General features: G+C 47.1%; 46 protein-coding genes, 1 pseudogene and 1 other annotated feature (1 of these 48 running past the window's edge). Of the genes and pseudogenes, 5 read left to right on the top strand and 42 right to left on the bottom strand.

Translation table 11 applies throughout. The features are described 5' to 3' along the window. From BM184_RS08255 to BM184_RS08205, 11 genes are all read right to left on the bottom strand, one after another. Positions 1 to 680: the 5' portion of a Gfo/Idh/MocA family protein gene (locus BM184_RS08255; protein WP_086943291.1), read on the bottom strand. 361 nt of this gene lie to the left of the window's left edge; 680 of the gene's 1041 nt are visible here — the first part of the coding sequence; the start codon lies at positions 678 to 680; its stop codon lies off the left edge, out of view. Between the two features lie 149 nt (positions 681 to 829). Then, positions 830 to 1876, bottom strand: a complete 1047-nt coding sequence (locus tag BM184_RS08250) for a uroporphyrinogen decarboxylase family protein (RefSeq protein ID WP_086943290.1) — start codon at positions 1874 to 1876, stop codon at positions 830 to 832. 52 nt (positions 1877 to 1928) lie between these two features. After that, positions 1929 to 2188, bottom strand: a binding site (T-box leader). Between the two features lie 235 nt (positions 2189 to 2423). After that, the gene (locus BM184_RS08245) at positions 2424 to 3392 is read right to left on the bottom strand and encodes a transketolase family protein (RefSeq protein WP_245830743.1); all 969 of its coding nucleotides are present in this window, start codon (positions 3390 to 3392) and stop codon (positions 2424 to 2426) included. Positions 3393 to 3394: 2 nt separating this feature from the next. Beyond that, the gene (locus BM184_RS08240; protein ID WP_086943289.1) at positions 3395 to 4231 is read right to left on the bottom strand and encodes a transketolase; all 837 of its coding nucleotides are present in this window, start codon (positions 4229 to 4231) and stop codon (positions 3395 to 3397) included. A 17-nt stretch (positions 4232 to 4248) separates the two neighbouring features. Next, the gene (locus tag BM184_RS08235) at positions 4249 to 5610 is read right to left on the bottom strand and encodes a PTS ascorbate transporter subunit IIC (RefSeq protein ID WP_086943288.1); all 1362 of its coding nucleotides are present in this window, start codon (positions 5608 to 5610) and stop codon (positions 4249 to 4251) included. A gap of 27 nt (positions 5611 to 5637) precedes the next feature. Further along, on the bottom strand, positions 5638 to 5928 hold the full coding sequence (locus BM184_RS08230) for a PTS sugar transporter subunit IIB (RefSeq protein WP_086943287.1): 291 nt from the start codon (positions 5926 to 5928) through the stop codon (positions 5638 to 5640). Beyond that, positions 5921 to 7984, bottom strand: a complete 2064-nt coding sequence (locus BM184_RS08225; RefSeq protein WP_086943286.1) for a BglG family transcription antiterminator — start codon at positions 7982 to 7984, stop codon at positions 5921 to 5923. The genes BM184_RS08230 and BM184_RS08225 overlap by 8 nt, the downstream gene beginning before the upstream one ends. A 485-nt stretch (positions 7985 to 8469) precedes the next feature. Next, the gene (locus tag BM184_RS08220; RefSeq protein WP_086943285.1) at positions 8470 to 9219 is read right to left on the bottom strand and encodes an esterase family protein; all 750 of its coding nucleotides are present in this window, start codon (positions 9217 to 9219) and stop codon (positions 8470 to 8472) included. A gap of 15 nt (positions 9220 to 9234) precedes the next feature. Further along, positions 9235 to 10398 carry an ATP-grasp domain-containing protein gene (locus BM184_RS08215; RefSeq protein ID WP_086943284.1) on the bottom strand — a complete coding sequence of 388 codons (1164 nt, stop codon included), beginning with the start codon at positions 10396 to 10398 and terminating at the stop codon, positions 9235 to 9237. A 132-nt stretch (positions 10399 to 10530) separates the two neighbouring features. Further along, positions 10531 to 11598 (bottom strand): hypothetical protein, encoded by a 1068-nt coding sequence (locus BM184_RS08210; RefSeq protein WP_086943283.1) that lies wholly within the window; start codon positions 11596 to 11598, stop codon positions 10531 to 10533. Between the two features lie 17 nt (positions 11599 to 11615). Further along, positions 11616 to 11906: a hypothetical protein gene (locus BM184_RS08205; RefSeq protein ID WP_086943282.1), complete on the bottom strand. Its 291-nt coding sequence runs from the start codon at positions 11904 to 11906 to the stop codon at positions 11616 to 11618. Between the two features lie 309 nt (positions 11907 to 12215). On the opposite strand from BM184_RS08205, the gene BM184_RS08200 reads away from it, so the two are divergent. After that, positions 12216 to 13340, top strand: coding sequence for a plasmid pRiA4b ORF-3 family protein (locus BM184_RS08200; RefSeq protein WP_086943281.1), 1125 nt, complete (start codon positions 12216 to 12218; stop codon positions 13338 to 13340). Positions 13341 to 13541: 201 nt separating this feature from the next. On the opposite strand, the gene BM184_RS08195 is transcribed toward BM184_RS08200, so the two are convergent. From BM184_RS08195 to mgtE, 4 genes are all read right to left on the bottom strand, one after another. Beyond that, entirely contained in the window at positions 13542 to 13817 is a 276-nt protein-coding gene (locus BM184_RS08195) for a helix-turn-helix transcriptional regulator (protein ID WP_177208601.1), read from the bottom strand. A gap of 5 nt (positions 13818 to 13822) precedes the next feature. Beyond that, positions 13823 to 14185: a type II toxin-antitoxin system RelE/ParE family toxin gene (locus BM184_RS08190; RefSeq protein WP_086943279.1), complete on the bottom strand. Its 363-nt coding sequence runs from the start codon at positions 14183 to 14185 to the stop codon at positions 13823 to 13825. Positions 14186 to 14346: 161 nt separating this feature from the next. Next, positions 14347 to 15666, bottom strand: a complete 1320-nt coding sequence (locus BM184_RS08185; RefSeq protein ID WP_177208600.1) for a purple acid phosphatase family protein — start codon at positions 15664 to 15666, stop codon at positions 14347 to 14349. Positions 15667 to 15805: 139 nt separating this feature from the next. Beyond that, positions 15806 to 17143, bottom strand: a complete 1338-nt coding sequence (gene mgtE, locus BM184_RS08180) for a magnesium transporter (protein WP_086943277.1) — start codon at positions 17141 to 17143, stop codon at positions 15806 to 15808. A 404-nt stretch (positions 17144 to 17547) separates the two neighbouring features. On the opposite strand from mgtE, the gene BM184_RS08175 reads away from it, so the two are divergent. Further along, positions 17548 to 17889, top strand: a complete 342-nt coding sequence (locus tag BM184_RS08175; RefSeq protein ID WP_086943276.1) for a (4Fe-4S)-binding protein — start codon at positions 17548 to 17550, stop codon at positions 17887 to 17889. Between the two features lie 80 nt (positions 17890 to 17969). Here BM184_RS08175 and BM184_RS08170 read toward each other — a convergent pair whose 3' ends face one another. Continuing rightward, positions 17970 to 19184, bottom strand: a complete 1215-nt coding sequence (locus BM184_RS08170) for an MFS transporter (RefSeq protein WP_177208599.1) — start codon at positions 19182 to 19184, stop codon at positions 17970 to 17972. A 602-nt stretch (positions 19185 to 19786) separates the two neighbouring features. Between BM184_RS08170 and BM184_RS08165 the strand changes: the two genes are divergently transcribed. Beyond that, complete coding sequence (locus BM184_RS08165; RefSeq protein ID WP_086943274.1) at positions 19787 to 20356, top strand: histidine phosphatase family protein; 570 nt, start codon at positions 19787 to 19789, stop codon at positions 20354 to 20356. 168 nt (positions 20357 to 20524) lie between these two features. Here the strand turns inward: BM184_RS08165 and BM184_RS08160 are convergent, their stop codons facing one another. From BM184_RS08160 to BM184_RS08150, 3 genes are all read right to left on the bottom strand, one after another. Beyond that, positions 20525 to 21457 carry an alpha/beta hydrolase gene (locus BM184_RS08160; protein WP_086943273.1) on the bottom strand — a complete coding sequence of 311 codons (933 nt, stop codon included), beginning with the start codon at positions 21455 to 21457 and terminating at the stop codon, positions 20525 to 20527. A 12-nt stretch (positions 21458 to 21469) separates the two neighbouring features. After that, complete coding sequence (locus tag BM184_RS08155; protein ID WP_086943272.1) at positions 21470 to 23179, bottom strand: glycoside hydrolase family 3 protein; 1710 nt, start codon at positions 23177 to 23179, stop codon at positions 21470 to 21472. A gap of 133 nt (positions 23180 to 23312) precedes the next feature. After that, on the bottom strand, positions 23313 to 26186 hold the full coding sequence (locus BM184_RS08150) for an alpha-L-rhamnosidase (protein WP_086943271.1): 2874 nt from the start codon (positions 26184 to 26186) through the stop codon (positions 23313 to 23315). Between the two features lie 147 nt (positions 26187 to 26333). Here BM184_RS08150 and BM184_RS08145 point away from each other — a divergent pair, with 147 nt between their 5' ends. Next, positions 26334 to 27449 (top strand): AraC family transcriptional regulator, encoded by a 1116-nt coding sequence (locus BM184_RS08145; RefSeq protein ID WP_086943270.1) that lies wholly within the window; start codon positions 26334 to 26336, stop codon positions 27447 to 27449. 367 nt (positions 27450 to 27816) lie between these two features. On the opposite strand, the gene BM184_RS08140 is transcribed toward BM184_RS08145, so the two are convergent. The 6 genes from BM184_RS08140 to BM184_RS08115 form a co-directional block, all read right to left on the bottom strand. After that, positions 27817 to 29241, bottom strand: coding sequence for an MFS transporter (locus BM184_RS08140; protein ID WP_245830741.1), 1425 nt, complete (start codon positions 29239 to 29241; stop codon positions 27817 to 27819). A 226-nt stretch (positions 29242 to 29467) separates the two neighbouring features. After that, entirely contained in the window at positions 29468 to 31564 is a 2097-nt protein-coding gene (locus tag BM184_RS08135) for a glycoside hydrolase family 3 N-terminal domain-containing protein (protein WP_245830747.1), read from the bottom strand. Continuing rightward, a complete protein-coding gene (locus BM184_RS15550; protein WP_245830733.1) occupies positions 31452 to 33326 on the bottom strand; it encodes a glycoside hydrolase family 43 protein in 1875 nt (624 codons plus the stop codon). The genes BM184_RS08135 and BM184_RS15550 overlap by 113 nt, the downstream gene beginning before the upstream one ends. Positions 33327 to 33339: 13 nt before the next feature. Next, positions 33340 to 35808 (bottom strand): glycoside hydrolase family 2 TIM barrel-domain containing protein, encoded by a 2469-nt coding sequence (locus BM184_RS08125; protein WP_086943268.1) that lies wholly within the window; start codon positions 35806 to 35808, stop codon positions 33340 to 33342. 404 nt (positions 35809 to 36212) lie between these two features. Next, the gene (pgmB, locus tag BM184_RS08120; protein WP_086943267.1) at positions 36213 to 36878 is read right to left on the bottom strand and encodes a beta-phosphoglucomutase; all 666 of its coding nucleotides are present in this window, start codon (positions 36876 to 36878) and stop codon (positions 36213 to 36215) included. A gap of 447 nt (positions 36879 to 37325) precedes the next feature. Next, on the bottom strand, positions 37326 to 37676 hold the full coding sequence (locus BM184_RS08115; protein WP_086943266.1) for a winged helix-turn-helix transcriptional regulator: 351 nt from the start codon (positions 37674 to 37676) through the stop codon (positions 37326 to 37328). 136 nt (positions 37677 to 37812) lie between these two features. Here BM184_RS08115 and BM184_RS08110 point away from each other — a divergent pair, with 136 nt between their 5' ends. Beyond that, positions 37813 to 38682, top strand: coding sequence for an SDR family oxidoreductase (locus BM184_RS08110; RefSeq protein ID WP_086943265.1), 870 nt, complete (start codon positions 37813 to 37815; stop codon positions 38680 to 38682). Between the two features lie 123 nt (positions 38683 to 38805). Here BM184_RS08110 and BM184_RS08105 read toward each other — a convergent pair whose 3' ends face one another. The 17 genes and pseudogenes from BM184_RS08105 to BM184_RS08025 all read right to left on the bottom strand — a co-directional run. Further along, entirely contained in the window at positions 38806 to 39174 is a 369-nt protein-coding gene (locus BM184_RS08105) for a YccF domain-containing protein (RefSeq protein WP_086943264.1), read from the bottom strand. A 531-nt stretch (positions 39175 to 39705) separates the two neighbouring features. Continuing rightward, positions 39706 to 40539 (bottom strand): PTS system mannose/fructose/sorbose family transporter subunit IID, encoded by an 834-nt coding sequence (locus BM184_RS08100; RefSeq protein ID WP_086943263.1) that lies wholly within the window; start codon positions 40537 to 40539, stop codon positions 39706 to 39708. A 1-nt stretch (position 40540) separates the two neighbouring features. Beyond that, a complete protein-coding gene (locus BM184_RS08095) occupies positions 40541 to 41374 on the bottom strand; it encodes a PTS mannose/fructose/sorbose/N-acetylgalactosamine transporter subunit IIC (protein WP_086943262.1) in 834 nt (277 codons plus the stop codon). Between the two features lie 24 nt (positions 41375 to 41398). Further along, positions 41399 to 41893, bottom strand: coding sequence for a PTS system mannose/fructose/N-acetylgalactosamine-transporter subunit IIB (locus BM184_RS08090; RefSeq protein WP_086629849.1), 495 nt, complete (start codon positions 41891 to 41893; stop codon positions 41399 to 41401). Positions 41894 to 41907: 14 nt separating this feature from the next. Continuing rightward, positions 41908 to 42333, bottom strand: a complete 426-nt coding sequence (locus tag BM184_RS08085) for a PTS sugar transporter subunit IIA (RefSeq protein WP_086943261.1) — start codon at positions 42331 to 42333, stop codon at positions 41908 to 41910. A 428-nt stretch (positions 42334 to 42761) separates the two neighbouring features. Beyond that, positions 42762 to 44060: an ABC transporter substrate-binding protein gene (locus BM184_RS08080; RefSeq protein WP_310793417.1), complete on the bottom strand. Its 1299-nt coding sequence runs from the start codon at positions 44058 to 44060 to the stop codon at positions 42762 to 42764. Continuing rightward, positions 44047 to 44727 (bottom strand): response regulator transcription factor, encoded by a 681-nt coding sequence (locus BM184_RS08075; protein ID WP_086943260.1) that lies wholly within the window; start codon positions 44725 to 44727, stop codon positions 44047 to 44049. The genes BM184_RS08080 and BM184_RS08075 overlap by 14 nt, the downstream gene beginning before the upstream one ends. Continuing rightward, entirely contained in the window at positions 44720 to 46018 is a 1299-nt protein-coding gene (locus BM184_RS08070; RefSeq protein ID WP_086943259.1) for a sensor histidine kinase, read from the bottom strand. The genes BM184_RS08075 and BM184_RS08070 overlap by 8 nt, the downstream gene beginning before the upstream one ends. After that, on the bottom strand, positions 46018 to 46848 hold the full coding sequence (locus BM184_RS08065) for a sugar ABC transporter substrate-binding protein (RefSeq protein ID WP_245830731.1): 831 nt from the start codon (positions 46846 to 46848) through the stop codon (positions 46018 to 46020). The genes BM184_RS08070 and BM184_RS08065 overlap by 1 nt, the downstream gene beginning before the upstream one ends. Positions 46849 to 47232: 384 nt before the next feature. Further along, positions 47233 to 48747 (bottom strand): hypothetical protein, encoded by a 1515-nt coding sequence (locus BM184_RS08060; RefSeq protein WP_086943257.1) that lies wholly within the window; start codon positions 48745 to 48747, stop codon positions 47233 to 47235. Positions 48748 to 48781: 34 nt separating this feature from the next. Then, a complete protein-coding gene (tnpA, locus tag BM184_RS08055) occupies positions 48782 to 49192 on the bottom strand; it encodes an IS200/IS605 family transposase (protein ID WP_086943256.1) in 411 nt (136 codons plus the stop codon). A 432-nt stretch (positions 49193 to 49624) separates the two neighbouring features. Beyond that, positions 49625 to 50173, bottom strand: coding sequence for a hypothetical protein (locus tag BM184_RS08050; protein WP_086943255.1), 549 nt, complete (start codon positions 50171 to 50173; stop codon positions 49625 to 49627). Positions 50174 to 50366: 193 nt separating this feature from the next. Next, on the bottom strand, positions 50367 to 51293 hold the full coding sequence (locus tag BM184_RS08045; RefSeq protein WP_086943254.1) for a TIR domain-containing protein: 927 nt from the start codon (positions 51291 to 51293) through the stop codon (positions 50367 to 50369). A gap of 222 nt (positions 51294 to 51515) precedes the next feature. Next, entirely contained in the window at positions 51516 to 52637 is a 1122-nt protein-coding gene (locus BM184_RS08040; RefSeq protein ID WP_177208598.1) for a PD-(D/E)XK nuclease family protein, read from the bottom strand. Positions 52638 to 52687: 50 nt separating this feature from the next. After that, positions 52688 to 55984, bottom strand: coding sequence for a helicase-related protein (locus BM184_RS08035; protein ID WP_086943252.1), 3297 nt, complete (start codon positions 55982 to 55984; stop codon positions 52688 to 52690). After that, entirely contained in the window at positions 55981 to 57210 is a 1230-nt protein-coding gene (locus BM184_RS08030) for a sigma-70 family RNA polymerase sigma factor (protein ID WP_177208597.1), read from the bottom strand. Before BM184_RS08030 ends, BM184_RS08035 begins: the two co-directional genes overlap by 4 nt. Before the next feature lie 145 nt (positions 57211 to 57355). After that, a pseudogene (locus BM184_RS08025) lies at positions 57356 to 57671 on the bottom strand (IS1634 family transposase); the annotation flags it as partial.

Raw genomic sequence — 57671 nt, 5'->3', positions numbered from 1 at the left:
AACACTGCATAATCCTCATAAGGAACCGGGCTTCCGTCCGCCAACTGCTTGCCTTGTGTCGCGGTCTGGGCCAGCACTGCAATGACGGGATCTTCGCTGAATAAGTAGTTCAACAAATCGATACGGTGGACGCCCACCTGCGCCAGAGCGCCGTTCGTATGGCCGATCTGATCGTAGAAATCGGGGACCGCCGTACCCCAACCGTCATTTTCCTGACCTTGGTTGGCCAATGTCGTCCGGTAAGCATGAATCTTTCCGAGTGTCCCTTCCGTCAGCAACTTTTTCAGCAGCTGATGTGCGGGATAAAGTCGTTGGTTATGGATGATCATCAGCTTTTTCCCCGTTTTTTCGGCTGTCTGCTGCATGCGTTCGGCCTCGGCCACCGAATCCGCCATCGGCTTTTCACACAGCACATGCTTACCGGCTTCGAGCGCAGCAATGGTGATGGGGCTGTGCGATTGTTCGTTCGTTGCGACGATGACGGCATCGACCGTTCCGTCTTCCCAGATTTCCTCAAGAGTCCGATAGACTTTTCCGCCGTACTTCTTTTGGAAAGCTTCTGCTTTTGCGATCGTACGGTTATAGAATCCAACCAGATCGACTTTTTCGTTTTTATCGCTTAGAGGGGCGTGCCGCTGTTTCGAAACATCCCCGCAACCGATGATGACGATCCCGACCATGGGACCCCTCCTTCCTGAACTCCGGCTTACCGGAATGGCTATCGTTTTTAGTATGTGTCTGATTCTAACACGGTGCTTATTTTAAAAATAATACCGATTGTCTATCAGGGTTGACCGGCTTTGGCGAACACCGCTCCTGCCGTCCTGTTTTATTTTTGCAGCGACGTCGTTTGTTTGTTGTTTTTGCCTGAGACACCCGCCGCCGTTTGCCTTACCAATTCCAAACGATCCAGTTCAATCTGCGGATCGACAGTGCAATCCGCTCCGATGATGACCCCTGTATCGCCAATTTCGTGGATGATGTCGACCGTGAATTGGGCGATGTCCACCTTGTTCCCCGAGTCCAACAATGTACCGGTGTTATTGTCGAAGCCGCCGATCACCGCTTTGTTGCCGAAGAAATCTTTGCCTTCCTTCAGGCTGATTTTTTCGGTGTGTACCGCCCAGTTGTAGGCTTTTGCTTCATAATCCCGGTAGTACGACAAGTCGTTTTGATGATGCTCATAGCCGCAGATATGAAGGATATTGTAGTCGCTGACTTTGTTCGCCTCCGCCAATACCGCCAATTCACTAGGCGCGATATAATTTTGATAGGCTTCTTTGGTGGCAGTGCTGCTTTGGACGTTCTGCACGCTCAGATAGATGCCGTCCGTGCCCGCCTCTTCAATGACTCTCTGGGTCAAGACTGCGATGTCTTTTGCGATTTCGTTCGCCGCATAAGCGAGGGCTTCCGGTTCGGTTTCGAAGAAACGGGTGAATTTTTCGGGATCCTTGTCCCATGCTTCGAAGGCGATCCGGATATAGTTCGCCGGCGAAAAGATATTATAGAAAGTTGCGACTTCGCCGTTGAAGGATTCCTTGATCCGTTTCACCGTCTTGACCTGCTCCGTGATCCAAGGGTGATTCGGCCCAACTGCTTGGACGTTGTAGAGGTCATCCGCTATTTCAATCCTTTTTTCCAACAGACTCGGATGCCCGAAAAAGCCATCGCTCATGATCTTTACGAAATCGGGTTTGAAGGCGTCATAGAATTCCTTGTGCCCCGCGATCACTCGATCCAAAATCGATCTGTCCTCCAAACCACGGAATTGAGCATCACCGAAAACAAAGTGAAACCAAAAGCCAACCGGCACACGCTCCGTTTCCTTGTTGTCGAAAGTGTCAAAAATCAATTGTTTTCTATTCGTCTCTGTCATATGTTTTCCTCCTAAAATGTAAAATAAAAAGCCGCCCTTCCTGGATTGTTCCAGAAAGGACGACTGTTAGATCGTGGTTCCACCTTTTTTCGCGAAAAGCTTGCGCTTGCCGCCTCAACCGGTACAGAGCCTTTTGCTGCGCTCGATACCGTTGCCTGACTAACGGGGGCGTCCGGATACGTCTGCAGGAAAATCCCTGTCAACGCATCAACTCCGAGGCCATTTTTCCTGTGCTGCCGTCCGCTCTTTTCCACCGACCAAGAGCTCTCTGAAGGACTATCCAACCAGTACTTTCCTCTTCTTTGCTTTTTTTCTGTATGGCTGTGATTCATAGACACAGTCTATCACCGCAGCCACGGCCTGAAAAGCACACGATTCCGAACAGGTTTGACAGGAAAAACCGAACAGCGGCTTGGTTGTGCTGGGTGTTGGAGTCGCCACGGAAAAAGAGTCCCCTCGCGATGAGACGACCCCTAATCTTATTTAGATTAATCAAAAAAAGGAACGGAAAACAGGACATTCCCTGCTTTCTGTTCCTTTTCGCATGTTACACGTTCACGCCAACCTTATTTTTTTGATCCACCAATTTTTTGGCCTGTGCGACGATATTTTCCACGGTCAGACCGTATTGTTCCTTCAGATAATCCGCCTTCCCGACTTGCCCGAAAGCTTCGCGGACGCCTACGCGATATTGTAAAGTCGGCTTCAGCTCGGCCAATGTTTCGGCAACAGCGCTGCCGATGCCACCGATGACATTGTGGTTTTCCGCAGTTACGATTGCGCCCGTTTCAGCTGCCTTCAATAAAGCCGCCTCATTCACGGGTTTGACCCGATAAAGGTCGATGACCGTTGCTGAAATACCAGCTTCCGCTAATCGATCCGCAGCTTGCAGGGCATCTGCTACCATGATTCCCGAAGCCACAATGCTGACGTCGGAGCCTTCCCGCAACAACTTGTAGCCGTCTTCAAAAGTTTCGCCTTCCGGATAGATTTCGATCGCATTTTTACGGATCATCCGCACGTAGTTCAAGCCGTCCGTACGGTACGTTTCTTCCAGGATAGCCTGTAAGCACTTGTCATCACTGGCTTCATAGACATGCGCATCCGGGATGGCACGCAATAAGGACAACTCCTCGAAAGGCATATGCGTTCCGCCATTGGCTTCCGCGGTGACGCCCGCATCCGATCCGATGATGGTCACATTCGTTCCGGCATAAGCGACCGAGATGAAGATCTGGTCGAATACCCGTCTGCTGGCGAATGGCCCGAAAGTATGGATATAGGGTTTGAACCCAGCTACAGAAAGCCCAGCTGCGCAAGATACTTCCTGCGCCTCCATGATTCCGACGTTGATGTAGCGATCGCCCAACTCTTCCTTGATTTTATCTGTGGACATCGAGCTCGATAAGTCTGCTTCAAGCACAACGATGCTGTCGTCTTTTCTCGCTTTATCCAACAAGAATTTACGGTATACTTCACGCAATTCTGTTTTCCCTATTTTCGCTTCAAAAGTCATCCTTATCTCACTCCTATCTCAATGCCGATTTTTTCAGTAGTCGCTTCGATGGCGGCCTTCGCTGCATCATCCAAGCGAAGGTGGTGGTTGCTGTACATGTCTTCGATGAACGGAACTCCTTGACCTTTTACCGTATCCAGGACGATGGCAATTGGTTTGTCGGTTAGGGATTTAGCTCTTTCAATCGCTTCGTTGATTTCTTCAACCGATGAACCGTCAGCCTTCAGTGTGTGGAATCCGAAGGCAGCGAATTTAGCTTCGAAATCAAACGGATTGCAGATTTCAGTCGTATAACCATCCAGTTGTTTCTTGTTGTCGTCGATGAACAGGACGAAATGATCAAGCTGTCTATGAGCGGCAAACTGGATTGCTTCCCAGCATTGCCCTTCATTTAATTCGCCGTCACCCACGATGCAATAAGTGTAGTTTTCTCGGCCAGCAATCTTGTTACCATATGCAATCCCCGTAGCGGCGGAAATGCCTTGGCCCAGCGATCCAGTTGTCATATCCACACCTGGTGTTTTATTTTTGTCCGGATGCGACGGTAAATTTGTGCCATTCTGGTTCAATGTATAAAGCCAATCTTCCGAGATGTAACCTTTCAAAAATAGGGTTGCGTACAGCGCAGGACCAGCATGACCTTTGGAAAGAACGAAGAAATCGCGGTTCAGGTCATCCTTAGTTTCCGGACTGACTTGTAATTGATTTCCATAGAGCACTGCTAAGGTCTCCACGATCGAGAGGCTGCCGCCGTAATGCCCGTACCCCATATAGTTCAATTCTTTTAAGGTATAATAACGAATCTGGGCTGCAAAGTTTTTTATTGCTGTGCTATCCATCTATTCAATATCCTCCTTTATTCTGCGTTCACTGCTTTTTTATTTTTATCGAGTGCAGTCAAAGCCAGCATGATTGCAATGACGATTGCGATACCGATCATGATTGCTGTTTTACCGCCCATATTAGCCAGGCTGCCAAGAATGATGCCTGATGAAGCAAAATCGGCATCTGAGAATGTGGAACCCGCAAAGCCTAATTCACCCAATACCGGCATAAGGAATAGAGGCAAGAAGCTGATCAACATACCTTGCAGGAATGAACCAGCGATTGCTCCTCTTAATCCGCCCGAAGAATTCCCGATGACACCGGCAGTCGCTCCAACGAAGAAGTGTGGGACTACACCCGGAAGGATGATGACACCGCCAGTGAAAATCATGATGACCATGCTGACAAGTCCACCTACAAAGCTTGAGAAGAAGCCGATCAATACGGCATTTGGTGCATAAGGATAAACGATTGGGCAGTCCAATGCTGGTTTTGCATTAGGTACTAACTTGTCAGAAATTCCTTTGAATGCTGGAACGATTTCATTCAGGATCAGACGAACACCAGCAAGGATTACGAACACACCGGCAGCGAATGAACCGGATTGTTGCAAAGCGAAGATAAGATAGTTCGTCCCGCCGCTTAAGTTTTCTTGGATGTATGCAGAGCCTGTAAACAAGGCAACTATGGTGTAGAGGACAGTCATCGTAATCGCGATGCTGACGGTTGAATCACGAAGGAAACCAAGGCTCTTAGGGAATTTGATATCTTCCGTAGATTTTTCTTTGTTTCCGATTAACTTACCGACATATCCACTCAAAGCATAGCTGACGGCACTGAAGTGTCCCAAAGCTACCGAGTCATTGCCTGTCAATTCAACCATGTAGCGTTGAACCAATGCTGGCGATACAGACATGATGATGCCTAGCACCAATCCACCTAATAGAACAAGCGACACAGAAGTGAAGCCGGCAACGGACATGATTACGGCAACCATGCACGCCATGTAAAGCGTATGGTGCCCGGTCAAGAAGATGTATTTGAATTTAGTGAAGCGGGCAATCAGGATGTTGAAAATCATACCTGATAACATGATAAGGGCTGTACTTGTGCCGTATTGATCCAATGCGACTGCTACAATTGCTTCATTATTCGGGATAACACCTTGCATGTTGAAGGCTACTTTGAACATTTCCCCAAAAGGCTCCAACGCACCGACGATAACGCCCGCTCCTGCCGTAACAACCAGGAAGCCGACGAACGTTTTCACGCCGCCTTTGACGATATCTGTGGTTGATTTCTTTTGAAGAACGGAACCCAAAACAGCGATCAATGCTACTAAAATGGCAGGGGTACTGGCAATGTCAATCAGGATATCTAATAGTCCATTCATAATCTCTACACCTCTTCTATTTTATTTTTATCCGACCAAACCTTTGTCTTTGCATGCTTGCGTCACTTTTTCGCGCAGTTCATTCATGTCAATAATGCTTTTCAAGAAGCGCACATCGCCGAGATGTCCCGCAGAATTCTCCAGGTCTTGCCCAACGAACCACACATCCGCTTCACCTGGACTTGCAGAACTTAGATCGTAATGCTGCACCGTTACTTTGTCGCTTACCCCCAGTTCCCTTAAGATCGATTGAATGTTCATTTCCACCATAAAACTCGAACCCAAACCTGAACCACACGCTGCTCCAAATCTAACCATTGACTTTCTCCCCTTCACTGAACATATTTATGATTTCTTTGCTGGTAGTTGCTGCTTTCAATTCCGACAATTTATCTTCTGAACTCAGGATGCTGGTCAATTCCGACAATGCCTTCAGGTGGGTTTTGTTGTCGATAGCTGCGATACAGATGATCGTATCCACTGCATGGGCCTCATCCCCCAATAGATTCACCGGTTCCTTGAGCCGCAGCATCGACATACCGATGCGGTTGACCCCTTCCTCCGGTCTGGCGTGCGGGATGGCAACACCTTTCCCCAAGTCGATAAATGGACCAAATTCTTTCACTTTATTGATCATCGCTGCGATATAATCGCTCGAGATTGTGTCATTTTCCAATAACGGGTTTCCTGCAAAACGGATCGCCTGCTCCCAATCAGCGCACTGATCGGCAAATTGAATCGTATCCGCTACCAATAAATCTTTTAACATAGGCGTATATCTCCTTCCGTAGGCATCTGTTGGATTCAAAGTCATGCTCAACTCGTTCCGTAAGGCCCCTTCATTTTCAATTTTTGCATGTTTCTTGATGATCGCTATGAGCGCATTCAGGTCCGGCCCTAAATAACTGTCTACCGGAAAAGCATCCAGTACTGCGCGGATCAGGTGCCTTTTTGATTCCGCGTTCATCATCGGGTTCACTATGAATACGGGTTTGGCGGATTCGACATATACGGTTGAAAAGACGAGATCATATTCCTTCGAATCGAGATCGTAAAAACTTTCCAAATTGTGTCCATCTACCCAACTGATGTTTCCGAACATTTGGCGCAGCTCCGACAGCAGAATCAAAGAAGAACTGATGCCGCTCGGACAAATGACCGCGGCCCGATACGTACTCTTCTTATTGATTTGGCCTTCTATCTCGCCGCCGAAATGGATCGTGAAATAAGCGATCTCATCATCGGTCATCGCACCTTCCGAATATTCTTCTAACGGCTTAAGCGCACGCTTCACCAAAATGAACAACCTTTTGTGTTTGGCCTGGATCATTTCCGTCAAGACATTATCAAGCTCGATTCCGAAAAGAATGCGGTAATAGGCAGGCACCAGATGAAGATACAGGTTTCGGAAGAGTTCCTCTTTCCTTTCGAAAGATACGACGGCGATCCGTTCCATTTCGGAAATGATGGCCATTGTGATTTTTTTGAGGGCTTCATCTTCGCTGCTTTCCCATTTGCCCTCGATCGTTCCCAGGAAAAGCATCACGATGAAGCCAATTTCCTCTTTCTCCCCTTGAATCTCGAAATCCTTGAACAAGTGGCGGTAAACCTTCTCTGCCAACTCCCATAACGGGCTTGCCGACAGAACTCCTTGCTGCTTCTCTGTAAAAGTCAGGTGACCTTGGACACGCGCTACCCGGATCCTCGTGTAAAGGATAAGATAAAGCGAGTCACGGATCCGTTCTTCCACATAATGCATATTGTGTTCGTTTGCGTAGGCCTTGATGATCCGGATGACCGGCTCAAGATTGATCGTTTCCTGCCAATCTTCCGCAATATAGTTCAATGCCCAATTTCCGGAAGCGTGGCGCAACAGCTGGCTGATGCTGTGGAAAGCCATCCGCCGTTTATCGGCCTCATTCCCCTCCAAAAAGTACCCTCTCGAACGCTGATATTCCAAGGTAGTTCCGTACTCAGACAACTTGCAGCGCAGCCGTTTGATATCGGCCAATGTCGTGTTCTTGCTTACTTTCAATAGATCCTGATAGTGAAAATTGGAAATAAAATCTTTGCGGATGAATGTATACAGGTAAAGCATATACATCCGCTCCTCTTCATCGAGATAAATCTGCGGTGAAGCAAAAACTTTTTGAAGCGCATCCTCCATGGCAATCAAGGATTTGGGCACGGTGTATTTTTCCGGATCAACTGACACCGTTGGAAAATCATTTTTGGCCAACAACTCATTCAAGGTAGCTAAGTCCTGCATGAGCACGTTCGTCGGCTCGTTCATCTTCAATCCCAATTCCCAATAATGCATCTGCGGCATGGCGATGATTTTTTTGAGGAGAATCAATAATCGATTGTCGTACATGTACACCCTCCTTACGAAACCTAGTATAGCTTGCAACCCTTTTCATTTGAAGCTTATCTCGGTCCAACCATTTTCCCGAAATCGAAAATCGACTGGACCCAATTCCAAAAACGCTTTCATACCAATGGAAATGAATGATTGAAGGCGTGCTGCAGCTACTAGCGTTTGTCTATTTTTTCTGGACAATCCAGAACAATAGTATTATTATAATCAATTTTGAAGCTGCTGCATCCTGAATTCGAGAGAATTTCATTTTTGACTCCGTCATTCATCATTCCGCGGCATAAGCCGCGCGGAAAACCATGAATAACAGAAAAGTATTCATGGTTTTGAGTGTCTTACTTGCGAAAAAGATGAATAAGATTTATGAATTCATCTTTTCGGGTGTCTGACGGCTGAAAAAGATGGATAACTGCCAGTTATCCATCTTTACGCGCAACAAAAAGGCCCTCCCGGCAAAATGCCGAAAGGACGGAAGTTTCTTCTTATAGTTTGCCTTGCTCATTCAGTTTGCCGAGGAAATATGGCATCTGGACGCGCCACCATTCCCAGTCGTGGTGAACGTTCTCGCCCCAGAAGTCGATCCAGGCGGGGATGTTCTTGAAGCGCAGGGCTTCTTCGATTTTCTTCGTGTCTTTGATGCTGACTTCTTCCCAGTTGCCTTGGCCGGTCGCAACGATGATGTTTCCGGAACGGTATTTATCCAGGAACCAGCCGTCGTTCAGATTCCAAAGGTAGTCGATCGGGGAGTTCTCATAAGCGTTGCGGTCATGGTAGTCTCCAAAGAAGTAACGGACATCGTAGAGCCCGCTCAGCGCGATGACGCTGTCGAAAACGTCCGGATGGCGCAGGTAAAAGTTCAGGCTGTGGTAGCCGCCCATGCTGCAGCCGGTCGCAATCATCGGTCCCTGATGGTTCGTCTGATGCTTGATGTGCGGCACCAGTTCCTCGATGATGTAGCGGTCATAGCGTTCGTGCATGTTGGCGCGGTCGTACGGACTTTTCCATTCGCACAGCCAGGATTCGTTGTCGACGCTGTCCGGCGTATAAAACTGCACCAAGCCTTGGTCGATGAACCACTGGCAAGCTTCAATCATGCCGAAGTCCGCGTATTCGTTGTGGCTTCCCCCGGATGATGGGAAGACGATGATCGGTTTACCAGCATGTCCATAGCGATTGAAACGCATCTCACGGTTTAGGTGACCGCTCCATTGTGATGAATATTCTACGTGCATCTTATTTCCCCCAGTCTATTCGGTTACGGAAATCATGTGGATGATGTCCATCAGTTCTTGATATTCTGCCGCACGGATCACGTAGCCGAAATCCCCCATAATAGCCGCAAAAATCCCCGGCATTTCTTCAAACAGGACCACGTTGCCACCGTAACGGGCCATCACTTCCTCATGTGTGAAGCGGTAAGGATGGACGCCCTTGCGGCTGACGTAGCAGCAGTAATAAGGAAAATGCATCTGCGCCGTGAAATTTCCGGTCGCGACCAGTTCGCCATAAGCGGCATAGAGATCGACGTCATTCGCCCAGTTCCACATGTCCATCGTATGCCCGCCAGGCGGACGCAGGTTGGCCTCCAGGGCAACAAGGCTGCCGTCAGGCAAACGGAAAAACTCAAAATGGAAGAAACGCTCACGGACATTGAAGGCCTGAACGAGCTTGGTTCCGATTTCGCGCAAGTCTTCCGGCATATTGCGGTCGACATAGTAGAACATATCCGCATTCTTTTCGACGATTTCCAACACGGCTTTTTCGTAAACAAGCGTGGCATCAAAAAGGATATTACCCGCGGCATCGGTCAGACCGTCATACGTGACGATCTTTCCGTCGATGAATTCCTCCAGAATGTAGGACTCATAAGGATTCTTCACATGGAAAAAGTGCCCTAGTTCCTCTTCGGAACGGATTTTGTGCGTGTCCGCCGCACCTACGCCTGAATCAGGCTTAATGCAGACCGGAAAGCCGTATTCGTGGCATAACCCGAGGGCATCGTGATAGTCACCGATGACGCGCCCGCGCGCTACCCGAATGCCGACTTCGCTGAATTTTTCTTTCATGGCTGACTTCAGTTTTACGAAGGCCATATCCTCATTTTTGAAGCCGAACACGTTGAAATCAGTGCGCAGACGCGCATCCTGTGCCAACCAGTATTCATTGTGCGATTCGATACGGTCCATTTTGCCGTGCTTGTAAGTCAAGTAAGCCACCGCGCGCAGCATTTCGTCATAATTTTCCATATCATTGACGCGGAAATACTCGGTCAGGCTCTCGCGCAAGTCAGCATCCAATAATTCATACGGTTCGCTGGCGATGCCGAAAACATTCACGCCCGCACGCTTCAGACCGACTGCGAAATTCTTGAAATTACTTGGAAAATGGGGTGAGATAAATACATAATTCATGTTGATTCCCTTCTCTCTTCCGAACATTAGATTATAGTGAGAATGTACCATTTTGACGGCATATTTACAAGCGTTTTTCAGCTGGAAAGGGAAAATATTGATACAATCGAGGAGCTATGGCACCGTTTGTCTTTAAGCAAATAGCCAATCAAAATTCAGCAATTCTGGAAAACTGAGCATCAGGCGGTTGATCTCGTCCAAGGTCAGTTCACCCAACTCCAGTTCTCCTGACCGAATCGCATCCAATCGTTGTATCTCAACCCCGGTCACAAAAGCCAGTTCATCAGTGGTTTTATTGACAAGGAAAATCAGTTCAAACAGCGCACGCTCGACCCGATCCAAAAAAGTGTCATAACAAACTTCACCGATTCCACTGCGTTTTGCCGATCCGTGCGCTATTCTTCCGCAAGTCGAAAGCATGTGGTCGATTGTTTCATCCGTGTCGGCATAAAAGATGCAGATCCTTTTCTCATCCATCGAAAACGCAAAATGGTCGACCTCGCTGAAGTTCGTGGAGACCTTTTCAAAGGCCGCGATTATGCCCGGCATCTGAAGGGTGATTGCCCTCGATACGAGCACATCGTCAATGAACATCCGTTTGGATAGGAAATTCAGTTCCAGCAGGACTCCGTTTTTGCGCAACTCAAGCGCTGCCCGATTGATGATTTCGTTGCGGAAATCGATCATGCTGATGACCATATCCGCGTGCGTCCACATTTCGGTGCCTTCAGCTGCCGCCATTTCATCCTCATCACCGGGGTCCCAGTCTTTTTCCTTTGCCTGTCTCTCAATTTCCTCCCAATTATCGGGCATTCCGTAAATCATGACGAACTGCCTGCCTTGGCGGTCCACTGCTTCAACCGTCATCATTTCATGGAAATAGTGATAGGCGAAATCATCCATGACGGCATATTCAACACCATCAAACACCCTGGTGCCGTAGGTGTTTGCCATGCTTGTGTAGAATTCTGCAGATTCGTTTTCGCGAACATAGGACTGTTCATCCATCAAATTCAGATAGCGCAGTTCTTGGAAATTCAGTTCCAGGAACGGAAAGCCTTCATCCAGAGCTGCCAATTCGTTCAATCGCTCCTCCGTCGTTCCGTAATCGCGCAATTCGTCCAATAAGTCTTGCCAATCCATTTCAAAATCAGCTTTCGCCTCAAATTCATGGCCCTCAAAAATATTATCTTCATCCATTCTTGTCTGCCTCCCTTTCAGCCGTGTAACAATGATTCGGAACTGCGCAGCCAGAGTGTCTCCCAGAGTTCATCCGTTTCCACTTCGGCCACTAGCGCCTCCTGGTAATCTTGCCAAAAAACGACATTCCGGTCCCAATCCTTGATTTCCGTGAAGGCCCTTGTTTCCTTGCAACTCGGGCAATGCATATGTTTGACATGCCCCAATTTACGCTGCTCCGCCCTTTTGCGGTAAAGCACCATCTGCGCTCCGCATTCCTGACAAATGAACTTACTTTGGATCATTATCTGATTTTTTTGTCTGGTCATTCTCGACACTCCATTCCTCTGAATGATAAATCCCAAGGGACAGTGCTCAAAAAAACAAATGGATATCCGAAACGGTTGCAACCTTTCGATGTATCTATCATACACCCAGATACACACTGAAACAATTTTGTGAATATGTCACAAAATTGACTTTGGTGCACGTTGGAAGAATAGCCTTTTAAGAATAAAAACCGATTTTCTGCATGCTCATCCGCAAAATATCAAGTTGCTTCCCGATCCCATTATTGGTTATGATAGGGATACCAACACACATAGTAATGTAATTTCATTTGCCGAGGAGGCTTTCATGTGATTTACGAAATGACGATAAAAAGACAACCGTTGACCGGTCCAAGTTCACACACAATTCGAGTTGAAGACAGTTCAACATTTGAGCAGCTGCATCAGGAGATTTTGAAAGCCTTCCAGGAAGAGGCCCCTAAAAATCATTCCTTCCAGATCGTACGCTCGAACGGCAAAAAGCAGTCCGGTGTCACCATTAAGCAGCAACCCACCTCTGATCAAGTGGCTGAAGATCCCTTTATGTATAACGAAGACTCTGAGAATACCTCTCTTTTTGAAGAAAGCTCCTACGAGAAGGACACATCCCTCAAAGACTTCTTCAAGAAACCCGGGGATTCGGCAACGTACATTTCCGTTCAGGATGTTCCAACTGAATACACAATCACCCTGAACAGAACGTTATCTCCCGCAGAGGCCCTATTGGCTGAGTTCAACCGAATCATGGATTTATCACCTGAGAAGGGTGAAAAATATGACGATTTAAAAAGACAATTAGATGATTTAATGCAGCTATTGAATCCATCCTCCGGGAAATCCAAAACGCCAACAGCGCATACGCAGCCACAAATCTATTCCTTCAAAATCACTCTTGAAAACGTCGGAGTGCCTGTCTGGCGGAAGGTTCAGGTCAATAGCGCCAGCACTTTCCTGGAACTGCATAAAATCATCCAGATCCTTTTCGATTGGCAAGAGGACCATCTGCACGACTTCAGGGTCCAAAAATCGAACGGCGTCCGCCAAAAAAATGTCATCATCGAATCTGACGAGGAGGCCTCAGCCCCCTTCGACAGCCTCTTTTTTGATGACGAACAGACATACCTCTCTGAAACCGAGGAGCATCTGCATGATCATTTTCTGGTGGAGAAGGACCAGGCTCGGTACACATATGACTTCGGCGATGATTGGCAACATAAGATTGTCCTCGAAAAAATTCTCGCTCCCGTAGAAGGAACGACCTATCCGATCTGCACGGCCGCCAAAAACGATGCCCCTTACGAAGACAGCCGTTATGAAGTCATCACCGGAAGTCTCAGCCTCCTCAACAGCAACGCCAAAGGGATCGTCACGGATGTGAATGGGGAACTGAGACGGAGGATACATAAGAAAAAAATATCTCGAAAGAGAAAGTAACAAAGCGCAGGAGGGCAAAATAGTCGAATAGCCCACCTGCATTTGATTATTTCGTACGCGCCCCCGCAATCCTGATATCGCTCAAAAGGCAAAAAGCCAATCTCCAAAAGAGACCAGCTTTTTGCCTTTTGATTGTCCTTATTATTCCTCTATCGACTTCACAATGCTGTAGTCATCGACAAAAGAGGATTCATTCTGAAGTTAATTCCGTACCGGTTGTTTGGTATTTTTATCAACGAACGTAATCTCTAGATTTAAACCATCTGCAATTTTTGTAACCGTCTTGAGCGATGGAACATAAGAGAAATTTTCTAAACGAGCTATCTGAGCTTGAGAAACATGAACTTTCTCAGCCAATTCTTTTTGAGTCATATTCTTTTCTTTACGGATACTGGCTAATAAGGCCATCAATTCGATGAGATTTTTATCTTCTGGAGAAATGCTGGTGATTTCTTTCTTTACGTCTGTCCATTTCATAAAGATCATCCTTTCTTACGTTCTAGCCAATCTGCTAACTCACGTTTGGCTTGTTCAATTTCTCTTTTGGGCGTCTTTTGCGTCTTTTTCCTGAATTGATGTAGTAAAATCAAATGATTATCTTCTAAGGTTGCCAAGAAGACTCGGTTAGGAATTGGACGTAGTTCCCAAAGCTTCCCTTCAATCTGTTTTACGATAGGTTCTCCAACAAAAGTCCCATCATATTCGAGGCGTTCAATTTGATAGTACAGCTTTTTTAGAGTGGATTTGTTTTCTTTAGTCGGATTGCTATCAAGTTCTTTAATCCAGTCCATTATTTGGCTAGAGCCTTTTGCATCTTCATAAATCTCTACTTCATACTTTTTCATAGAAGCTCCTGTCAGATTTGTTTTCATTTTCATTATATATCATATTTGATATATTTCCAAATCAAAAATCACTACTAGACAATCTCAGCTATTCCTAGCTAAAGAACTATAAAATTTTGAATGTTTTTAATTGTTATTTTCAATCCCTATTATTTATCTATTTACTCTTCCCCAACCGTCTTGACGATACTGTACGCATCCACCACAGACAGATTGGAAACTTTGTACGTGGTGAAAGTGAGCGAATCGTCAGTCACTTCGACATTCATGTAGGTCGGCTCCTCAAGCTGGAGGGCGACTGCGGAGTAGCGTTCATAAACCGACAGCTCCCGCATCTCGTAATATTTCGAATCGGAAGCCGAGTTGCCGGTCAAATAGACGGCGCCGTCTGGATCGACGACCGCGCCATCCTCATTGTAGGTGATTTCACCAACTACCACATCGCCTTTCATCTGGTAGGTTCGCACATACACGTGGTCGTGGCCCATCAGAACGGCATCTATATCCAATTCATCGAAAACCGGCACCAGCCCAGTCCGCAAAGCCAGGACATCTTCATCAAGCGCATGGTCCGCGCTGCTGTAGAGCGACTTGTGCAAGAGTACGATCCGATGGGTGGCATCCGGATTTGCCGCGATCGCCTGCTCCATCGCTTCCCGATGCTCTTCGGTGTCGTTCGTTTGGGTATTCAGCGTCAGAAACAAGGTGCTCCCATAGGAAAAGTAAAAATCACTGCCTTCGGAATTCCCTCCCAAGCCTGTTTCATTCGGTACATTAAAATAATCCGCAAACGAGGCAGCATCATGGTTACCGACAATGGGCATGATGGGATAGTTGGTCAGCTCTTCAGGGAAGAACCAGCCATCATATTGTTTCAGATTGTAGGCTGTGTTCACCTGATCTCCTGATGATACAAGAAAGGCCGTATCGGGAAACATCTCCGTCGCGGTCGTCACCGTCCGGTCCCAGCCGGCCGCATCGATTTGGGTGCCATCGCCCGCTCCAATCTGCGGATCGCCGAAGAACAGGAAGTTGAAGTCACCGTCCTCGTTCGACTGCGTCCGGAAGGTATAGGATTCTGACCAGGCCCGGTGGCCATCGCCGAAACGGTAGGAATAAAGCTGGTTCTCCTCCAGTCCGGTGATGGTGGCTTTGTGTCTTGAAAAGCCGCGCAAAATAGCTTCGACATTTGACTCAAACGTTTCACTCGACAGGACATTGCCTTCTTCATCCAGCTGGCTCAGCTTCACTACGCCTTTTTTGTTCATGCCCCGGGTATGCCAACTGAACGTTCGCTCCGTTTCATCCGCTCCGGGGGCAAAAGCTATATGGAATACATCCAATGTATGAAGAGCATCTTTGGTTGCCACCGATTCTTCGACCGCGGAATCCCTGTATGGTTCCTTCGCGCAGCCGGCTATAGCCGTCACTATTATTAGTGTTGCAAAAAGGACTTTCATGCTGTGATTTCTGTTGAACATCGTCCATCCCCTCCAAAATGTCATCGGGCCACTTGCAAGAAAACTGATTTGCTTACATTATATAACACCTGCCATAAATCGAAAGAAAGAGAGGCCGCTTCTCGTAAGCGCCTCTCGGATAATCCTTTATGCATGCCTCTCACAACAAGTGCGGCAAGAATATTTTCGCCAAGCTCAAAAAGAGGAAGAAGCCGAATACATCAGTCGCCGTGGTCAGGAAAATGGAGGAAGAAATCGCCGGATCCAGATCCCATTTTTTCAAAGCCAACGGAATCAAGAACCCGAAGAAGCCTGCGATGATGAGATTTCCGATCATAGCTATCAGAATGATGAGTCCCAAAAAGAAATTATCATATCTGAAGTAAAGAATGATGCCGGTGATCAATCCGGTCACCGACCCGTTGATCAATCCCAAGCCGACCTCGTTGAAAACATATTTCCAATCGTTTTTTATATCGACTTCCCCCAAGGCGATGCTCCGGATGACCACGGATAACGTCTGGGAGCCGGCATTTCCACCCATTCCGGTAACAATTGGCATGGCAGCAGCAAGCGCGACCACTTGGATGATGACATCCTCGAACATCCCGACCGTAAAGGAAGCCAGGAAGGCAGTCATCAAATTGATGACCAACCAAGGCAGCCTTCTGACAACAGAAGTGCTGATTTTGTTGCCGACCTTTTCATCCTTGCTTACCCCTGACAGCATCAGCAAGTCTTCTGTTTGTTCTTCGACGATAACGTCGATGATGTCATCAATCGTGATGATGCCGAGGATGACGTTTCGGCGGTTCACGACAGGGATGACCTTCAGATCGTATTTTGAAACGATAAGAGAGACTTCCTCCTGATCGGTTTCCGGGCGGACCGAAAGGACATTGTCATTCATGATCTCTTCCAAGCTGACATCTTCAGCGGAGGCCAAAATATCCCGCAAGTCAGCCGAACCGATCAGTTCATTCGCCTTATCGACGACAAAAATCGTTTCGATGATTTCTGTCTTAGGGCCGATGCGTCGGATTTCCTGCAGCACATCTTTCATGCTGAGCCCGCTTTTCAAAGCGATGTACTTCGTCGTCATGATCCCCCCGGCGGTGTCCGGACCATACCCCAAAAGCATCTGGATCTCATTCGAGTCGCTTTTCTTCATCATTCCCAATATTTCTTTGCGTTGCCCGACACCGAGCATTCCAAGGATATCGGCAATGTCATCGGGCGACATGTAGGCGAAGAACTTGACGATTTTCTTCGAGTCCAACAAACCGATCATGCCTTGTTGGAGTTCCTCTTCCGCTTCCTCTATGATGGCGGCGATTTCCTTCGCTTCCAACAGATTGAGCAAAGCTGCCAATTCTTCATCTTCAAACTCAAACAGAGCCGTCGCGACATCCACTGGATAGTGATCGCCGAAGAGCTCCTTCAATTCTGAAACATTTTTGTTTTCTACTGCATTCAATAACATTTCGTTCAATTCCATGTCCATACCTCCAATTTGATTCCTCTTTTTGAAGGCATAACAGACGGATTCGAGACGACAAGTTTCCAGTTTATATTATCTGCGATTGGGCTGAGGATACAAACAGACCTGATGGCTGGCTCCACACGGAACCATTCAGGCTAAAACCGCGCCTAGGTGGGTTGTCTGCTATACCCTGACTACTATCTGCGTCCATTTGTTCTCACCCCAATCTTTTTGTTCTTTCATTACGCACAAGGATATCGATAAATCCCCCTGCTCTCCATACTTAGTCTACTACTTATCATCGTGTATGGCCACCTTTGCCTAAAGAAGTATTCCTTTACGGATTTCATGGCCAAAGTGATATAATAGTCACAAATGAATCCGCTATCAAAATGCGGTCCGAGAGGGGAGCCATTATTATGAACGAGTCTGAACTATTAGCGAGTGGCTATCGGAAATATACAGGAGAAAAGGTCGATGTCTACTTCAATTTAAGCGTCTGCACGTACTCCGGCAACTGCGTGCGGGGGAACAATGCCATCTTTGACACGAAAAGAAAACCTTGGATTTTGGCTGATGCGGATACGCCCGAAGAAGTGGCGCGCGTCATCCACACTTGTCCATCCGGAGCGCTGAAGTACCGCTTGAAAGGCTCCGAAGAAATCTTGCCGACCTTTCCCCTGGGAGCGATGAAGCCCGAACAAACTGAAGACAGCCCTGAGGAAAAAAATGATTGCCCTCCGGATGAGACTAAAAAATAGCCTTCTACCCAAAAAATCACCCACAAAGGACCTCAAGATCCTTCGCGGGTGATTTTTTATGTCTTTTTTTATTATTCATTCTATTCTGCCGCAGCTATCTGCGCATTTTCCCTTGGTTTCCTCAAGTTCACCACAAATCTGAAGACCGCCAATCCAAGCAGAATCGCCGCTTCGATATAGAAGATACCGCGCACCGAGGTCACTTGGAACAGCCGCTCCAATACCACGATGCCGTATGGTGAGAAGGCCGCGCCGATATTGAAGCCTACCAGAATGAGTGAAGTCCGGTAAGCCGCATTGCCGGCGGAGGACGTGCTGACCTTGTTGAAAAGATAAGGGAGGAACGTCCTGAAGGAAAAGCCGCAGACGACTGCTGCGATGCTGGTCTGCAACACACTGTTCGATGACGCGATCAAAAACATGCCGACGCTCATGACGGAGAAGGAAATCGGCAGCGTGTAAGTACGTGTGATCCGGTACACCTTCCCGAAAAGGAATCCGGCTGACATGGCCCCCACCCCGATCAGCGCCAGGATGTTGCTGCCGTCCGTCGCATCGCCGTAGCCCAATGTGGTCATCAATGTCGTCCCTTTCACTGCGATGGACATATAAATGATGACGGCTATGACCAGCAGCACGATGTAACCCAGGAAGTCTCGTTTGCTGAGAGCGGGCTCGCTGTTTTTTTGAAAGGCCGATGATTTCATTTCCCCGTCCGCAGGCTTTTCTTTCCCTATTTCGTCATAAGCGACATTCGGGACGAATAGCAGGAACAGGATGAAGACGGGCAATGCGATCAGATAGACCCAAAAGGAGGTTTGCCAATGGACCTTCAGCAGCTGTCCGACGGCGAAAGTCATAAACATACCGCTCAACCCTTCGAAGGCACTCTGGTAACCGATCATGGCCGCCCTCTCGTCACCTTCGTAAAAATGACTAATGATTGCGACAAGGAGTGAATTGAACATGCCCACACCGAAACCGAAGAGCGCCCGCGAAACTAAAATGATCCAGAAATTGCCGATCAGCGCCGGGATGATGCCGGAGACGAGGACGATTGCGATTCCGATCAGGATCGTGCGTTTGTAACCCAAATAACGCGCGAACAGATTGCTCATCAATACCGAAATAATGATGAACAGGGACGGGATGGTCGACAGCATTTCCACAGTTTGGAGCGGAACATCCGCGAACGTTTTCGCCATGGCCGGAATATTGGCAGCGATGGCCCCTCCCGACACCACGACTAACGAGGCCGAGAGGATGGAAATTTTCAATAGCAGGTCTTTTTTCAAATGAATACCGCCTTTCCGCGACAAAGCACCTCGTAAATTTGTAATCGCTAACTTGTTAGGCTAAGCATAACACCTGAAGTGAACTCTAGGTCAAGGGTTTTCGAAAAAATATTTGCGGCGAGCGAATTCCCGCGCTGAGCGACGGAATCGGTGCGCTCCTCCGGCGAGGGTTCCCCCACCGGAGTACAGCGGTATCTTGCGGGCTCTTCTCCTGCGAGCCAGTTCTCGTCGGAGCACAGACTTATAATGTGAGGCGTGCTCCGGCGTAGCCTCCGTTCGCCGGAGGAGGACGTTCGGGTGCCGCAGACCGGAGTTGAGCGCCGGAATCGGTACGCTCCTCCTGTGAGGGTTCTCCCATCGGAGTACAGCGGTATCTTGCGGGCTCTTCTCCTGCGAGCCAGTTCTCGTCGGAGCACAGACTTATAATGTGAGGCGTGCTCCGGCGTAGCCTCCGTTCGCCGGAGGAAAAAACCAGCGCGGCGCATCACGTCAGCCATATGAGAGAGAGTGGAGAGTACGATAAGACACTCCTTGTTGACTTGTCCCCCGAAGCAAGTAGTATAATTGATTTGTATACGCTTCACAGCCCAGGAGGAACCCAAATGAAAAAAACATTGTACTTGATGCGCCATGGCCAGACCCTTTTCAATGTCCGCAGAAAAATCCAGGGCGCATGCGATTCGCCTTTGACGGAGCTCGGCATCCAGCAAGCAGGAATCGCCAGCGCCTATTTTGATGAGATCGACCTCGACCACGCCTATAGTTCAACAGCCGAGCGCGCCTGCGATACGCTGGAAATCGTGACGAACGAATTGATGCCCTACCAACGCCTGAAAGGCCTGAAGGAAATGCATTTCGGAACCTTCGAAGGCGAAAGCGAAGATCTGAATCCCAAAGACAAAAGTACCTTCTTCGTGCAATACGGCGGCGAATCCGGTGATCAGGTAATGGAACGGATGGTCCGGACCTGCACCGAAATCATGGAACAGGACGACCACCAGACTGTGCTCGCCGTTTCCCACGCCGGCGCCTGCATCCACTTCCTGCGAGCTTGGCATGATCCCCATGAAGTGATGAAGGATGGCATCACCAACTGCTGCGTCTTCAAGTACGAATACGATCCAGAGGCGAAAACCTTCGCGCTGTTGGAAGTCGAACGGCACGGGTTCTAAAGTTTTTTGAAAACAAATCTGTTTAAACGAAAAAAGTTAAGGGGTGCCTCGTTCGACACACCCCTTAACTTTTTTGATGCATTTCCCACATTTAATTGATTTCCGGAGAGTGCAGAAAGAAGAATATCTGTCTGTTATCCATCTTTTTTGATCACAATCTGAATGTTCCTAACCCCATCTGGTTTCATCCTGCAGTTCAAATCTGAACCGTTTCAACAGCCAGGCGTCCGCCAGATCGATCCACTTGGCGGCATTCTGATCGACCAGCGTTTTGGCGTTCGCTGTGGCTTGCGTGGCAAGGCTCAATCCGTGCTGCCCTTCTTCGAATACATGCATCTCGAACGGGATTTTGTTCTCTGACAATGCCATGCCCATCCGCAGAGTGTGCCCGACCGGGACTAACGCATCTGATGCGGTTGCCCACAAGAACATGGGCGGTGTTTTTTCTGTCACCAACAACGCCGGGCTCACTTCCTTCAATCTGTCATCACTCGAGGATGCTTCCCCCAGCAGCGACATTGCGGAGGCATCGAACAGCAAGGTTGCCATTTCATCTTTTTCTGTTTCTTTCATAAAGATGTAGTCGCTTAACGTATACCCAAGAATTGTGGCAGCGGGACGAAGACTTTCTTCCGACACTTGATAATGCTCGGTCAGAATCGGTTTGTCCCAATAGACCGAATAGGTCGCGGCATTGTGCGCGCCTGCCGAAAAGCCGCAGAGAGCGATGCGATCTGTATCGACCAGCCACGCTTCGCTGTTTTGATGAATCGTCAACATGGCTTTGCCGATGTCCCGGATCGCGGCAGGAAAGACTGTATGCTCCCGCCTTTCAACTCCACCAAAAATGGATTCAAAAGGTTCGTGCTTATCCAAGTAAACGGAATAGCGCAGCACAAAGGCATGATAGCCCATCGCCGCAAACCGCATCGCCACTGGCTCGGCTTCCCGGTCGGAACAGGAGAGATAAGCGCCGCCTGGGCAGATCAGCACGGCCGGGCGGGTTGCGCCGTCCAACAATTCCGGCGAATCCTGCAGGACATAAGTCGTCAACGTGACGTCTGCCCGTTCCGGATACAATTTTAGCGTTTCAACAATCATCTTCTTGCCTCCTTATAAGTTCGTGCCCCAGACGCTGCAGAACGGATCGACAGGGCTCTTGCCTTGGAATTCGGACTTGCCGATCAATTTTTCCACGAGTATTTCGTTGACCGTGTCGTTTGCAGAGTAGCCGTTGATGTAGGTCCGGATCATCGGCGCATCGAAAAGATGGTACGGGTTCGCCAAGGATACGAACAAGGTTGGGACATCCTGAACAAACCAAGGTGCGTCGGCCGCCATCAGACGGATCCAATCGATCCGGCGTGTCGTCTGGTTGCTCGCGGTATCGTAATTCGCCACATAGATGACCAGATCCACTTTCGCCTTCAGATCGTCCACGCCCTCCTCAAAGATTTCATGGAAGTTCAATTGTTCATAATTGAATGTTTCTACCTGAAAGCCGGCTTCGCTCAGTTTTCCTATGAAGGACCCCTCGGAAGCCCCGCCATCCTTAAAGCCACCGCTCAATCGGTCTTCCAGCATATAGACCCGCACACGCGGTGTTTTCTCCGGTGAGATCGGCAGCAGATTTTGCGTGTCCTTCACCAAGGTGATGGCTTTGTCCGCACTCTTTCTTGCCAAATCAAGATGCTCCTGACAGCCCACGCTGTCCAACGCTTCCACATCAGGGATCAGGCTGTTTGTTTGCTGCTTATCCACCAAGCCCATGCTGGCTTTCATCGCCAGAATGCGGGTGACCGCTTCATCCAGCCGATCCATCGATACGTCGCCGCAGTTTACTGCATCGCGCATCGCTTGGTAATCTTCGTCGATGTTCTTGTTGAACAGGATCATGTCGCAGCCTGCATTGATCGTTGTCGGGATCGCCTTCTTGCGGGACATCGCCGCATTGTAGCCGATCATCGGTGTCGCATCCGTCACCGCTACGCCATTGAAGCCCAAGCGGTCGCGCAGCAAGCCGTTCACCAATTCCGTCGACAAGGAAGCCGGCAAAATATCTTTGTCCGCCAAAGCGGGATTGAGCGCTTTGCTGTAGGCCGGCTGCAGGATATGACCGATCATGACGGACAACGCGCCCTCTTCGATCATTGCTTTGTAGACTTTGCCGTAACTTTCATCCCATTCCGGAACGGACAGACTGTTCACGGTGCTCACCAGATGCTGATCACGCTCGTCCACGCCGTCGCCCGGAAAATGTTTGACTGCCGTCGCAATGCCGTTCTCATGCAGGCCTTTCATTTGCTGACGGGAAAAACCGATCACTTGATCGACGTCCGAGCCGAACGTCCTGACGTTCGTGATCGGGTTTTTGAAGTTCATGTCGATGTCCACGATCGGGGAAAACGCCCAGTTGCAGCCGACAGCCTGCGCTTCACGGCCGGAAACAAAGCCCAATCGATAGGCTTCCTGCTCATCAGCTGTCGCCGCGACACCCATCGGACGGCCGTAATACGTTCCGTCCGAGCAGATCCCGTTTCCACCAGCTTCGAGATTGGCCGCCAACAACAATGGGATTTTACTTTCGTTCTGCAGAACCCCATGCGCCTGTCTGATCGCTTTTGCCGGCATCGGGCGGAACATCATGCCGCCCGGTTGATATTTCTGCACAAATTCCGTCAATGCCTGATCTTCCGGATTCCCGGCGATTGGGCAGAAAATTTGCCCGATTTTTTCTTCCACTGTCATCTCGCTTAGTGTATTTTCTACCCAAGAAATTTGGTCATCCGATAAAAAAAACGGCTTTTCTGTTAAACGTACCATCAAATCACACCTTTACTGTTATTCCTTCTTAACGCTAATTATACAGCAGTTCCCGACCCATTAACGCAAGCGCATAGGGTCCATTCTTTTCACGTTCACGACATTTTTTAAGATATTTGGGCAACGCATCGCTTTAAAGTTTTGCCAATGCCTCATCGATTTCTCCGAGAACGCGGTCATTCACAAAATGCTGCACAATCGGGACCGAGGAAAAAGTTTCGAACGGGCTATCCAACTGGTTCAGCGCCAGGTCATTCCCTTTCAGCATCGGCAGATGGTCGAAAATCACCGTGCGGGTCGCTTTGATTGCCAAGAGTTCTTTGTATGTCATCGCGATGGAATAGTTGACATTGTAAGCTTTCAACGGTGTGTAGGTAAATGCATACGCTCCGCCGGCTACCGTAAACGATACGCTGTCGCCTATTTGGATGATTTCCGTTTGGGCAATGCCCAGGCCCTGCAATTGGCCCGCGATTTCATCGACTAAGCAGTGCGGAAGCTCGATTGTAGCTGTGCTTTGGGTCGGCACCTCGAAGGCGAAATGCAGTTGCCCGTCTTCCAGGATGCGCCAAGCACTCTTGATTTTGCCGGAAGAGGAGGCGTATTCCCCGCTTGCGGCGCCCAGTTGCGCGCTTGGGGCAGGTTTCAGATAAAAATGACGGTAGCCTGCTTGCTTCGGATCGGCTTGAACGCCCAGCACCGAACGGTAAAGCCACTCGACGATCGATCCGTAGGCGTAATGGTTCAACGAGTTCATTTCGGTGCCGCTGATTTTCCCGTCCGGCAAGACGGAATTCCAGCGTTCCCAGATCGTGGTTGCGCCGAGATTTACCGCGTACAGCCAGCTCGGATAATCCTCGTTCAGCAAAATGCTGTAGGCCAACTCCGTCAAACCGCTCTTCGTGAGCGCTTCGCACAGATAAGGCGTCCCGACAAAGCCGGTTTTTAGATGGACATCATCCTCCAACAGTTTCGCTTCGAAATCGTCAATGACCCGGCTCAGGCTTGCTTGCGGGACCAGATCGAAATAGAGGAACAGGACATAGGCGGTCTGCGTATTCACAGCCAATCGCCCTTTCGCAGTCAAAAATTCAGCCTGAATGGCGGCTTTGATATCTTCCGCCAAGGCCGTGTACTTTTCGGCATCCGCCTGCTTGCCTAACGCTGCGGCAGCCTTGGCCGTAAGGGTTGACGAATAATAATAGTAGACAGAAGCGACCAGTTTCGTATCGGTTCCGCCAATCGGGGCGTTCGGGTTCTTTCCGTCCAATGCCAGCCAATCGCCGAACTGAAACCCTGTCGTCCAAAGTCTGTTCGAACCGCTGCGCTCATCCTCGCGGTAGACATATTCCACCCAATCGACCATCGTGGCGTACTGCTCCCGCAACAGCGAGAGATCGCCGTGCTGTTCATACAGCACCCACGGAATCACGGTCGCGGCATCGCTCCAAGCCGCGGCCCCGGCTCCCATAAATCCGCCTTCCGAATTTTTCGGTTTCAGCATCGGCACGACGAAAGGGATCGATCCGTCCAATTGTTCCTGTTCCAGACGCAGATCGTGCATAAATTTCCGGTAGAACGCCGGTGTGTACATGTTGTAGCTGGCTGTGCGGGCAAAAATCTGCGCATCGCCTGTCCAGCCCATCCGTTCATCCCGTTGCGGGCAATCCGTCGGCACATCCAGGAAATTGCCTTTTTGTCCCCAAAGCGCATTTTTAATCAATTGATTCACTTGGGGATTCGCCGTCTCGATTTTCCCGGTCACTTCCAAGTCGCTATGGATCACGTAGCCGATGAAATCGGCCGGATTGACATCGTGATCGAAGCCACTCAGTCTTGCGTAGCGGAAGCCATAAAATGTGAAGTGCGGACGGACGACTCTTTCGTTTCCGTCGCTGATGTAGGTGAACTTCGCTTCCGCAGTCCGCAGGTTGTCGTTGTAGAAACAGCCATCCTGCAGTTCTTCCCCCACTTCATAGCCGACTTCCGTTCCGGCTGGCGCCTGCGTCTTGAAGGCTATCCAACCGACCATGTTCTGTTTGAAATCAAGGATCGTTTCGCCGGCAGGTGACTGGATCACTTCCGGAACCAAGCTTTCGACATATTTCAGAGCCGGGCTCAAGCGGGCGGAAAGCCGGTCCGTTGCATCCGGCAGCACAGTGACTGGCTGCCATCCCGCGAGGTCTTCCGTATAAACGGACCAATCGACAACTTCTTTGCGCGCATCGTAGACTTCTCCGTCGTAGATGCTGCTTTTCAGTACCGGGCCCGGTTGTGTCAGCCAGGAGTCATCGCTGCCGATGGTTTCGGTTGTTCCATCCGCGTAGGCAAGGTGCAGTTCGGCGATCAGCTTCAGTTGCTCCCCGTACAGATTCGTGTAGCCGCCGTCAAAGCCGAAACGGCCTTTGAACCAGCCATCCCCGAGCATGATCCCGAGCGCATTGCCGCCGCTTTTGAGACTGTCCGTCACGTCGAACGTCTGGTATTGTTGCCAAAAGTCATACGCGTGATAGCCCGGCAGGAGGTACTCGTCGTGCGTCCACTGTCCGTTCACCTCAAATTCATACAAGCCCAAGCCGCAGATGTACAAACGCGCAGCCGCGACTTCTTTTTCCAGCACAAATTGCTTTTTCACAATCGGCTGCGCTGCTTGATCCTCGCCAGGTGTAATCCATTGCGCCGTCCACGATCCCAGCGGTTTCGCTGTTTCGAACCAAGCCGGCTCGCTTTCAGCTAGCAGTTCATCGCCTGCTTGCACTTGAACTTTCCAATAGTAGCGCGTTTGCGGCAGCAAGCTGAGTTCCGGTTGGAAGTCCAACGCGTTGATTCCCTCGATCCAGTCGCTTTCGAACAGGACTTCTGCGAAGGCAGCATCCGCTGCCACCACTACTTTCGTCTCCATGCCCGGCTCATTTTTGCCGGACACGATCCAGGACAGGCTCAGTGTATCCAACAAGTAGCCCAGCGGATTTTCCAAATAGTTGGTGCGTAATTTCTGTATCTTCATGATTTGCCTCCGTTTTCATTTTTTTGCTCGTTCTTGATTTATTTCCAATGATTGCTGTAATCTAAGCCTTCTTGAATAACAAAAATTTGTCTGCTATACTTTTCCAACAACCGCTAATCTAGCTCTGATAGGGAGGATCAAAAAATTATGCCCTACTATATCACGTACGGTGAATTTCAAAAACAAATGACCGATTATTACCGCCAAGCCGGCAAACGCATGCAGTTTACCGAAATGACGGATTATCTTTACCGAAAAGGTTTGTTGAAACAGACGCTCGAAATACCCAATGTAACCGGCATTTTCGAGAACATGTCGGATGATGAGTTTGAGGATATCATCGATTCTTTTGTGCTTTTCCTGACGCCGCAGATCCCTTCAACGTCCTCTGTCGTCGAAACGGATATCATTCCTCACAAACGGGATGTGTTTGTTATCCGCCATCCCAAGTTCACCCGTCCGAATCCGCATACGCATAACTTTTTTGAAATCAATTACGTCGTGCGGGGTAGCTGTCGGTTCACTTTTGAGGATGAAATATCCACCTTGCAGGAAGGGGAACTGTGCATCATTGCGCCTTCCTCAAAGCATGATATTTTGATTGTTGATGAATCGATTGTTTACACGATTATGCTCCGTAAAAGTTCCTTCGACACGATCTTCTTCTCGTTGTTGTCAGGAAAGGATCTGCTTTCTTACTTTTTCCGCAAAATCCTTCAGGATGATACGAGTCCCAATTTCCTTTTATTCAAAACCGATCAGAACGACCAGCTGAAACCGCTTATCCGCAATGCCATGGTTGAATGCCATCGCTACGACAACTACAGCAACAGTTGCTGCATCAATTGGATCAACTTGATGTTCTCCAACTTGCTGCGCAATTACAGCGAGAGCATGCAATTCCATAACTATCACATCGGCACCGATTTTTCCGTCATCCTGCAGTACATCCAGCACCATTACCAGGAGCTGTCGCTGTCCCGATTGGCCGAAGAATTCCATTACAGCGAGCCTTATCTGTCGACGATGATCCGGGAAAACACCGGCTACAATTTCACCGATCTGGTCCGACGCTTGCGCTTGGCGCATGCGATCGAATATCTGGAGAACTCCAACCTGAAAATCAGCGAAATCGCAACGCAGGTAGGCTACAAGTCGACCGATCATTTTTCGCGCGTGTTCCGCACAACCTATCAGATTTCACCGGTGCAATACCGCAAACAACACGCGCACACCGAGGATACTTTCAATCCATTCATTTAAACTTTTTATAATGGGTCGCCTCGCTTCCGAGGCGGCCCGTTTTTTTGCGCGGAGATAGCGGCGGGATACTCATCTCCGGCTAGGCCACCCTGATCGGAGCTGGTGCTTTCCTCCGGTGAGTGCCCTTCTCAACGGAGTTGCGGTTCCGGTAATTTGCCCTCCTCCTGTGAGCGAATGTTGGCCGGAGCTGGGCGCTGGATCGGATGCTGTTCTCCGACGAACGAGGACTCATCGGAGGTGAGAAATTTGCGCTCGCCTCTGCTCCGGCGAAGCCACCCCAGAGATCACGCTACCCATCAATAAACCAACATAGGTGCTGCCCCTTTTTGGAGACAGCACCCTTTTTTAAGACTAAAATTACTTCTGATTATGCATCATGATTGTCTTCGCTATGATCGCGGATCAACTCTTTCATCTCCAGAATGTCAGCGCGGTGTTTTTCGACCGGATTGAACTTCAAGGCGATTAGCAGGATGCCGCCGATGATGGCTGGCGCGCCGAAACGCAGGAAGTTGATGGCAAACATCGTGCTCTCCGGTTGGTTGCCGATTTCACCGGCTCTGTAGCCTGCCCAAGCAAGCACAGCCAGAATACCTGAGTTTGTCACGGTATTCCCGCATTTTTGCGCAAATCCTTTGATGGACGAGATGACGCCGTTTGCGGCGATACCGTCTTTGAATTGGACATAATCGATGGCATCGTTCACCAATACGTTGACCAGTGCATTTGACATGGATGCCACGGATGTAGCGATGAAAGTGATGACATAAAGCAACGTCATGCTCTTACTGCCGACGAAGAACAGCGTCACATAGCAGATGATTGCTGCGATTTGCGTGACTACCAATGTTCTCTGGGCTGTTTTGAAGATGCGCATGCAGATCGGCATCAAGACAACCATCGAAACCAAGGCACCCATGGAAACGACCAGCATGTAGATGGAAATCAGATCCGGACGGCCCAAGTAATACATGACATAGAATACGGAACTCGCAAACATCAGGCCGTACCCCATTGAAGCCATGATCCAAACGATCACGAATGGAGACAATTCCTTGTGGCGCAATATTTTTTTCAAATCTTGCGTAAGCGGCGTATCACTCACGGGAGCGATATATTTTTCTTTTGCGGTTGCGAACAATCCCCAGAACGAGAGACAGGAAATCAATCCAAGCACAATCATCAATGGAATATAGCCGTTTGACACTCCGAATGCGCCTTCAAAGAACGCTTTCATTTGTGGGGTGAAGGATGCGCCGATAGTGAACATGACCGCGGTCGATCCTGCTCCCATCATGATGACTTTGTTTCTTTGATCATCTGTCTTTACATGCGCAGGCAAGACGGCCATTTGCGGCATCGTGTACATTGTGACCGTCATGCCGTAGCCGATATACGTCAACAGCACGTAGATGATTTTCCCGTTTGTCGAAAAGTCGGGATTCAACCAGATCAGTGTCCCGAAAATAGTAAGCAGGATCGGTGCAACCACAAAGTATGGGCGATAACGTCCCCATTTTGATTTGGTTCGGTCAGCGATGACGCCCATCATCGGGTCATTGATCGCATCCCATAAAGTCGCAACGAACATGATCATGGATGCTGCCGCTGCCGGAATCATCATTGTGTCCGTCATGTAAACTGAGAAATAACTTCCGATAATAGCTGCTATCAACATAGCGGTTCCACTTACTGACGTAGCGTGCGACCAGGCAAATAAGTTACTGACTTTTTCTTTTGGTGCCTTTGTGGCTGTTTCCATCAACACTGTTGCTTCTGTCTTTTCTGCCATAACATATCACTCCTTTTTTTCTATCAAGCTTGATAATCACATTATATAAAACCGCTTACCAAACAGCCATGTTATTATTTACTGATAATCCGACATTTTTTAATATTGCTCATTTTATTTCAGAAAGGGTTTACTTTGTTGTTTTATAAACTTTTCACATTCGAAAAATTTATATTTGAAATTAAAAAAAAGGCGCAGCCGATATATCTTCAGCGCGCCTTCCCCATTAAATGAATGATAGATGAATCGTTTCCGAAAGGCCGTCCCTGGAATTTCCGCCCACAAAAAATGCGAATTCGCCAGCCTCCAAAACGTAGTCCATTTTCTGATCATAGTAGCCCAATTTTTCGAACGGCACTGCAAATTCCACTACGACCGATTCCCCAGGCTGAAGCAAGACCTTGCGATAGGCTTTCAACTGCTTGACCGGACGCGCCCGTTTGGCCACAATGTCTTGCACGTAGCATTGGACGATTTCTTCGCCTTCACGCGCGCCGCTGTTCGAGACGGTCACCGTAAGCCGGACCGCATCCCCTGCTTTTTCCACCTGCAGATCACTGTACGAAAACGTCGTATAGCTCAAACCATAGCCGAACGGATACACGGGTTCAAGCGGCGTGTCCAAATATTTCGATGTGAATTTCGACTTCCCGCCAGGACGTCCGGTGGAAATGTGGTCATAGTACAGCGGGCATTGTCCCGTTGCGTAAGGAAAGGTTGTCGTCAACTTGGCGCTCGGATTCACCGCGCCATAGAGAATATCCAAGATCGCGTTCCCGGCTTCGATCCCCGGATGCCACGCCTCAAGGATGGCAGGGACTTGTTCCGCAATGGTCGGAATCGCCAGCGGCCTGCCGTTGAACAGCACGGCAACAACCGGTTTTCCTGTCCGAAGCAGCGCTTCTGAGAGCTCCAGTTGGACGGCTGGCAATGAGATGTCGCCCTTGCTTGCGGCTTCCCCGCTCTCTTCTTTTTGCTCGCCGATGGCCAAAATCACCACATCCGCGGTTTCCGCTGCTTGGTTGATTTCAGCCGTCGCCACGTTCCCGTCGATGATGCCTGGATGATAGGCGTAAGCAATTCCCTGTGCATCCATGGCCTGAATCATACTGACGCAGTCCTTTTCCTGTGCACCGATTGCCCAAGCGCCTGTCATCTGGCCCGGATCGTTTGCAAGCGCACCGAAGACGGCGATTTTTTGCTGCGGATTCAGCGGCAAGACAGACTCATTTTTCAACAAAACCATCGATTTGGTTGCCGCTTCACGGGCAAGCGCCCGGTACTCCGGCCTTACCAATGTCGCCTTTTCTTTTTCTTCATCCGTCCGATAAGGCTTTTCAAACAAGCCAAGTTCGACTTTAAGCTTGAGGATGCGGTACACGGCTTGGTCCAGTAAATCTACTGCGAGTTCACCGGCTTCGATCAGTCCGGCAAGGTTCTCAGCGTAGACATTCGAAGTCATATCCATATCGATCCCTGCCTGCAGCGCTTCTTTGGCTGCCGCTTGCCGGTCCGCTGCGACGCCATGGTTCACGCACTCAGCGATGGCATTCGCATCGCTTACCGTGATGCCGTCGAAGCCCCATTCGTCCCGCAAAACATCCCGCAACAGCCATTCGTTCACGGTGCACGGCACGCCGTTCAGATCGTTGAAAGCAGGCATGACCGCACGTGCCCCGGCATCGACGCTGGCTTTGTAGGCAGGCAAATATTCCTCCCGCAATCGTTGCTCGGACATATCCACCCGATTATAATCTTTGCCTGCTTCTCCGGCCCCATATGCCGCAAAGTGCTTCAGGCAGGCTGCCATCGCGTCCGCTTGCGACAAGTTCTGGCCTTGAAATCCCCGTACCTTGGCTGCACCATAGTCGCCGTTCAACAGAGTGTCCTCGCCGGCGCCTTCACTGACACGGCCCCAGCGCGCATCTTTCGCGACATCCACCATCGGGGCGAACGTCATGTGAACGCCCGCTGCCGTCGCTTCTTCCGCAGACATCCTAGCCGTTTTCTGCCACAGTTCAGGATCCCACGCGCAACTTTCAGCCAACGGAATCGGCGTAACTGTCCGGAATCCATGGATCACATCATAGCCGAACAGCAAAGGAATGCCCAAACGGCTTTCCTCCATGGCTATTTTCTGGAGCCGGTTCGCTGTCAGAGCATCCCCGACGCCATTGTACGAACCGATCTTTCCGGCACGCAGATCCTCTTCATGGAAGTCTTTTTCGGCCGTGCTCATCAGCCTTCCGAATTCTTCCTGACTGATCCGACCGTCGAACATCATATCCAGCAGTTCCTCGAAGCTGACCTCGAAGGCACCCACCAGAGATGGCCCGCATTGCTGCAGCTGCCCGATTTTTTCCTCCAAAGTCATTTCGCCGATCAAGGCTTCTATTTTTAGTGTCAGCACATCCATCATTGCTTGGTTTCTCCTTCCAGTTCGAAGCCTCGTAAATGAAGGTGTCGAATGCTGCGTATTTCTCTTTCGCTTGTCCGTTTCCGGAAGCAAACAGGCCGATATAGGTGCCGACAAAACCGCCCGCTGTTTCCGAACCCAGGAAGGACCCGTCCACCTCATCCGCAACCGACTCCATTTTGTCTGCAGATAGCCCTGCTGAGAAATTGTAGCGTGAGCCGTTTCCCTTCACTTGCAGGACAAGATCCGATTGATTCGGAGCCGCGAGGACTTCGCCTAACTGCGCTTCGGTGAAGTGCTGGATGCCGGCTTGGTCGTAATGTGAGACCACCCGCATACAGCGCACGACCGGATTGCCCTCTTGGCCTTCCGTGATTTCCAGACGCAATTGGTTGGCGTCATTCTGCAGGATAATGATGCCCGCCGCCTCGTTTTCCTCAGGCGAAAAATGGATCGTGACCGTTGCCTGGAAATCCAGGTGCTGCTGGCGTCTGCCGACGAAGCTGACGTTCTCTTTTGTTTTGCCGATCTTGGAGATGCGGCTGAAGACGCTCCCGTCCGTATTGTCGAATTCCCATGGGACCAGCGCGTTCTTCAACAACTTCAAGCGCAGACGGCCCGCTTCAACCTTGGCGAATTCTTCCCGGGGCGTCCCCAAAAAGTTCCAGTCAAAGCCAAGTTCATTTTCGAAATACTCCACGACAGGTGCCTTGAAATCATTGACTGCACGCCCAGCCGGTTGCCAGTTCGGCAGCCCCGGGGAGGGATAGGTCCACTCCACTTTGCCTGTGCCTTTGCTGACGACAGGCCAGCCGTCCTCCCACACAACCGGCACAAGGAAGGTTTCGCGGCCCAGCAGTTTATGCTGGCCCTCGCTCAATCGCGAACCAAGACAAACCATATACCAATCGCCATTCTTCAGTTCGACCAAATCCCCATGGCCCACATTCCAGACCGGATAACCTGTTCCGAGGTGGCGATGGGTCAGGATCGGATTGCCTTGATGATTCTCATATTCCCCGAAAATCGACTCGCTGCGGCTGATCGTGACCGCATGGAAATGTTCGGTCCCGCCTTCCGCGATCATCAAATAATAATAGCCGTCTTTTTTGTACAAATGCGGACCTTCCGGGGCTTCTGCGTTTATCTGGGCCCCGGTTCCGATGATGTGGCGCTCGCCGATCAATTCGAAAGTTTCCAGATCGATCTCGGAGCACCAAATGCCTTGCCTGGAGCCCGCTTCGTCATCGAAACGGGTCGTCCCTGTGTAATAGCACTTTCCGTCTTCGTCCCAGAACAAGGAAGGATCGATGCCGTCCGCGCCTTTGATGATGTGCATGTCCGACCACGGACCGGCAGGATCGGTGGCAGTCACGACAAAATTGACGACGCCCATGCTCATGTTGGTCGTGATCATGTAGAACGTGCCTTCATGATGACGGATTGTTGGGGCAAAAATGCCGGCCGAGATCATTTCATGCGTCAATGGCAACTGTTCCGGTCGATCAAGCACATGGCCGATCTGTACCCACTGCTCCAAATCCTTGCTGTGGAAGATCGGCACGCCCGGAAAGTAACTGAAGCTGGAAGTGACGAGATAGAAATCGTCGCCAACCCGGCAGATTGATGGATCCGGGTAGAAACCCGGCAGAATTGGATTTTGTATCATATCTTCACTCTTTCTAGGAAATCGTAGTTTTTGGTTTTGCGTCTGCTTCAGACAGCGCCAGCTTGAGCCTTTCCGTAGCCCCGTTCGCTGCAGTAAGCGTCAAGACGACATTTTCGGCAGCGGCAGTTTTTTTGAGGATGATCATCGCTCGGCCAAGGAATGTTTGCGTCACTTGTTTTTCCGGATTGACTGCCGGTTTCGGATTGCCGCTGCCGAAGCCGATCAGCTCTGCATCACCGGAAACCGTCAAACGGATCGTCTGGTCGGCATCTGTCGCCACCGTCCCAGCCGCATCGCAGTAGGCAACCGGAACATAGACGAGTTCATCCATGATTTCCGCTTGGCCAAATACAAACGTGCGATCATCGCCGGCAGTCGTCAAGTCCATCCGGCCGATTTCCTGGCCATTTTCGTAGGCGACAGCCATCAGTGTGCCCGGCTCATAAGCCGTTTCGAATAACGCACGATAGCCCACCGCTTTGCCGGAAGCTTGTTTGCCCAACGATTCCCCGTTGCGGAACAGTTCTATTTCCGTTCCTGGCGCATACACTTCCACAATCACTGGGTTCCACTCGCAGCCGTTCCATGTCCAGCTCGACACGTTATCGCTCATGATCCAAGGCGTTTTGATCAGATGCTCACCGTAGCGGTGCGGGTTTTGGACGGTGATGTACGGATCATTCCGCAGCCCGAAGACGATTTCGCGGAAATAGGAGAGCGGGCGGCGGATCCCGGTGATGTCGAAATCCCCGACATAAGCCAATTGGCAAGGGAATTTGGCACCAAAGCCGCCTTCGCCCCATTGATAGGCCGGCACGCCGACGCCAGCTTCACCCAGGTAATCCCAGCCGGTCCAGGTGAAATCGCCGATCACTTGCGGCAGTTTTTCGACCAGGTCCCAGTTGCGGGCGATTTCCGGCGGGTATGTTTCGCTGCCGACCATGATGCGGTTCGGATAAGCTTCTCTGTCGCCTTCGTAACGGGCCGTCATATAGTTGTAGCCCGCGATATCGGTGGCGCTGCAGGCCATTTCCAAACGTTCCGAGATGGCCGGATGCACAACGATTTCGTCCAGATGGCCGTCCATCAGCGTCATGAAATCATTGACGTTGCCTTCGATTTCGCCTGACTGCTGCAGGTCCGAAACAACATCGCTGACAATCTGATCGACCTTGTCTCCGGCCGCAAAGACGCCGTTGATGCCGGCCAATGTGAAACGGGTGACGTCCAACTCTTTAATTTTGGCGCACAATTCGTGGCAGACTTTCGCGCCGTGCGGGGTCCCGATTTCCGGGATTTCATTGCCGACCGAATACAGGATCACCGCCGGATGGTTGAAATCCTTGCGGACCATCGCCGTCACGTCCTTTTCCCACCATTCCTGGAAATAGAGGCCGTAATCGTAGTCGGATTTCATCCGGTTCCACATGTCGAAGGTTTCGTCCATCACGTACATGCCCAGACTGTCGCAGGCCCGCAGCATCGCCGGCGCCATCGGGTGATGGGACATACGGACCGCATTGAATCCTGCTTCCTTCAGCATTTTGATCTGGCGGAATTGGGCATCCTCGTATGTGGCCGCCCCAAGCAGACCGCTGTCGTGATGGATGCAGGCTCCGCGGAGTTTCACCGTTTCACCGTTCACACGCAGCCCGCGTCTCGCATCTACTTGCAACGTGCGGATGCCGAAAGTCGTTTCCGCTTCATCCGCCAATTTTCCGTCAACGTAAAGATTGCTTACGCAAGTATACAAGCTCGGATTTTCGTCCGACCAGCGTTCCGGGTTGTCCACGGTCACGCGCTGTTTGATGACCCGCTCCTCTTGCTCAAACAACACAAAAGGCGAGCGTGCTTTCGCCACTTCATTGCCTTCCGCATCGCGGATCACGGTTTCCAATACAACTCGGCTTGGAGCATACTTCCGTGTCTTCACTTCTGTCGCTATGTCCAATACCGCTAATGTTTCATCGGCTTCTGCCGTTTTGATCTGGATCCCTTCCGGCACCAGATGCGTCACATCCGAAACCAACAAGTAGACATCCCGATAGATCCCCCCACCGGAATACCAGCGGCTGTTGGTCATCGCGCCGTTGCGGACTTGGACCCGGATCTCGTTTTCTTCGCCGTAGCGCAGAAAATCATTCAGCGGAACGTAAAAAGTCGAATACCCGAACATGTTTTTGCCCGCTAGCTCGCCGTTTATGTACACCATGGCGTTCATATACACGCCTTCAAATTTCAGGATGACCGTCTTTTCCTTGTACTCGGCCGGAGCGTGGAGCGTCTTCACATAGTTATAGAATCCGCCGTCATAATAACCTGTGTTGCCGCCGTTCAGGCTTTCCGCGTGCGGGTTCTTTTCAAACATCGCATCATGGGGCACCGTGATTTCCTTGGCCGTCTCCGGCACGTTCCAAACCAACGCAAAGGAGTCTTTGTTCTCCCAGAATTTCCACTTGTCATTAAATTTTTTCTCTATCATTCCATCCACCCTCTCCGGTATACGCTTTCATTTGCAGGTGTCCCCACGCTCACTTTACAGTTTAGCCTTATCCCGTCATGCATTCCATGCCATTTGATAGTGTATATCCGACATTTTTTAAGGTATCCGCGGGAGCGGGCACTTCCTCCGATGAGTGCCCTTCTCAACGGAGTTGCGGTGCCGGTGATTTGCTCTCCTCCTGCGAGCGAATGTTGGCCGGAGCTGGGTGCGCGGCCGCATGCTGTCCTCCGACGAACAGAGGCTCGTCGGAGGTGATAGATTTGCGCTCGCCTCTGCTCCGGCGAGGCCACCACAGCAAATCCGCACCAAAAAAATGACAACAAAAATAGACTTGCCGCCTGGCAAGTCCACTTTTATCGATCTTTGAAAAAGCTATCCGTCCGTCACTTGTGGCTTTCCGCCCACGCTTCCTGCAAAACGGCAAGCGACAGATCAGCGGTGCTCGGCAGCACGCGATCAGCCAAAGCCAAAACCTGCTTATCGCCAACCCCAACCGCCACGATGCCGGCAGCTTTGATGGCTTCAACGCCAGAAGCCGCATCTTCGACCCCTACACAGTCAGCCGGATCGGCACCCGCAAGCTGAGCGCCCGCCAGAAAAATATCCGGAGCAGGTTTGCCAGCCTTAACAGTCGCCGGATCGACGATGCCGTCGAAGTAAGGACGCACCTGCAACAAATCAAGGATTCCCGGTGCATTCTTGCTGGCAGAAGTCACAACCATTTTGATGCCGGCAGCCTTCAGTTCCTCCAACAGCGGAATGATGCCCGGCAAAATGTCATCCGGCGTCATTTCCTTTATCAATTCCAAGTAATGGGCATTCTTTTTCACGCACAATTCATCTTTTTCTACTGTGGAATATTTATCTGCAATCCCGCCTTGCGCCAATATGCGCTCCAGCGAATCAATGCGGCTTACCCCCTTCAGCTCCTCGTTGAACGCCTCATCCACTTCGATTCCCAGCTCCGCTCCCAAGTCGCGCCAAGCCAAAAAATGAAACTTCGCTGTATCGGTGATCACACCATCCAAATCAAATAGTACCGCCTTCATATCCCCATCCCTTTCGTCTGCATTTCTGCCTTAAGCTTAAATTTAGTTCACAGCTTACGCAAGAAATAGGGCGTTGTCAACGGATGATTTAGACAGTCAATTATTTTACAATCAGGCATTTAACCGGCAGCCAGACGCTCTATCTTATATATCTGATTTATAAATGATTTCGTTATCATTTACAAATCGGATTAACCAAATGGCAGAATCCTACGCCAAAAAGCTGCTTCCATTAACATATATCATCTATTTGCATCCAACACAAAAAACGGGAACTGATCCGTCTCATGCAAGTCAGAAAACACCAGACTCACCCTCGACAATCAATTCCCGCTACAAACCGATAAATATATTTACAAAATCAGAGTCGCTAGATTCTGAACGCAACTGTTACCCACCCTGGTAGATTTCCGCTCCGAACGGCACTGCCACAATCACAGCGAATTTTTACTTACTCACCAAATTTTTCTTACTCCACTCGCCCATACTCTGCAGTATCGGAATAAAACTTTGCCCCAAAGGTGTTAAGGAATATTCTACTTTCGGCGGAACCTCTTTATAGACTTCTCTATGAACCATCTGATCTTCTTCCAATTCCCGCAATTGCCTTGTTAATATCCCTTTTGAAATATTCGGCAACAATCGTTGAAGTTCATTAAAACGTCTCGTCTGCGTGCTTAGATTCCATAATATGATGATTTTCCATTTGCCCGCAATGATGTCTTGCGTTTGCGTGATGGGACAAACCGTCGCCTCCAATTGTTCATCTGCGGGGTCGCCGAACCAACTTCTTGCCATAATAAACGCCTCTCTTCCACAATGGTACTGTTTTTATGACTAGGTCATAAAAAAGTGCCTACTTTCAAAAATCTGTCTATTGCTATACTATTAGTTTACATTAAATAAGTAAACAAAAGAATTGGAGAAATGCCATATGAAATTATTAGTAACGGGAGCAACAGGAAAATTCGGCTCGAAGGTTGTAGAAACGCTGTTGAAGACTGTACCGGCAAGTCAACTGGCTGTCAGTGTTCGTAATCCAGAAAAAGCGGAAGAATTAAGGGCTCGTGGAGTGGAAGTCCGCCAAGGGGATTTTGATCATCCGGAAACATTGGATGCTGCTTTTGCGGGTGTTGATCGTTTATTGCTTGTCTCTGCGGATGGGGATAACGAAACAAGAATTCGCCAGCACGCCAACGCGGTAGCTGCGGCAGAACGCGCCGGCGTCGGTTTCATCGCGTACACCAGTTTAGCGAATGCAAAAGAAAGTAAAAATTTATTCGCTCCAACGCATCAGGCCACAGAAGAAGCAATTTTGAAAACAGGGATTCCCTACTCATTCTTACGCAACAACTGGTACTTGGAGAATGAAATTTCAAGTATTCAAGGTGTCCTGGCAGGAGCTCCATGGGTCACATCAGCAGAAAACGGCAAGGTCGGCTGGGCACTTCAACAAGATTATGCAGAGGCTGCGGCTGCTGTACTTTCCGGTAAAGGGCACGAAAATACAATCTACGAGCTTTCTGGCAAAGTATTGACTCAGGAAGAAATAGCAGCCGCCCTCGGAAGTGTATTGGGCAAAGAAATAACTGTCCAACAGGTTGATGACGCTACTTATGCTGATATTATGCAGGCTGCCGGGGTGCCGGATTTCGTCATCCCTATCCTTGTTGAAATCCAAAGAAGCATTCGAGTTGGCTCCCTGGATGTTGAGAGCAATGATTTCGAAAAACTCCTTGGCCGTCCAGCAACCCCGGTCGATGAGGGTTTGAGCCAAATCGTAAATGGCATTACGCAAAATTAATTATTGCATTGAACCGTAAAAATGAGGTCCTTTATTCCCAGTGATTGACTGGAAATAAAGGGCCTCATTGCTTTTTAAAATAGAGTCTTCGGTAGCGTACTCATCCGACAATGATATTGCCTGTTATGCAACCCGATAGATTTCCGCCCCAAACGGAAACAATGCCAGCTTGGCGTGTTTGAAGTGCTGCAGCCCGAACGGAATGCCTACGATAGTCAGACAGAAGGCGATGCCCAGGATGACTTCCTCAGCAGCCAATGCCAAGCCGCCCAACAGCATCCAGATTATATTCAACACTAAAGACGTGCCGCTTTCGCTGATGCGGATTTCCCTACCGAACGGCACAGCCGCCATCACCGCGAACTTGAAGCATTGCATGCCAATAGGGATCCCGACGATGGTCAGGCACCATAGGATTCCGATAACGATCCAAGAAATAAAACTGATGAAACCACCTAACACAAACCAAATCAGATTCATTAAGAAATTCATGATCCTCAACCTCTCTTTCCCTTACATTATAATCCCTGCTGCACGCAAAGGCATCAGACTAAGTACTGAATTTTTCACCCCTGGTCTATGATTTGCTCGCGATTTGCTCACGGTCTTTCCTCCGGTGAACGCAGGCCTCGCCGGAGGTCACCCAACATTTCGTCTTGCTTCTCCGATAAGGCCAGCTTCGTCGAAGGTGGGGATGAAAGTTACCGCTGTTCTCCGGGGAGCGAAGCTTAACCGGAGCTGACGACCCAGTTCCGTCGCGCTCCTCCGGCTACCAGGCACACCCTGTCCTCCTCCGGTGAACGCAGGATTCGCCGGAATTCGCCCAACATTTCGTCTTGCTTCTCCGATAAGGCTGGCTTCGTCGAAGGTAGGGCTGAAAGTTACCGTTGTTCTCCGGGGAGCGAAGCCTAACCGGAGCTGACGACTATTTCAAGTCGCGCTCCTCCGGTTACCAGGCACCCTCTGCTCTTCCCCGAAAAAAGAGCCGTCTCGCAAGAGACGGCCCCACAATATTTCTTTGGATTAATAAGTCAATCCTGGGTTGAAGAATCCTACCAAAACGCCGACAAAGGCAACGACTACCAAAATCAACATGACTTTAATCGGTGACATGTTCTTTTTGGACAGCAAATACCAGCAGCCTACTACAAATGAAGCAGTCAATAATCCCGGATATACGGAATCGAATTTGTCCTGCAGCGTCAAAATGCTGTTTCCGTCCGACCCAACCAACGCGAACGATGTTTTGACACTTACCCAAGTAGCAGCAACCGCCCCGATGACCATTCCGCCTAATAAAGTGATCGATTCGCGTAACGCCAACCCTTGTGGTCCTACCAAGAAATCAACAGCTTTACCGCCTAATTCATAGCCTTTGAAGTAAAGGAATTTCATCCCGAAGTAGGCAATCAGATTCCATACGATCATATAGAAAATTGCACCTAATGGCGAACCATCAGTGGACAAGCCCAGTGCGATACCAAGCAAAATCGGAATCAAAGTCCCAACGATCAGGGAATCGCCGATACCCGCCAAAGGTCCCATCAGACCAGCACGCAAACCATTGATCGTTTCATCATCGACATCCGCTGAACCATTGGCACGAGCGACTTCCAAGCCAGCAGTAATACCGACTACGACTGTACCGATTTGAGGTTCCGTATTGAAGAAGGCAGTATAGGTCTTCATCGATCTTTCTTGATCTTCTTTTTTATCATAGAGTTCTTCAACGATCGGCAACATCGAACATAAATATCCAAATGTTTGCATATGTTCTTGGGAGAAACAGGTCAAGTTTCCGTAATACCAATTGTGGAAAGATTTAGTTAACGTTTTTTTGCTTAATTCCTTCGCCATCTTAAATGTCCTCCTCTTCATCGCCGCTCACTGATACCATTCTTTGCAATGACAACAGTTTGATACGATAGTTGATTAATGCAAACATAGCCGCAACCACTGTCGCTGAAACCAAGTTGATCCCTAATGAAGCAGCCAAAGTAAAGCCGAAGAAGAAGGGAATAAAGTCTACTGCTTTGGTAACGATTTGTTTCAACAGAATCGCAATCCCGACGCAAGGAAGCAAGGATCCGACTGTGAATAAGGTTTTCATTGCCAAACCATCCATCGGTAAGGTTGTTTTGATCAACTCAACAACATCAGCTCCCAATTTACACATGATCAAGGTTGGGATAAACGAAAAGAAGAAATGGGAAATCCAAGGCAAGCCCATATTGACTGCATATAACTTACGGAATTCTCCTTTTTCTACCGCTTTCCAACCGATGTGTTGCCAAGCCAAGTTAGCCGTTGCAGTTCCGTAAAATAATACGGTACCCAAAGTCCCGACCATCGTACCGAATGATGTAGCTAGTGCTGCACCTTCTACGCTAAGAGCCGTCAAACCATAGCTTTTCAAAGCTACCATTGCAAGCGGAATACCGATATAACTGACTGCGCGAACGTCAGCTGAGACCGTTCCGCCAGGAGTGACCAATGCGATGTACACGATTTGCATTGCCGCGCCGACTAAAATACCCGTTTGGATATCGCCTAAAATAATACCTGATACTAAACCACCGATTAAAGGACGACCTAATGTATAATTTCCGAATGATGTACCACCTAAACCAGGCATACTTGATAAGCAGGCGAACAGCCCTAGCATAGCTGCTTGAATCCAACTAATTGTCATAATTTCTTCTCCCCTTTTGTTTTTTTATTTAAAACCAAATTTGCTTCTGAAGTTTTCCCATGTTCCGATTGAAACATCAGGCAGTAAGGCAAATTTAATTTTATAACCAGCTTGATACATTGCTTCAAAGGCCTCTGCTTCTGCTTGTGTGATCGATTGGTTATTTCCCAATTTCGTAGCACCTTCACGGTCATTGCACGGACCTACGATCACAGTATCGATTCCGGGTTTGAATTTTTGATCCACCAAAATCTTTTTCATGTCCAAAGGATCTTTGGTGATCAGGAAATATCGATCTTTGCTGTCCAATACTTTTTGATTTTTTTGTTGCCATTCCTCATTGGTCCAAATGAACGTTTTTAAACCGCTGGCACTCTTATAGGCCGCTTTTAGAACGTCGCTCTGAGCCGCCTTATCATTCACAGCTACCAACCCGTCACAAGGGAACTCTTTTGCCCAACGCGTACATGTTTGCCCGTGAATCATGCGATCATCAATCCGAATAAATGATACTGTCATTTCTCTTTCCTCCTCTAAATTTCGTCGTCTTCTTCTGGTTGTTCTAATTTGAATTCTTGCAAAGCTTCTTTCGCTTCGGATACGACCGTAGCAGTAAAAGTTTCTTTATCCAAGCTGTCTTTCATCAAAACGGAAGTTAAAGCCAGTGGCAAGTTCATGCCGCCGATAGTGATTGTATTGGCAAGTTTGCCTGCATCCGCTAAAACATTCAATGAAGTTGTCAAAGGTGAGCCGCCTACAATATCAGCAAGCAAGATGATTTCATCATCCGCAGTCACAGCTTGAATGCCTTCCTTGAACATCAAAGCAAACTCATCCGCTGTTTTCCCGTCAGGCAATCCAACTGCGATCACATCATCCCGTTTTCCAGCCAGCATATCCAACGATGTCTTTAAGCCCGTCGCAAAATCACCGTGGCTTACCAGAACCACATATTTCAAATTATTTCCTCCTACTCGTATATGAATTAACCTCTAAAGAATACCACCCATCGAAGCGCTTGCATCGTGTCGCGTGTCAACACATTCATGTGACATTTGACACGAAATAATTAAAAATGTTCACTACCGGACTGCGGTTTGGCGGTGCGTTTCCCCGCCAAATTGGGTTTGGAGGGCTATCTCGTATTGTCCGCGGACGTTTTTCCCCGCCATCAGGGTTTTGGCGGGCTATCTCGCGTTGCCCTTGGACATTTTGCCCCGCCAAAGGGATTTTGGCGGGCTATCTCTGCACATAAATACAAAAAAAGCTGTATCAAAGCCAGAAAATCCTGTTCTGGCTTTGATACAACTTCTATTCGTGGTGCAGTATACCGCGGATTCCTCGGACTTAACAAACCTCATCCTCCGTGTGACATTTGTCATTCCGATTATTTTAAAAGATTATCGATTTCTTTTTCGATGTCGACCAACTCATCATCAATTTTATTTTCATTCAAAGCATTCGTGATCAGATAATCGCATCTTTCAATGACATTGTTGTACTTTTTGAATTTCGGTTCAATCACCGCATTTTCGATGATATCATCCAGCACATCTTGTTTTAAGGAATAATTGCTCATGGCATCCTGATCCAGCAGCGCTTTGGTGCTGTCGCTGGCCATCACACTCTTCAAAGCGGAAGCCCCTTGAGAATTTTCAAATAGTTCCTGTTGAATTTCTTGGTCAATCGTCAAGGTTTCAAGAAATTCAAAGGCTAATTGTTGCTGTGTCGTTTTGGAATTTATGGCTATCAAAGAGGTGGCTATTTGGGAAGTCTTTTGATTAGCGGTTGTCCCCGGCATCGCCAAGCAACTCCATTTGAAAGTAGAATATTTACTGACGCGATAAGGATAGGGTTGATAGGTCCGGTATTGGGCAAACGTCAACGGGCAAAAAGCGACATTGCCTTTATCGAAGTCCTCTGACGATACTTGATAGCCCTTATTCAGATCCTTCAGTTTTTGAATATAGGATAAAGCTTCCCTTACATTGCTTTGATTCAGATTGCTTGATGCACCCGCCTCATCAAATAGACTGATGCCATAACCATTGACCGCATCTTGCCATTTGAAACCATAGGAGCCGTATTGATCAATCGTGCCATCACCATCAGTATCCTTGGTTACTTGTGCACATATCTGATAAAATTCTTCGATCGTCCAATTTCCCTCAGGTATAGCAATGCCTTCCTTTTCCAACAGATCGCGATTGACGCACATCATGGTCGGATTGATCTCATAGGGCAAGGCATATTGCGTATTTTGGTAACTGCCCGAACTGAGCGCACTCTCATAGAAGATATCGGTACTTACGTTGTTAGCTTTGATCAAATCATCCAACGGCATTAATGCCCCTAAAGAAGACAGCTTATTAAAATCTTCAGCCAATACCATAAAAACATCCGGTTGCTCCCCGCTGGCGATATTGGATGCCAACCAGGCTGAGTAATCTTGTTTCAAGATGCCGCTCTTATATTCTATCGTTACATTAGGATGTTCCTTTTCAAATTTTTCGATGGCATCATCAATCACTTTATAACTTTCCGCATTGTAGACATCCCAATTGCTGCCGGTGAACATCCCTAGCGTAATCGTGATTTCCCTCTGAGATCTGACAAACAGATAGATCATCAACAGAACGCAGCCTATCAAAGCGAAGAATAGCTTTTTCATTTTAGTCATGTTCATTACCGAAATCTTTTGTCGTTTGACCCGTTTGGACTGCCCAAATAGCCAGTTGTGTCCGATCCCTTAAATCCAATTTGGACAAGATGGTGCTGAGGTAATTCCGGACCGTCCCCTCCGACAGGAACAGTTTTTGCGATATTTCTTTGTTGGAAAGGCCGAATCCCACTTGTTGGATGACTTTCATCTCACGGTTGGAGATATCCGCAGCATTTTTGTCATCCACTTGGATCGCATAACTGCTGGTTGCCATTTGCGAGAATTTTTTGAACACTTTAGTGGCGATATCCGGGTTGATCATCGCGCCCCCATTGATGACGGTCAGAATGGCTTGGTGCAAGCCGTCCATGCTGACGCCTTTCAACAAATACCCGCTGGCGCCGTATTTTAAAGCACTGAACACAAATTCATTGTCATCGAAAGTAGTCAGGATAATGATTTTAATTTCAGGATATTGTTCCTTCACCATCTTCGTGCAGTAGACGCCATCCATTTTGGGCATCCGGATGTCCATCAGAATGACATCCGGTTTGCATTTCTTGATGCTTTCCAACACCTCAAAACCATCCGCAACAGTGGCTACAACTTCAAGATCGGGTTTCGTTGACAGGACAATTTCCAGGGACTGTCTTATCAACTCTTGATCATCGGCAATCATTACTTTAATCATAATTTATTCCCCTTTCGATCGGTATTTCTATGGCAGTTCTAAAACCGTTCTCGCCAGAAAATCTGATCGTACCGTTTAAAATCGATACGCGTTCACACATCTGCTTTAACCCATAACCACATTTAATGCTTTCACAGCCCGTACCATTATCTTGGATGATGATGACATATTCATCATCGTAGACGAACATATTGATTTCAATCTCTGTGGCGTGCCCATGCCGCAAAGCATTGGTGATGGATTCTTGGATCATCCTGAAAATAATGTCCTCTTTCGTATTTTCAATATCAACATTATCCCATTTGTAATATAAATCTATTTTCAGATTGGACACGCCTTCATATTCGGCAATCATTTTGGTCAACCCATCTTTTAGCGTGCTGTCTTCCAAAACGCCCGGGCGCAATTTATATAAGGAACGCCGCACATCTTTAATGCCCATCCTGACAACATCACTGACCAGCAGCAATTGCTGTTTCGTTTTTTCCGGGTCAATATCAATGATGGCAATGCAGGCATCCACACCCGCAGATATTCCGGTTAGAGCATGGCCCAGCGTATCGTGTATTTCTCGGGAGATTCTTTTCCGTTCGTTATCTTCACCGATTTTTTCAGTCAGATTGGCATAATTCTTCAATTCGACATTTACGCGTGAGACCATCGCCAATTGTTCTCCGACACGTTGTTTTTCTTTTTGTTGGACAAATAAAGAAGTTGCCAGAAAAGAAATGAAGCCTACGATATTCAGCGAGGCAAGGATATTTCTGAAGAACAAGATCAACGTTCTGGCTCCGCTGGGATAAAAATTGATATAGGTTTCAATCGATGGCATTCTGACAATGAGCGAAAGAATGGCATAATCAGAGATGATCAGCAGGCCAAAGCTGATGATCAGCAATGCCGGCCAATATTTAATTTTCTTTGTGTTGTACAAAATATCAGCGAACACCAATAACACGATACCATTGTAACTGCCGTTCAAAACGATTATCAACGTTATCATTACGATAATTTCCAGATAAATCAGCCAATAAACGATATAACTGTCTTTCGTGCGGAAGTACATGCTCGCCAGTAATACCAAGAACAACAGGATCGCCCCAAAAAAAGTCTTTTCCGGAGCCGGAGGGACATAAGACAGGTTTTCCAAAAACGCAGAGGCATATCCGTGGGCCTGCAAGTATTTTGTCGAAAGCAAAAAGATGGAGGCATTAAACAATACGATGATAAAATTCAGTAGCAATAAGGAATTATGAATATAAGCTATATGCTTCGTCTCTAAATTGATCATTATTGCCACCCCGAAATATCATATTCGCTGATGTTGTTCTTGGTTATTAAGGTAACCGGCACAACAATCGACTTCTCATATTTTTCATCATTAACAATTTTATAAGCTGCTTCAATCGCTTTAGCCCCCATCGTAGTAGGCGATTGTGCTGCAGTTCCCTGGACTTCATCACTGTCAATCAATAGTTTTTTCATATCCGGGGAACCATCCACGCCATAAACCAGTACTTCATGATTGATTTGTTTATCTTTTATTGCAGCCAAAGCGCCCAATGCACTGGGGTCATTTAAAGCCATCACAACATCGAAATCGATTTTTTTATCAATGATTTCCATCATTACGGGCATCGCGACTTCCGTTTGGCCCAAACACTCTTCACTTGCAACAACCGTATAATTAGGATTATCTTTGATCGTATCCAGAAAACCGTTGATCCGGTCAACAGACGATAAAGCAGCACTGTGTTTTAAAAGCACAATCTTTGCCGAAGACAGATTGCGCATCATATCCTTGGCACATTGCACGCCAGCATCATAATTATTGGACAAAACCGTCGTATCCGCAATCGTATCGTCATCCAGCTGCGCATCAATGACAATAATCTTGATACCTTTTTCTTTGGCTTTTTTCAAAGAATCATTCACTTTCGAATAATCAACCGGGTTGATGATCAATACATCAATCCCCATCTCGATCAAGTCATTGATTTGTTCGTTTTGTTTATCGACATCCAAAGCTGGATCACGGGTGTATAAGATATCCCCACGATCATTGATTTGTTTTTCTATTTCATCTGTTATGGCCTTGTAAAAGCTGTTGTTCATGGTCATATAAGTGGCTCCAAAAACAATTTTTTCACTGTCGTATCTGACGAATTTATAATTATAATAGATGGATGAAACCGCGATGACACAAACAGAGACAATTATAACCATCATTTTGCTTACATTTCGCACCCTATCATCACTCTCCTACCTCACAGTCTATATACTTTTGTCACATATCTGACTGCTCCCCATGGATAAATCCAGGGGGTTCCAAGGGCGGTTGGGACGTCACGGACCGTACTGGCGGCATTTCCACAAAAATGGGGATGTCGTTTTTCTATTTCCGTTCTATTCCCAATAGCCCGTAGACTTTCTCAACAAGGCGCCCAGTGGCACCATTAACGTTGAAGGCTCGCAGCTGAACCTTTTGGTTGCTATATCCATTTGTTAAGCAAATTGAAAGTCTCGCAGTCCGAAATTGCGGGACTGGCGTCCGGTTGATTGGCAGAGTGTCTGGATGCAGGTGTCGTGGTGCGCCATGAAGGTGGCGAACGTCGTGCTACATTTTTTGCGGTCAGTTTCATTGCGTGTCGGTTGGCTATTTTTCAGGAGGAATGCACTGTACAGATCCCGTTGGACAAGCTGCCCACCAACAAAGGTCGTACGTTCGTCACGTGTCTTTTTGATATACGTATCATTTGCGTGGTTATACTGGCTGGCACGGAATTTAAAGGTATCCACCTCGTACAGCGCACCCCCTTCTTGGGGTGCTTTTTGCTTCACGATGCCGACCAACATAGCCGGCGCATGATAGCCGATGGACTTGCCGTAGCGCCCCTTACGATTGAATCGCCCGCCTTTATTGACTGTGGTCTCTTTGGCCCGCTTCATCAATGCGCGGAAATCCATGGCCTCCACATAAACCTGATTACCCAGTGCCAGGATGGCATTGGCGGTTTTGTTGTGAGCTTCCTTTAAGTCCACCGCCCGACGGCGGTAGAGGTCCTTCAAGCGAAACATTATTTTCATGTAGTTCCTGCTCCGTACCCAGGTCAACTTGACCCCCTGCTTGACGGTGCCGTCGACATTAAAGTTGGCGGGGTTTGTTGTACGGCAACTCCGGTCCAGTTTTCGTTGCAACAGACGAATCGCGCGGTCATAGGACGCTCCTTCTGGAAATAATTCCTTCAAGATGACGCCGTCATCACCTGCCACCGCCACCGTAGAGGTGCCGATGTCGATGCCCACTTCCGCATTCGGAGCGGGTTTTCGGCGAGGCATCCCTGTATTATTGTTGCGTTTCACTGGCGGGATACCTTCCAACACCAGTTGCAGGAAGTACTGATTGCCGCCCTTGAACGCCTTGCGTACGATACGGCAGTATTTCACCCGGTGCAAGGAAAGGGATTCCTGAACAAATAAATCGTTGGCACGGATAGTGACGGGCAGAACCAGCCCGTTCCACTCCAAACGGTCGCCTTTGAAGCGTATGCCCGTAGCGTTCGACTTGCCTTCCAACGATTCCAGCTGTCCGAACTTTTTGAAGCGTACCTTTTTGCCTTTGCCATACAGAAGGGAGGACACACTTGTCCAGACCGTAGAAGCGATTTTCTGTGCTGTGAAGCTGTCGATATGCTTCTTATACGCCTCGCGCAGCCGTCCGATGTAAGCATGCAAAGCGTATTCCGTCATCCCGAAGGTCTTTTGGATAGCTTGCAACTCCTTGTTGCACGCGCTCTCATGTTTCTTGTCCTTTGCTTTGATAGCCAAGCGGCGTTCTGCCAGCACGTCTTGGTATCGACGGTTCTTATACAATTCTGTCAGCTGCGTCCGCGCATGGTATAAGACTTTATTATACAGTTTTTCAGCGATTTTGAAACGCTTATCCAGCACTGCTTGTTCATTTTGATACGTGACCAGTCGCAGCTCTACGACAAATGAAGCTGTTTTGCTTTTAGCCATACGTGTTCCTCCCTTCTTGATGATTACTTTGTATTTACTGGCGTTGTGAGGTCTTTTGGCTTTGGATGTATTGCTGAATCATTTCATGCGGTGCCCCACCCACCGTGGAAACGAAATAGCTGTTCGACCAAAGAGTGGGTAGCTTCGTCGTCAGTTCCTTAAACTCCTGTCTCAGCACGCGGGAAGATACTCCCTTGATGCGTTTGACTGCTTTGTGAACCCCGAATTGTGGGTCTATATCCAATATAAGATGAACGTGGTCTGGCATGATCTCCATTTCCTGAATTTCGACGGATAGAGCGGTGCACGTTTCTACAATGAGCTCCTTTAAGCGTGCCGCTACTGGTCCGACAAGGACCTTTCGCCGATATTTTGGACACCAGACAACATGGTAGGTACAAGAATAAATGACGTCATTATTTGATTTGTATATTTTATTTTCCATACACACATTATACATCAATCATATATATAATACAACCAAGTGCACGTCTTATATCCCCAAAGCTAAAGCAAGGGGCTTTACGACGCTCTTTCGGTAATTAATTTATGCGGGCGCTTTCTGAAAAGGTTGACCGAATCATTCTCGAAATACATATGAGGCACGTGTAGCTATGCCCCCAAAATAAAAACAGCAAGCCCTTAGTCACCGATCTGATGTCGGGAACTAGGGGCTTACTGGGTCTATCGAATTTTGCTGTAGAGAAGTGGCTATGCCTAGGGAATAATAGCGAAATCGTCCCAGAGAATTCAGTCGCTCTTGGCCTTCACCATTCGCTTCAAATCAAAGCTAATCGGTTTCAGGATTTCCATGCCGTCAAACTTCACTACATAAGTCCAGGAGCGGAGAGTGCGCACAAAAAAGAAATCGATCTATCTAGCCCATGGTGATGCCAAAAAGCTCTGTATGATTTTTACTTACCAACAGTTGGTTGCAGCGTTTTTTCACACGTGGCGTGACCGAATCGGGATGCTCACTTTCAAAGTGATACAATTTATTAATGAATCGTATCAATAATTCGTGCTCGGCTTCCTTGGTGAAATATGAGAGTAAATGCCGGATTTCTTGAGATTGAGCCACGTACTTGAATTTTTTATTTTTAACGACTGCATAATACATATTCACAAATTTTTTAAAGTTTTCTTTAGGATAGTCTGGATAAAATGCATAGAACATCCGCTTATACTTCCCTTGATTTTCTAGGTCATCCGCAATCATTTGACTATACTTAATCAAGCAAAGCGTTTGCTTTTCTTTGTTTACTTTACTTACTATGATTGGTTTGGCTTTCTTTCCTTTCGGTACAGCTGCTTTTTTCCCAGCACGCTTTTTGGTTTTTGGATATTTCTTAGTCGGAAATACCAAGAGATTAGCGTCGATAAAATTGCTGCCTCTTCTGCCTACACGAATTATGCTGTCTGACATTGTCTGGCTCCTTTCAAATACTAATAATCATACACCCCGCCAAAAATTATGCGCTTACATACCAATCCAATAAGTGTATCGGAACCTGAAAGCCCTGCGCCTAGGACTTTCAGGTTCCGATACACTTATTTTTTATATATTCTGAACGTTTTTAAATTTCTTGTCAGATTGATGCATGCATCCCGATATTACATTAATCAAATGTTATTTTGGAAGCAATATCGGAAATGTGATTTCGGTGCTCTTGTTCTCTTTTTCTTTCCAATTCTTGTCGATTCATTTGTTCCTCTAACATCCTACGTTCCTGAATATTCGCCGCATTCACCGCAAGTATAAGTGTAGCTTTATGATATTTTTCAACTTCTTCAATGGTAGTCCCGTTCAATACCACAGTTTTCCCAACCACACTGGCAATTCGCGGACGGTGCATGGTTGTAAAACGGGATGGATAATTCCAATTTTGAATAAATAGTTTTTCCCAAGTTCCACTTGGTCTTGCGCTTAATCCAAATGGAACTTTATAAAGAGCGCTGCCTTGAGTGCCATCCATTTTAGGTAATGTGACTTGATCAATAAGTATTCCTGTAATTTTTATATCTACATACTCATTGATACTATCAGACTCTTGCTTTTTAGCGGATACTGAACTTTGACTATATCTTTTTTTCCATGCTGGTGTTGTGTTTTCACCTTGATTTAACGTAGCAAGAAGATTATCCATCGATATCCCCTCAAATTTACCAGAACAGAACTCCACACCCATTTTTCCAATCAAGAAGGACGGTTGCGCTGATTCCCATGTCCCTTTCCTTAATACTGGGATAAATTTTCTTTTTTGCTGCTTTGCGTAGAGCTCTCCTGCAATCAAACTACTCTCGTAGCCTGCTCCACCGATTCTTTCGTCAGCTCGCCTTTTATATTCTGGAGTACATACTACTAAGATGTAATCTGCACTTCTAATTTGAACCTCCATATACTCAGGTAGCTCATCTCCTAGGACAAGATCATCCTGATCTAAAGCAACTTCAAAACCTTTAGATGAAAGAAAGTCTGCAAATTCTTTTACCCAACTTTTATGAGATTCATTATCCCAACTGTATGATATAAAGATGTTTCTCATCTTTTGATCCTCCACATAGCACAATTTTGATTTCAAAATATTAACACCAAATTTTCAAATTCATTAAACAACCCAAATAGACGGCAAAAAAGATAGCTGCGAAATTGACAATAAGATAATTCACCAGTAGTGAATTGATAGTAATCATGGGGGGGGAATTGAACTGCTACTTGATTCGGACTTCCCTCAGATACTCCGTGCTGATGAAATATTATTTGGCGTTTACCAATTCAATCTCCCCAAATCTCCGTCCTTTGTCAGTAGTTTGATTCCATCACAAAATGTTTCGTACAATGCATTTTCCTGTTCTTTTTGACCTTGCTTTCCTTGCAATACATCACCCAATGATTTTCTAAGAACTATTAATCTCCAGTGATCTTTTGGCTCAGGGAAATGAATCAGATCGAAATCACCATGGTTTTGGTTCAGTTTCTGAAAATAATCCGTGCATGCTTGAGTACTGGTAACTTGGGCGTAGCCTACTTCAGGAAGATCCACTAGGATAACAACATCAGGACCACCGTTCTTTTCGTTTAAAGGTTCTATCCCATGATTCGAATAATCCCACAGGATACCCGCAAAGATTCCCGGACTCCAATTGCTGTACATTTCAAGTCCTACTCTGCCCCATCGCTCCTTGCGGAAGATTGGTTCAGTAAAACCTTGCGTGTTGCAATGTTGTAAATTTTTGCACTTTGAATCCCATTCCCGGACTCTTAGATTTTCAACAAGATTATTGACAACATTTTTAAGCCCAAACGTTTCCCAATACCCCGCTATCGCCCCCGGAGTGATTTCTCCATATGTCCCGAGACTATTGTTCTGCATAAAGTTTAGTGTTTGGTCCAACATAAAATAATCAACTGAATCATCTACATAATTTTTTATTTCCATCTGCAGGAAATCCCGATATAAGCTGCTCCACAAAATACGTACGTCCGCCGGCTGTGTCCATTGATAAGTGCCTAAAGTAATCAGCACCGTATGGAATTGCCCCTTTCCTATGCTAGGCGCCATGCTACTGTAATTCATAATTTGATTTGGTGATAGCATACTGTAGATTTTATGCTCACAAATGAACCCATTTTCATTTACTTTAATCAGCAAATCAATCCGTTTCCCATTATCCAGCGTTCTTTGCGTCTCTACAGTGATGGTGTCAGAATCAGTTACAGTAAATGTGCTGTTCGGTATTTTTTTCAATAGGTACTCACAATACTTCAGGTCTAAACCTTTAACTTTTATCAGCAACCATGCAAACAATTGCGTCAGGTAATCCTCTTTGGGGTCTCTTTTGTCACTGGGCACATAAGATCTCAGAAAATCGAAAATAGTATCATTCATGGGATGGGCTCCTTTTTGGTTTATGGTCATGTTCTCCAGATGTTTTGATATTAATTCCTATACAACTTGGCCTGAACAGAATCAGGTAACTTCCCTAAGAAGTAATCCTCGATGACATCCCAGAATTTTTCTGTATAATTTCGAAGCTTTTCGTCTTTGGTTGCGCCTTCCTTCTCCATTTTAAAAAGATAGGACAACAGTTCAACACTGATATTGTGCCGTTCATGAACGCTTTTCAGAATCAGGTTGTTGTATTTTTGAGGGGCCTTAATAACTTTTTCTAATTGATATATGCTGTTTATGCGGATATAGATTTGCGGGGAATTTCCACTTATGATTTCATATGACAATGCTCCCGCTGCTTCAGCGACACCCAACAATACCTGTTCCAACTCTAGCTTCTCGTTTTTGCTGCTCCGTTGGGCATAAAAAACGAGCTTGTCATCATACTTATCAGCAAATTTTTCCCCATAGAATAAATCATTGATTGTTCTTTTCATTTGGTCAAAGTAGGTCATATAATGCGGAGTTACATTATATAGGTCACCGCGCTCATCACGAGCCTTTATGTACCCGGCATTCTTTATCTTGCTGACCTGTATAAGTGAATTCAGAAGTACACTACTCAAACCTAGTGCTTCAAATCTGTTTTGAATACCCAGCTTAGTTTGTAAAAATTCACTGATCATTTTTTCATTGAAATACGTTTTGGAATAGACTTTCCCTCGTAGAAATTCTTCCAGGGCAGCCAGCACGAGGTTTATACTCGCAATGACGGTTTGGACATCATTCTTTAAATAATTGATTTCTACGCCCATGGCAGGACTGATTTCTTTGAGAATCTTTTGATCCTTTAGTTCATCCACTTCTGTGTACATCTTATATTTGAATTGTGGAAAAGACATGGATGGATATCTGTCTTCCCATAATTGTTTGAAGTTCATCTGACAAATCGAATCATAATAGTCAGTATCAAGTTGCTTTTCTTCCGTAAAATACTTTTTCAGTTTTGATGACTCCAATAATTTTTTTCCTTTTTTTGAGAGAAAAACAAGCTCATTCCCATACATGGCTCTAGGCCTGGCAACAAATGGTGAATAGCTCAATTTTTTCGTGGATTCAAAATCTTTCTCGATCATCAATAAGGTTATTTTCAGCTTATTGTCGATATCCGAATCCTCTAATTCATTCTGATTGAATATGTATTTGAAATCATCGGCACTGACCACGATATTTCTGTTTTTCTTTTGCTCATAAAGAGAAACGATCTTTCTCATTACCTCAATCAATTGCTGTTTCTTTATAGTAGACATACCATGCAATCTCTTTACTTCTGTGAAATCTTGCGGCAAAAAATCGAACCAAGCATAACCTTCAGGCAAACTTCTCGCAGCTCTACCAATTTCTTGAATGTAATCTATGACATTTCCTGTAGGTGCATAATGATACACATTGTGGATGTCGGGTATGTCTATTCCCATCCCGAATGCTTTAGTCGCCAACATCACTTTAGCGTCACCGTCTTTAAATTCCTTTAGGCTCTCTTTTTTCTCATGTTTATCTAGGCTACCATAATAAAGCGCTGTCTTTTCCGCAACCGAAGAATAATTCTGCTTTAAATGACTGTTGAACATGTTCAAAGTTCTGACGGTAGGAAAATAGACAAGCGTTTTTTCCTTTTTGCGATCAAAGCTCGTTAAACGTTTGCCCATTATTTCAAATTTTGTTTTGATGTATTCTCGGGAATATTTTGTAAACTCTTTTTGTGATGACTGCACACACATGAGGATATCATCGCGTTTTACATAACCGAAATAAGCGATTGGATTGACCATGTTCAAGCTGTCTCTTGTTTCTAAGTACATGTCTTCTTTACCGCCGTATATTGCAGTCGCAGTAAAAGTCACGATGGGGAAAGTTTGCTTCTTCCTCATTTTTGCCAAGTAAGAACCCATATACCAGTAATCCGCACGGAATGATTTCCCCCAAGTCGTTACAATATGGGCCTCATCCACAACCAACAAGCCGACTCTTCGTTGTCCAATCAGCATCCCGATGTCCGAGCGACTTTGCAAAGTCTCCGTTGATATATACAGGATGTCTACCGTACCGGCTTGTACTCCCGAAATAATATCTTCTTTTTCCATTTGGGATAAGTTTGAATGGATCGTTTTAGCATTACTTATATTGCGCAGCTCCATACTTTTTACTTGATCATCCATCAAGCCAATCAAAGGCGAGATTACGATTGTTAAAAAACCGTCATCTTTAAACTTGTTGGCTAAATACAGCGCTGGTATTTGAAACATGACAGATTTTCCGGATCCAGTGGAAGAAGTAACATATACGTCTCGAAAACTTTGACCTTGGATAGAATTTTCCGATTGCTCAATGATATCATCAATAATCTGAGCTTGAGACACTTCAATCGTTTCTTTCCCCAATGTCTCAATGTCCTTGTACATCTTTAAATCTTTAAAAGAGTCATAACCCCAATAGGCCTTCAAAATTTCTTTGTATTCATTTTCGCGCTCGATTGTTCGTGAGTTTAATTGTTTCGTAGCCAGAAATATCTGGTATTCCTCCCCAGCAAGGTACTGTATGATTGCGATCCGCTCATCATAGTTGTTGGGCAAGCTCCCTCTTTCATCAGCAAAAAATATCCTGACTTTCTTAACTATATTTCCATTTTCCATTTTTTCGGTAAAATGAAGAAATTCATCTTCGCTATCGCCTAACTCAAATGAATATAGCTCCTCCTCGCTCGAATAATCATTTATTATAGGAACGACTTTCAAATTGCTTTTGTCGATGAATGGAATGATTTTATTGAAGTCTATTTTTGGGGCTTCATAGGTTACGTAATACTTTTCATTCGAGGCATTGTAGTAGATTTTCCCATAGTAAATCGAAACAGCATTTAGTTTCTCTTCCTGAGATGCAGAGATTTCCTCATCATCATTATGGTAAATTTCTTCATAAACCGCGAATATATCAGTCAACGTGTTTTGATAGGGGTATAATTTGTTGTACAGATTATTCTCAATGCATTCACATTCAAAAAAATCATAGAGGGTATCTTGTGCTGTCATAAATTCTTCGTAGGTACACCAATAATATTCTGATTCCGCTGCAGTTGCTTTAAGCACTATGTCCACTGTCATTTTCGCTTTATTTTTAAGTAATATTTCTAGGTTCTCATAGACAGGAAACTGAAACAGCTTATTACTTAAAGACTCAATCTGCGAGATGTCGAATCCTTTCAAGACATAGATTGTTTTCCTATCTGAGGTTTTTTGATCAGTTGAATAGTTTAGTAGTGTCTGGTCTGTTAGTATTTGAATCACAAGTAATCCCCCTTCGTAGCTAATAAAAAGTTCATATGATTTCTTATTTTCTCCAGAGCCTTTGATTCAATCTGTCGAATGCGTTCCCTGGTCACGCCAAATTTTTCTCCAATTTTCTCCAGAGTATGTTCTTCCTCGCCATCCAGTCCAAGCCTCATTTTTACAACACTGCATTCTCTCTCGGTCAAAGTATCAATCAACAAGCTATTGATTTCTTGCGCTACCGCTTTGCTGACCGTCAGTTCCTCAGGTGCTTTCAGTAATTCATTTTCTGAATCATCCGATGAGACAGCATGATTATTCTGGAGTAAGTCTATTAGCGCAGTATCCCCATCTGGACCTATGGCTTTATCAATACTGGACATATTTCGGTATTGATATTCGTACGTCTTGAGTTTCAAGTACTCCTCTTTATCAATCTCCAAAGCAGAGCAAATCTCCTCAATTGAATAGTTTGGATATTTGATTTGAAACTCACTCTCGACACGATTCAGTTTATTCAACTTTTCTCCTAAGTGTACAGGGAGTCGAATCATATATCCAAAATCCATGATATCTCTTGATATGCTTTGTCGTATCCAGTTCGTCGCATATGTGGAAAATTCAAAACCCATGTCGGGATCAAATCTCTCAATAGCTTTTAGAAGGCCTATATTCCCTGATATCATCAGGTCTTCCTCCGTTAAGCTGATCGAAGTATTGTGGCGCCTGTACATCTTCACAATTTTCCATACCAAACGTTGATTATTTTCTACGATTGCTTCCTTCAAAGCCTCTTGGTTATCCTGTTGATAGTCACGTATCATTTCTTTATTAAACCTAAAGTCACTTAAATCAGCATTTTGTTGCATGCTCGTGGAAAACTCTTCGGACTCCAAAAAATCATCAAGATCAAAATCATCATCCCAAGCCGGAGTATCCGTAAGGGTCTTACTTTGGTTATCCGCACCCAACTTGATAACGTTTGCATTTTCTTGATCAGGAGAAGTACCCACTCCCTGTTTATGGCCCATATGGTTTATGGCTTTTGTTGGCCAATTGCAGGAAAATCCATGTAAATTTAGCAGTTTTTTTAATTTTTCCTTATCCTGATACAGAACGGAATATGCCGATATATCATCTAAAATATGGTGGTCTTCAATTTTTCTGTAAAATTGTTGAATGTTATCAGGTATCACTTTGTCTGGGAAAATGATGGTTAGTTGCTCAGCTAGTTGACTATCCATTCCTATCACCTTCATTCAATTAATTTAATCAAAACTTGAAAAATATTAGAGTAATACTCAATTTTCCAAATAATAAAAAGAAGTCAAAATAATGCTAATTTGATTATATCAATAAATATCCACTTATAACCTGAATTCCCGGAATTTATAACGAGGGAAGGGCAACGCCTAACGCCTCGTATAATTCCTTCTGCTTCGTCGTAACCTCTCCCAACACGCGACCGTGCCCGGGGGCCTCAAATAATTCAATCATGTCCAGTTCGTCCAGTACACCTTGAAGGGTCCATTGGTTAAATAGCTCGGCATCCTGCATCTTCTTTTTCACGTAGGATAAGTAGATTAAGGCGATGAATTCCACAAAAAGCTTCCCATTCAGGGACAATTCGGATGAAACTTGCATTCTTCTGAAGTTGAGGCGCTCTTTTAAATTGCCGAAGGCTTTTTCAACAACATCCTTGCTG

This window comes from Trichococcus pasteurii (assembly GCF_900112935.1).
Classification (GTDB): Bacteria; Bacillota; Bacilli; order Lactobacillales; family Aerococcaceae; genus Trichococcus; species Trichococcus pasteurii.
The sequence above is the reverse complement of the archived record's forward strand: the minus strand, read 5'-3'. Positions and strand labels throughout refer to the sequence as shown.

Excerpts from the sequence above, each read along its gene's own strand:
- BM184_RS08145 (WP_086943270.1), top strand. The coding sequence starts at position 26,334 with ATGCCCTACTATATCACGTACGGTGAATTTCAAAAACAAATGACCGAT.
- BM184_RS08205 (WP_086943282.1), bottom strand. The coding sequence starts at position 11,906 with ATGACCAGACAAAAAAATCAGATAATGATCCAAAGTAAGTTCATTTGT.
- BM184_RS08060 (WP_086943257.1), bottom strand. The coding sequence starts at position 48,747 with ATGGCTAAAAGCAAAACAGCTTCATTTGTCGTAGAGCTGCGACTGGTC.
- BM184_RS08070 (WP_086943259.1), bottom strand. The coding sequence starts at position 46,018 with ATGATCAATTTAGAGACGAAGCATATAGCTTATATTCATAATTCCTTA.
- BM184_RS08155 (WP_086943272.1), bottom strand. The coding sequence starts at position 23,179 with ATGGTACGTTTAACAGAAAAGCCGTTTTTTTTATCGGATGACCAAATT.
- BM184_RS08210 (WP_086943283.1), bottom strand. The coding sequence starts at position 11,598 with ATGGATGAAGATAATATTTTTGAGGGCCATGAATTTGAGGCGAAAGCT.
- BM184_RS08195 (WP_177208601.1), bottom strand. The coding sequence starts at position 13,817 with ATGAAATGGACAGACGTAAAGAAAGAAATCACCAGCATTTCTCCAGAA.
- BM184_RS08220 (WP_086943285.1), bottom strand. The coding sequence starts at position 9,219 with ATGCACGTAGAATATTCATCACAATGGAGCGGTCACCTAAACCGTGAG.
- BM184_RS08240 (WP_086943289.1), bottom strand. The coding sequence starts at position 4,231 with ATGGATAGCACAGCAATAAAAAACTTTGCAGCCCAGATTCGTTATTAT.
- BM184_RS08215 (WP_086943284.1), bottom strand. The coding sequence starts at position 10,398 with ATGAATTATGTATTTATCTCACCCCATTTTCCAAGTAATTTCAAGAAT.
- pgmB (WP_086943267.1), bottom strand. The coding sequence starts at position 36,878 with ATGAAGGCGGTACTATTTGATTTGGATGGTGTGATCACCGATACAGCG.
- BM184_RS08100 (WP_086943263.1), bottom strand. The coding sequence starts at position 40,539 with ATGGCGAAGGAATTAAGCAAAAAAACGTTAACTAAATCTTTCCACAAT.
- BM184_RS08140 (WP_245830741.1), bottom strand. The coding sequence starts at position 29,241 with ATGGCAGAAAAGACAGAAGCAACAGTGTTGATGGAAACAGCCACAAAG.
- mgtE (WP_086943277.1), bottom strand. The coding sequence starts at position 17,143 with ATGGAATTGAACGAAATGTTATTGAATGCAGTAGAAAACAAAAATGTT.
- BM184_RS08235 (WP_086943288.1), bottom strand. The coding sequence starts at position 5,610 with ATGAATGGACTATTAGATATCCTGATTGACATTGCCAGTACCCCTGCC.
- BM184_RS08185 (WP_177208600.1), bottom strand. The coding sequence starts at position 15,666 with ATGTTCAACAGAAATCACAGCATGAAAGTCCTTTTTGCAACACTAATA.
- BM184_RS08165 (WP_086943274.1), top strand. The coding sequence starts at position 19,787 with ATGAAAAAAACATTGTACTTGATGCGCCATGGCCAGACCCTTTTCAAT.
- BM184_RS08105 (WP_086943264.1), bottom strand. The coding sequence starts at position 39,174 with ATGAATTTCTTAATGAATCTGATTTGGTTTGTGTTAGGTGGTTTCATC.
- BM184_RS08230 (WP_086943287.1), bottom strand. The coding sequence starts at position 5,928 with ATGGTTAGATTTGGAGCAGCGTGTGGTTCAGGTTTGGGTTCGAGTTTT.
- BM184_RS08160 (WP_086943273.1), bottom strand. The coding sequence starts at position 21,457 with ATGATTGTTGAAACGCTAAAATTGTATCCGGAACGGGCAGACGTCACG.
- BM184_RS08095 (WP_086943262.1), bottom strand. The coding sequence starts at position 41,374 with ATGACAATTAGTTGGATTCAAGCAGCTATGCTAGGGCTGTTCGCCTGC.
- tnpA (WP_086943256.1), bottom strand. The coding sequence starts at position 49,192 with ATGGAAAATAAAATATACAAATCAAATAATGACGTCATTTATTCTTGT.
- BM184_RS08190 (WP_086943279.1), bottom strand. The coding sequence starts at position 14,185 with ATGAAAAAGTATGAAGTAGAGATTTATGAAGATGCAAAAGGCTCTAGC.
- BM184_RS08050 (WP_086943255.1), bottom strand. The coding sequence starts at position 50,173 with ATGTCAGACAGCATAATTCGTGTAGGCAGAAGAGGCAGCAATTTTATC.
- BM184_RS08065 (WP_245830731.1), bottom strand. The coding sequence starts at position 46,848 with ATGACCATGAACAACAGCTTTTACAAGGCCATAACAGATGAAATAGAA.
- BM184_RS08245 (WP_245830743.1), bottom strand. The coding sequence starts at position 3,392 with ATGACTTTTGAAGCGAAAATAGGGAAAACAGAATTGCGTGAAGTATAC.
- BM184_RS08125 (WP_086943268.1), bottom strand. The coding sequence starts at position 35,808 with ATGATAGAGAAAAAATTTAATGACAAGTGGAAATTCTGGGAGAACAAA.
- BM184_RS15550 (WP_245830733.1), bottom strand. The coding sequence starts at position 33,326 with ATGATACAAAATCCAATTCTGCCGGGTTTCTACCCGGATCCATCAATC.
- BM184_RS08225 (WP_086943286.1), bottom strand. The coding sequence starts at position 7,984 with ATGTACGACAATCGATTATTGATTCTCCTCAAAAAAATCATCGCCATG.
- BM184_RS08040 (WP_177208598.1), bottom strand. The coding sequence starts at position 52,637 with ATGAATGATACTATTTTCGATTTTCTGAGATCTTATGTGCCCAGTGAC.
- BM184_RS08175 (WP_086943276.1), top strand. The coding sequence starts at position 17,548 with ATGAACGAGTCTGAACTATTAGCGAGTGGCTATCGGAAATATACAGGA.
- BM184_RS08110 (WP_086943265.1), top strand. The coding sequence starts at position 37,813 with ATGAAATTATTAGTAACGGGAGCAACAGGAAAATTCGGCTCGAAGGTT.
- BM184_RS08115 (WP_086943266.1), bottom strand. The coding sequence starts at position 37,676 with ATGGCAAGAAGTTGGTTCGGCGACCCCGCAGATGAACAATTGGAGGCG.
- BM184_RS08045 (WP_086943254.1), bottom strand. The coding sequence starts at position 51,293 with ATGAGAAACATCTTTATATCATACAGTTGGGATAATGAATCTCATAAA.
- BM184_RS08030 (WP_177208597.1), bottom strand. The coding sequence starts at position 57,210 with ATGGATAGTCAACTAGCTGAGCAACTAACCATCATTTTCCCAGACAAA.
- BM184_RS08150 (WP_086943271.1), bottom strand. The coding sequence starts at position 26,186 with ATGAAGATACAGAAATTACGCACCAACTATTTGGAAAATCCGCTGGGC.
- BM184_RS08090 (WP_086629849.1), bottom strand. The coding sequence starts at position 41,893 with ATGACAGTATCATTTATTCGGATTGATGATCGCATGATTCACGGGCAA.
- BM184_RS08250 (WP_086943290.1), bottom strand. The coding sequence starts at position 1,876 with ATGACAGAGACGAATAGAAAACAATTGATTTTTGACACTTTCGACAAC.
- BM184_RS08075 (WP_086943260.1), bottom strand. The coding sequence starts at position 44,727 with ATGATTAAAGTAATGATTGCCGATGATCAAGAGTTGATAAGACAGTCC.
- BM184_RS08080 (WP_310793417.1), bottom strand. The coding sequence starts at position 44,060 with ATGAACATGACTAAAATGAAAAAGCTATTCTTCGCTTTGATAGGCTGC.